The organism is Paraburkholderia sp., assembly GCF_026225065.1.
Taxonomy (GTDB): domain Bacteria; phylum Pseudomonadota; class Gammaproteobacteria; order Burkholderiales; family Burkholderiaceae; genus Paraburkholderia.
Genome location: NZ_JAMFSB010000180.1, coordinates 1 through 45,384, shown reverse-complemented (window position 1 = coordinate 45,384; position 45,384 = coordinate 1). Strand labels below are relative to the sequence as shown.

Annotated in this window: 46 protein-coding genes; 27 read left to right on the top strand and 19 right to left on the bottom strand. The window is 62.6% G+C overall.

Annotated elements, in window-relative coordinates; translation table 11 throughout:
- From M0954_RS13700 to M0954_RS13680, 5 genes are all read left to right on the top strand, one after another.
- Window positions 1-877: extracellular solute-binding protein (locus M0954_RS13700; RefSeq protein WP_297353745.1), on the top strand; the 877-nt coding region annotated here is incomplete at its 5' end.
- 176 nt (window positions 878-1,053) lie between these two features.
- Entirely contained in the window at window positions 1,054-1,989 is a 936-nt protein-coding gene (locus tag M0954_RS13695; RefSeq protein ID WP_122153492.1) for a carbohydrate ABC transporter permease, read from the top strand.
- Window positions 1,986-2,855 carry a carbohydrate ABC transporter permease gene (locus M0954_RS13690; protein ID WP_133892879.1) on the top strand — a complete coding sequence of 290 codons (870 nt, stop codon included), beginning with the start codon at window positions 1,986-1,988 and terminating at the stop codon, window positions 2,853-2,855. The genes M0954_RS13695 and M0954_RS13690 overlap by 4 nt, the downstream gene beginning before the upstream one ends.
- Window positions 2,852-3,556: an HAD family phosphatase gene (locus M0954_RS13685; protein WP_122153494.1), complete on the top strand. Its 705-nt coding sequence runs from the start codon at window positions 2,852-2,854 to the stop codon at window positions 3,554-3,556. The genes M0954_RS13690 and M0954_RS13685 overlap by 4 nt, the downstream gene beginning before the upstream one ends.
- A gap of 111 nt (window positions 3,557-3,667) precedes the next feature.
- On the top strand, window positions 3,668-4,777 hold the full coding sequence (locus tag M0954_RS13680) for an ABC transporter ATP-binding protein (RefSeq protein WP_122153495.1): 1,110 nt from the start codon (window positions 3,668-3,670) through the stop codon (window positions 4,775-4,777).
- 119 nt (window positions 4,778-4,896) lie between these two features.
- Here M0954_RS13680 and M0954_RS13675 read toward each other — a convergent pair whose 3' ends face one another.
- Window positions 4,897-5,817 (bottom strand): LysR family transcriptional regulator, encoded by a 921-nt coding sequence (locus tag M0954_RS13675; RefSeq protein WP_122155545.1) that lies wholly within the window; start codon window positions 5,815-5,817, stop codon window positions 4,897-4,899.
- Between the two features lie 269 nt (window positions 5,818-6,086).
- Here M0954_RS13675 and M0954_RS13670 point away from each other — a divergent pair, with 269 nt between their 5' ends.
- From M0954_RS13670 to M0954_RS13645, 6 genes are all read left to right on the top strand, one after another.
- The gene (locus M0954_RS13670; protein WP_122153496.1) at window positions 6,087-6,866 is read left to right on the top strand and encodes a 5-oxoprolinase subunit PxpA; all 780 of its coding nucleotides are present in this window, start codon (window positions 6,087-6,089) and stop codon (window positions 6,864-6,866) included.
- Window positions 6,867-6,918: 52 nt separating this feature from the next.
- Entirely contained in the window at window positions 6,919-7,161 is a 243-nt protein-coding gene (locus M0954_RS13665) for an acetyl-CoA carboxylase (protein ID WP_297353743.1), read from the top strand.
- Window positions 7,162-7,165: 4 nt separating this feature from the next.
- Complete coding sequence (locus tag M0954_RS13660; protein ID WP_123385961.1) at window positions 7,166-8,599, top strand: acetyl-CoA carboxylase biotin carboxylase subunit; 1,434 nt, start codon at window positions 7,166-7,168, stop codon at window positions 8,597-8,599.
- Entirely contained in the window at window positions 8,596-9,471 is an 876-nt protein-coding gene (locus M0954_RS13655; protein ID WP_122153498.1) for an allophanate hydrolase subunit 1, read from the top strand. The genes M0954_RS13660 and M0954_RS13655 overlap by 4 nt, the downstream gene beginning before the upstream one ends.
- On the top strand, window positions 9,461-10,456 hold the full coding sequence (locus M0954_RS13650) for a biotin-dependent carboxyltransferase family protein (RefSeq protein WP_123385524.1): 996 nt from the start codon (window positions 9,461-9,463) through the stop codon (window positions 10,454-10,456). The genes M0954_RS13655 and M0954_RS13650 overlap by 11 nt, the downstream gene beginning before the upstream one ends.
- Window positions 10,457-10,552: 96 nt before the next feature.
- Window positions 10,553-11,905 (top strand): cytosine permease, encoded by a 1,353-nt coding sequence (locus M0954_RS13645; RefSeq protein ID WP_122153500.1) that lies wholly within the window; start codon window positions 10,553-10,555, stop codon window positions 11,903-11,905.
- Between the two features lie 55 nt (window positions 11,906-11,960).
- Here M0954_RS13645 and M0954_RS13640 read toward each other — a convergent pair whose 3' ends face one another.
- The 3 genes from M0954_RS13640 to dalD all read right to left on the bottom strand — a co-directional run bounded on the left by M0954_RS13640 (window position 11,961) and on the right by dalD (window position 16,029).
- Entirely contained in the window at window positions 11,961-12,908 is a 948-nt protein-coding gene (locus tag M0954_RS13640; protein WP_122153501.1) for a sugar-binding transcriptional regulator, read from the bottom strand.
- Window positions 12,909-12,982: 74 nt separating this feature from the next.
- Window positions 12,983-14,464 carry a xylulokinase gene (xylB, locus tag M0954_RS13635; RefSeq protein WP_123385526.1) on the bottom strand — a complete coding sequence of 494 codons (1,482 nt, stop codon included), beginning with the start codon at window positions 14,462-14,464 and terminating at the stop codon, window positions 12,983-12,985.
- A 158-nt stretch (window positions 14,465-14,622) separates the two neighbouring features.
- On the bottom strand, window positions 14,623-16,029 hold the full coding sequence (gene dalD, locus M0954_RS13630; protein ID WP_297353741.1) for a D-arabinitol 4-dehydrogenase: 1,407 nt from the start codon (window positions 16,027-16,029) through the stop codon (window positions 14,623-14,625).
- 445 nt (window positions 16,030-16,474) lie between these two features.
- Between dalD and M0954_RS13625 the strand changes: the two genes are divergently transcribed.
- A complete protein-coding gene (locus tag M0954_RS13625) occupies window positions 16,475-17,464 on the top strand; it encodes an AraC family transcriptional regulator (protein WP_297353739.1) in 990 nt (329 codons plus the stop codon).
- Window positions 17,465-17,513: 49 nt separating this feature from the next.
- Here M0954_RS13625 and kynA read toward each other — a convergent pair whose 3' ends face one another.
- Genes kynA through kynB form a run of 3 tightly spaced genes read right to left on the bottom strand, consistent with a single transcriptional unit; the run spans window position 17,514 to window position 20,448 of the window.
- Entirely contained in the window at window positions 17,514-18,512 is a 999-nt protein-coding gene (kynA, locus tag M0954_RS13620) for a tryptophan 2,3-dioxygenase (protein ID WP_297353737.1), read from the bottom strand.
- Between the two features lie 10 nt (window positions 18,513-18,522).
- Window positions 18,523-19,773, bottom strand: coding sequence for a kynureninase (kynU, locus tag M0954_RS13615; RefSeq protein WP_122153506.1), 1,251 nt, complete (start codon window positions 19,771-19,773; stop codon window positions 18,523-18,525).
- Between the two features lie 30 nt (window positions 19,774-19,803).
- Entirely contained in the window at window positions 19,804-20,448 is a 645-nt protein-coding gene (kynB, locus tag M0954_RS13610) for an arylformamidase (RefSeq protein ID WP_297353735.1), read from the bottom strand.
- A gap of 131 nt (window positions 20,449-20,579) precedes the next feature.
- Between kynB and M0954_RS13605 the strand changes: the two genes are divergently transcribed.
- On the top strand, window positions 20,580-21,095 hold the full coding sequence (locus M0954_RS13605) for an Lrp/AsnC family transcriptional regulator (protein WP_074263491.1): 516 nt from the start codon (window positions 20,580-20,582) through the stop codon (window positions 21,093-21,095).
- 95 nt (window positions 21,096-21,190) lie between these two features.
- Here the strand turns inward: M0954_RS13605 and M0954_RS13600 are convergent, their stop codons facing one another.
- The gene (locus tag M0954_RS13600) at window positions 21,191-21,700 is read right to left on the bottom strand and encodes a flavin reductase family protein (protein ID WP_123385529.1); all 510 of its coding nucleotides are present in this window, start codon (window positions 21,698-21,700) and stop codon (window positions 21,191-21,193) included.
- A 344-nt stretch (window positions 21,701-22,044) separates the two neighbouring features.
- On the opposite strand from M0954_RS13600, the gene msrA reads away from it, so the two are divergent.
- Window positions 22,045-22,593: a peptide-methionine (S)-S-oxide reductase MsrA gene (gene msrA, locus M0954_RS13595; RefSeq protein WP_297353733.1), complete on the top strand. Its 549-nt coding sequence runs from the start codon at window positions 22,045-22,047 to the stop codon at window positions 22,591-22,593.
- A 67-nt stretch (window positions 22,594-22,660) separates the two neighbouring features.
- Here the strand turns inward: msrA and M0954_RS13590 are convergent, their stop codons facing one another.
- The 3 genes from M0954_RS13590 to pdxH form a co-directional block, all read right to left on the bottom strand.
- Entirely contained in the window at window positions 22,661-24,022 is a 1,362-nt protein-coding gene (locus M0954_RS13590; protein WP_297353731.1) for a DUF72 domain-containing protein, read from the bottom strand.
- An 80-nt stretch (window positions 24,023-24,102) separates the two neighbouring features.
- A complete protein-coding gene (locus M0954_RS13585) occupies window positions 24,103-25,326 on the bottom strand; it encodes a cyclopropane-fatty-acyl-phospholipid synthase family protein (RefSeq protein WP_297353729.1) in 1,224 nt (407 codons plus the stop codon).
- Window positions 25,327-25,470: 144 nt separating this feature from the next.
- Complete coding sequence (gene pdxH / locus M0954_RS13580; protein WP_297353727.1) at window positions 25,471-26,112, bottom strand: pyridoxamine 5'-phosphate oxidase; 642 nt, start codon at window positions 26,110-26,112, stop codon at window positions 25,471-25,473.
- Between the two features lie 223 nt (window positions 26,113-26,335).
- Between pdxH and tcdA the strand changes: the two genes are divergently transcribed.
- Window positions 26,336-27,202, top strand: coding sequence for a tRNA cyclic N6-threonylcarbamoyladenosine(37) synthase TcdA (tcdA, locus tag M0954_RS13575; protein ID WP_122153514.1), 867 nt, complete (start codon window positions 26,336-26,338; stop codon window positions 27,200-27,202).
- Window positions 27,203-27,242: 40 nt separating this feature from the next.
- Here the strand turns inward: tcdA and trxA are convergent, their stop codons facing one another.
- Together trxA and M0954_RS13565 are read right to left on the bottom strand one after the other, a co-directional pair.
- Window positions 27,243-28,091 (bottom strand): thioredoxin, encoded by an 849-nt coding sequence (gene trxA / locus M0954_RS13570; RefSeq protein ID WP_297353725.1) that lies wholly within the window; start codon window positions 28,089-28,091, stop codon window positions 27,243-27,245.
- Window positions 28,092-28,241: 150 nt separating this feature from the next.
- Window positions 28,242-29,123, bottom strand: a complete 882-nt coding sequence (locus M0954_RS13565; protein ID WP_297353724.1) for a pirin family protein — start codon at window positions 29,121-29,123, stop codon at window positions 28,242-28,244.
- Between the two features lie 237 nt (window positions 29,124-29,360).
- Here M0954_RS13565 and M0954_RS13560 point away from each other — a divergent pair, with 237 nt between their 5' ends.
- The 3 genes from M0954_RS13560 (at window position 29,361) to M0954_RS13550 (ending at window position 30,958) form a co-directional block, all read left to right on the top strand.
- The gene (locus tag M0954_RS13560; protein ID WP_297353722.1) at window positions 29,361-29,597 is read left to right on the top strand and encodes an antitoxin; all 237 of its coding nucleotides are present in this window, start codon (window positions 29,361-29,363) and stop codon (window positions 29,595-29,597) included.
- The gene (locus M0954_RS13555; RefSeq protein ID WP_123385537.1) at window positions 29,597-29,998 is read left to right on the top strand and encodes a type II toxin-antitoxin system VapC family toxin; all 402 of its coding nucleotides are present in this window, start codon (window positions 29,597-29,599) and stop codon (window positions 29,996-29,998) included. Before M0954_RS13560 ends, M0954_RS13555 begins: the two co-directional genes overlap by 1 nt.
- A 78-nt stretch (window positions 29,999-30,076) precedes the next feature.
- Window positions 30,077-30,958, top strand: a complete 882-nt coding sequence (locus M0954_RS13550) for an EamA family transporter (RefSeq protein ID WP_297353720.1) — start codon at window positions 30,077-30,079, stop codon at window positions 30,956-30,958.
- Here the strand turns inward: M0954_RS13550 and M0954_RS13545 are convergent.
- Window positions 30,955-32,508 (bottom strand): N-acetylmuramoyl-L-alanine amidase, encoded by a 1,554-nt coding sequence (locus tag M0954_RS13545; protein WP_297353718.1) that lies wholly within the window; start codon window positions 32,506-32,508, stop codon window positions 30,955-30,957. The two genes, M0954_RS13550 and M0954_RS13545, sit on opposite strands and share 4 nt — an antisense overlap.
- Window positions 32,490-33,059: a tRNA (adenosine(37)-N6)-threonylcarbamoyltransferase complex ATPase subunit type 1 TsaE gene (gene tsaE / locus M0954_RS13540; protein ID WP_122153519.1), complete on the bottom strand. Its 570-nt coding sequence runs from the start codon at window positions 33,057-33,059 to the stop codon at window positions 32,490-32,492. Before tsaE ends, M0954_RS13545 begins: the two co-directional genes overlap by 19 nt.
- Before the next feature lie 17 nt (window positions 33,060-33,076).
- On the opposite strand from tsaE, the gene queG reads away from it, so the two are divergent.
- The 5 genes from queG to plsY all read left to right on the top strand — a co-directional run bounded on the left by queG (window position 33,077) and on the right by plsY (window position 37,384).
- Window positions 33,077-34,351: a tRNA epoxyqueuosine(34) reductase QueG gene (gene queG, locus M0954_RS13535; RefSeq protein ID WP_297353716.1), complete on the top strand. Its 1,275-nt coding sequence runs from the start codon at window positions 33,077-33,079 to the stop codon at window positions 34,349-34,351.
- Between the two features lie 82 nt (window positions 34,352-34,433).
- Window positions 34,434-34,904, top strand: a complete 471-nt coding sequence (locus M0954_RS13530) for a methylated-DNA--[protein]-cysteine S-methyltransferase (protein WP_297353715.1) — start codon at window positions 34,434-34,436, stop codon at window positions 34,902-34,904.
- Window positions 34,901-35,854: a site-specific tyrosine recombinase XerD gene (gene xerD, locus M0954_RS13525; protein ID WP_122153522.1), complete on the top strand. Its 954-nt coding sequence runs from the start codon at window positions 34,901-34,903 to the stop codon at window positions 35,852-35,854. The genes M0954_RS13530 and xerD overlap by 4 nt, the downstream gene beginning before the upstream one ends.
- Window positions 35,855-36,046: 192 nt before the next feature.
- Complete coding sequence (ybaK, locus tag M0954_RS13520) at window positions 36,047-36,538, top strand: Cys-tRNA(Pro) deacylase (protein ID WP_122155547.1); 492 nt, start codon at window positions 36,047-36,049, stop codon at window positions 36,536-36,538.
- A 210-nt stretch (window positions 36,539-36,748) separates the two neighbouring features.
- Complete coding sequence (gene plsY / locus M0954_RS13515; protein ID WP_122153523.1) at window positions 36,749-37,384, top strand: glycerol-3-phosphate 1-O-acyltransferase PlsY; 636 nt, start codon at window positions 36,749-36,751, stop codon at window positions 37,382-37,384.
- Window positions 37,385-37,528: 144 nt separating this feature from the next.
- Here plsY and M0954_RS13510 read toward each other — a convergent pair whose 3' ends face one another.
- Window positions 37,529-38,014, bottom strand: coding sequence for a YajQ family cyclic di-GMP-binding protein (locus M0954_RS13510; protein ID WP_122153524.1), 486 nt, complete (start codon window positions 38,012-38,014; stop codon window positions 37,529-37,531).
- 172 nt (window positions 38,015-38,186) lie between these two features.
- Here M0954_RS13510 and murB point away from each other — a divergent pair, with 172 nt between their 5' ends.
- Window positions 38,187-39,227 carry a UDP-N-acetylmuramate dehydrogenase gene (gene murB / locus M0954_RS13505; protein WP_297353713.1) on the top strand — a complete coding sequence of 347 codons (1,041 nt, stop codon included), beginning with the start codon at window positions 38,187-38,189 and terminating at the stop codon, window positions 39,225-39,227.
- A gap of 196 nt (window positions 39,228-39,423) precedes the next feature.
- Here murB and argF read toward each other — a convergent pair whose 3' ends face one another.
- Window positions 39,424-40,353, bottom strand: a complete 930-nt coding sequence (gene argF, locus M0954_RS13500) for an ornithine carbamoyltransferase (RefSeq protein ID WP_123385545.1) — start codon at window positions 40,351-40,353, stop codon at window positions 39,424-39,426.
- Window positions 40,354-40,776: 423 nt separating this feature from the next.
- Here argF and M0954_RS13495 point away from each other — a divergent pair, with 423 nt between their 5' ends.
- The gene (locus M0954_RS13495; protein ID WP_122153526.1) at window positions 40,777-41,118 is read left to right on the top strand and encodes a DUF3579 domain-containing protein; all 342 of its coding nucleotides are present in this window, start codon (window positions 40,777-40,779) and stop codon (window positions 41,116-41,118) included.
- Between the two features lie 264 nt (window positions 41,119-41,382).
- On the opposite strand, the gene rpsT is transcribed toward M0954_RS13495, so the two are convergent.
- Window positions 41,383-41,661, bottom strand: a complete 279-nt coding sequence (gene rpsT / locus M0954_RS13490; protein ID WP_122153527.1) for a 30S ribosomal protein S20 — start codon at window positions 41,659-41,661, stop codon at window positions 41,383-41,385.
- A 402-nt stretch (window positions 41,662-42,063) separates the two neighbouring features.
- Here rpsT and murJ point away from each other — a divergent pair, with 402 nt between their 5' ends.
- Both murJ and M0954_RS13480 read left to right on the top strand, forming a co-directional pair.
- Entirely contained in the window at window positions 42,064-43,614 is a 1,551-nt protein-coding gene (gene murJ / locus M0954_RS13485; RefSeq protein ID WP_122153528.1) for a murein biosynthesis integral membrane protein MurJ, read from the top strand.
- Complete coding sequence (locus M0954_RS13480) at window positions 43,611-44,462, top strand: SirB1 family protein (protein WP_074263513.1); 852 nt, start codon at window positions 43,611-43,613, stop codon at window positions 44,460-44,462. Before murJ ends, M0954_RS13480 begins: the two co-directional genes overlap by 4 nt.
- A gap of 63 nt (window positions 44,463-44,525) precedes the next feature.
- Here the strand turns inward: M0954_RS13480 and M0954_RS13475 are convergent, their stop codons facing one another.
- Window positions 44,526-45,284, bottom strand: a complete 759-nt coding sequence (locus tag M0954_RS13475) for a 3-hydroxyacyl-CoA dehydrogenase (RefSeq protein ID WP_297353711.1) — start codon at window positions 45,282-45,284, stop codon at window positions 44,526-44,528.
- Window positions 45,285-45,384: the final 100 nt, after the last annotated feature.

Sequence of the window (45,384 nt, the reverse complement as noted above, 5' to 3'; positions counted from 1 at the left end):
GCTCGACAAGGCCGGCCTCAAGATGCCGGAAAACCCGACCTGGGAATTCATCGGTGATGCTGCCCGCAAGATGACCGACCGCAAGGCCGACATCAACGGTATCTGCCTGCGCGGCAAGGCCGGCTGGGGCGAAAACATGGCGTACGCGACCACGGTCGTGAACACCTTCGGCGGCCGCTGGTTCAATGAGAAGTGGGAACCGCAGCTCACGTCGCCGGAATGGAAGAAGGCCATCAGCTTTTACGTCAACCTGCTGCAAAAAGACGGCCCTCCGGGAGCGAGTTCGAACGGCTTCAACGAAAACCTGACGCTGATGTCATCAGGCAAGTGCGCGATGTGGATCGATGCGACGGTGGCGGCCGGCATGCTGTACAACAAGCAGCAATCGCAGATCGCCGACAAGGTTGGCTTCGCTGCGGCGCCGATCGAAGTCACGCCGCGCGGCGCGCACTGGTTGTGGGCGTGGGCGCTGGCGATTCCGAAGTCGTCGAAGCAGCCTGACGCGGCGAAGAAGTTCATCGCATGGGCAACCTCGAAGGAATACATCGAGATGGTCGCGAAGGACGAAGGTTGGGCCTCGGCGCCTCCGGGAACCCGTCAGTCGACCTATGCGCGCCCCGAGTACAAGGCGGCGGCACCGTTTGCCGACTTCGTGCTGAAGGCGATCGAAACGGCTGATCCGAATCATCCGACGCTCAAGCCTGTGCCGTACACCGGTGTGCAGTTCGTCGGCATTCCTGAGTTTCAGTCGTTTGGTACGGTGGTGGGCCAAAGCATTTCGGGTGCCCTCGCCGGACAGATGACCGTCGATCAGGCTCTGGCAGCCGGACAGGCCACTGCCGAACGCGCTGTGCGTCAGGCCGGCTATCTGAAGTGACGTGAAACCGCCGGCTGACGCCAGTCAGCCGGCCCTTGCAGCACAGCGGGCCGTCACGGCTGAGCCGTTACGCCTGAGCCACGTCCCGGTCGCACCCGCTTCGCCGCGACCGGCAGCACCTCGGGCTGACTTTCAGCCGCGCGTTTCCCGCGCTTTACCGAACAGGTGGTCACATCATGCGTCCTCTGCGCCTTCCTCTCATGCATGCCACTCCCCAGACCGAAAAAGAGCGCGAAACGCGCAAAGCCAATTCCGCACGCTGGTTAGCGGCGCCGTCCACCGCTGTACTGGTGCTGTGGATGGCGATCCCTTTGGCGATGACGATCTGGTTTTCCTTTTCGCACTACAACCTGCTCAACCCCGACGAGAAGGGTTTTGCCGGGCTCGACAACTACAAGTACCTTGCTACAGATCCATCGTTCGGACCGTCGATCGGCCATACGCTCGAACTGATTATCGCCACGCTGGTGATCACGGTAGTGGGCGGCGTGCTGATGTCGGTGCTGTTCGATCGCAAGTTCTACGGCCAGGGTGTCGCGCGGCTGCTGGCGATTGCGCCGTTCTTCGTGATGCCGACGGTCAGCGCGCTGATCTGGAAGAACATGATCCTGCATCCGGTGTACGGCCTGATCGCGCAGGGTATGCGTGCGATTGGCATGCAGCCGATCGACTGGTTCGCCGACTATCCGCTCACCGCGATCATCATGATCGTCTCTTGGCAGTGGCTACCGTTCGCGTTCCTGATCCTGTTCACTGCGATCCAGTCGCTCGACCAGGAGCAGAAGGAAGCGGCCAAGATCGACGGTGCGGGCGCCTTCTCGATGTTCTTCTACATCACGCTGCCCCACCTGAGACGGGCGATCGCGGTGGTGGTGATGATGGAGACCATTTTCCTGCTGTCGATCTTCGCTGAAATCTATACGACGACAGGCGGCGGCCCAGGCACGGCGACCACCAATCTGTCTTACCTGATCTATTCGCTCGGCCTGCAACAGTTCGACGTCGGTCTGGCCTCGGCGGGCGGGATTCTCGCGGTGGTGCTGGCGAACATCGTGTCGTTCTTCCTTGTCCGCATGCTCGCGAAGAACCTGAAAGGGGAGTACGAAAAATGAGCCACGTTGCCGCTTCACCTGTTTCGTCGTCGACCACCTCGTCGAAGAACGCGCCGTGGGCCGTCTTCAAGCGCGCGATTCCTGGCGTGTTCGCGTGGCTGATCGCGTTGCTGCTGTTCTTCCCGATCTTCTGGATGACGATCACCGCGTTCAAGACCGAGCAGCAGGCTTATGCGTCGTCGCTGTTTTTTATTCCGACGCTCGACAGTTTTCGTGAGGTGTTCGCACGCAGCAACTATTTCGCGTTCGCGTGGAATTCGGTGCTGATCTCAGCTGGCGTCACGGTGTTGTGTCTGCTGCTTGCCGTGCCGTGCGCCTATGCGATGGCGTTCTTTCCGACCCGCCGCACGCAGAAACTGCTGCTGTGGATGCTGTCGACCAAGATGATGCCGTCGGTGGGCGTGCTGGTGCCGATCTATCTACTGTGGAAGAACTCGGGGCTGCTCGATACCGTTTCGGGGCTGGTGATCGTCTACACGCTGATCAATCTGCCGATTGCCGTGTGGATGACCTTCACGTATTTCGCCGAGATTCCGCGCGATATCCTTGAAGCAGGCCGGATGGATGGCGCCGCGACCTGGCAGGAAATCGTCTTCCTGCTGATGCCGATGTCGCTGCCTGGTCTCGCTTCCACGGCGCTGCTGCTGGTGATCCTGTCGTGGAATGAGGCGTTCTGGAGCATCAACCTGTCCAGTTCCAACGCGGCGCCGCTGACGGTGTTTATCGCGTCGTACTCGAGTCCGGAAGGATTGTTCTGGGCCAAGCTCTCGGCCGCTTCGCTGCTGGCGGTGGCGCCGATCCTGATCGTCGGATGGCTGTCGCAGAAGCAACTGGTGCGTGGGCTGACGTTCGGGGCGGTTAAATGACCGGTACCCCCGTGACCGATACCCGGCTGGCGTTGATCTGCGATTGCGACGGTGTCCTGATCGACAGCGAAGCGGTGGCGGCGCGCATGCTGGTGCATGAGCTGGAAGCGCGCTGGCCGGATACCGATGTCGAACCGGTGGTTCTGCCGCTGCTTGGGCTGCGTATCGAGCGGGTGCTCGAAAACGCTGCCGCGCAACTTGGCCGCAGCTTGAGCGCGGACGACATGATCGCGATTCGCCATGCGGTCGAAGCTGCGGCGATGCAGGCGCCCGCCGTGGCTGGCATTGCCGACGCGCTCGCGCAGATTCCGCTCGTCAAGGCGTGTGCGAGCAACAGCTTCAAGGCGTATGTGCAAACGGTGCTGGCGCGCACGGGCCTCGAGACGTACTTCGAGGGCCGGTTGTACTGTGCGGATGCCGTCGCCATGCCGAAGCCTGCTCCCGACGTGTATCTGGCGGCGGCAAAGGGTTTCGGTCTCGCCAGCAGCGCCTGTCTGGTGGTGGAAGACAGCGTCACCGGCGTGACGGCGGCGAGCGCTGCAGGTATGACAGTATTGGGCTTTATCGGAGGCGGCCACGCGAGCGAGGCGCAGATCGGCGCGTTGCATGCGGCGGGTGCATCCCACGTATTCGACGATATGACGCAACTGCCCGAGCTGGTGGCGCAATGGACCCAGCGCGTGACGGCGGCATTGCATTGAAAAGGTATTGAGAGGGTTTGTCGGCCCGGTGCAGCAAGAGGCACGCACGCGCCACTAGCAGACACTGTCAAACTGGATTAACGTAGTACGAGAAACACACGGAGACACATCATGGCAAGCTTAACTCTGCGCAATATCAGAAAAGCCTACGACGACAATGAAGTGATGCGCGACATCAATCTCGATATCGCGGACGGTGAGTTCGTCGTATTCGTGGGCCCGAGCGGCTGCGGGAAATCGACGCTGATGCGCATGATCGCCGGGCTCGAAGACATCACGAGCGGCGATCTGAATATCGACGGCACGCGTGTGAACGACGTGCCGCCAGCCAAGCGCGGCATTGCGATGGTGTTTCAGTCGTACGCGCTTTATCCGCACATGACGCTGTTCGACAACATGGCGTTCGGGCTGAAGCTCGCCGGCACCAAGAAGCCGGAGATCGAAGCGGCGGTGCGCAACGCAGCGAAGATTCTGCACATCGACCACCTGCTCGATCGCAAGCCCAAGCAGTTATCGGGCGGTCAGCGGCAGCGCGTGGCCATCGGCCGTGCGATCACCCGCAAGCCGAAGGTGTTTCTGTTCGACGAACCGCTGTCGAATCTCGACGCGGCGCTGCGGGTGAAGATGCGTCTGGAGTTCGCCCGTCTGCACGACGAGCTGAAGACCACGATGATCTACGTGACGCACGATCAGGTCGAAGCCATGACGCTGGCCGACAAGATCGTGGTGCTGTCGGCGGGTAATGTCGAGCAGGTCGGCAGCCCGACCATGCTGTATCACGCGCCGGCCAACCGCTTCGTTGCAGGCTTTATCGGCTCGCCGAAGATGAACTTCATGGAGGGCGTGGTGCAGTCGGTCACGCACGATGGCGTCACGGTCCGCTACGAAACCGGCGAGACCCAGCGCGTGGCGGTCGAACCGGGCGCGGTGAAGCAGGGCGACAAGGTGACGGTGGGGATTCGCCCCGAGCATCTGCACGTCGGCACGTCCGACGACGGTGTTTCGGCTCGCACGATGGCGATTGAATCTCTCGGTGACGCGGCCTATCTGTACGCGGAGTCGAGCGTTTCGCCGGAAGGCCTGATTGCGCGCATTCCGCCGCTCGAGCGTCATACGAAGGGCGAGACGCAGAAGCTCGGCGCGACGCCTGAGCATTGCCATCTGTTCGATGCCGCAGGTAAAGCGTTCCAGCGCAAAATTGTTGAGGTGCTGGCTGCTTGATGCACGGAGGACGCGGCGTCGCGCCGTGTCCTCTCCAGGCGCGCCGCACAAAGCGTTGCAGTTGCGTGGCGCTGAGGCTCGTCGCGTTCTATCAGTGACGGCCTGCTAGTGGGCGCAGCTTACGGGTTGCCAGCGGTCAATGCGCGTGGTTCCATGAAGGTGTGCCGGAAGTATTCACGTACGGCGTGCATCCCCGGGCTCAGTTCCGCGTTTCGACGCCAGGCTAGACCCACGCTCATTGGCGGCACCGCATCGCGCAATTGCATCGTCTCGATCCGTCGCCCCTCAAGCGACCAGGGGCGATACACCATGTCAGACAGGATCGCCACACCGCTGCCGTTCGCCACCATGCTGCGTACGGCTTCCACAGACGAGGTGCGCAGTTTCACGCTCGGCCGGTAGGGCGTCTCGTTCCAGTACCGTAATGCCGTATAAGCCGCCTCGTCTACCGTTAGCATGACGAAGGGTTCTGCGGCAACATCGGCAAGCGTGACGCTTTCGCGCTTTAGCAAAGGATGTTGCGCGCACAGCCACAGCCTGCGCACCGAATGGATGACTGGCTCGAGCATCAACTCCGGGTTTGCGACGTTCGACGTGAGCAGCACCGCCATATCGTAGCGGCCCGCAATCAAACCCTCCTCGATCGATTCGCGGTTTAACTCGTGCAGTTGAATCGTCAGCCGCGGATACAGCGTGTTCAGCCGCTGCAGATGATGCGGCAAAAAATAGCCCAGTACGGTGTAGCTCGCAGCGATCGCGAGAGTCCCGGTGAGCGTGCTCTCAAGGTTCGGAATGCGCATCGCTTCATCGACGGACGAGAGGATCGTGTACGCCTGGTTGAGGAAGCGCCGGCCAGTGGTGGTCAAGGTAACGCCAGCGGCGGTGCGCAAGAACAGCTGCGTGCCCAGGCTGTCTTCGAGCTCCTTGATCGCATTTGTGACGGCGGATTGCGAAATCGTCAGTTGAATGGCCGCCTGCGAGATCTGGCCGAGTTCCGCCGTGGCGACGAAATACTTGAGCTGCCGAAGGGTCAAGGCCATTCCATCCACCTGAAAAAATGATATTGCGCCGAGCAGTATCGTATCTTCGCCAAAAATCGGCATCTGCTCCATTCGCCACAGCAGGCTGGATGGCCTGAGGGACAGACCCGTGCGAGTCGGCCCGGCAATCTGGATATCTAAAAAACAGATAACGTGCCATATAAAAATAGAACTATTTTGGCGAACGACGGGCAGTTAATGTTTCTCTGAACCGGCTCGGTGCATACCCTGTGACGCACTCGGGCTGCTGACCCAAGGAGACATTCAGCATGAAGAAGCACAGCGTCGATTTGAATTCCGACATGGGCGAGGGTTTTGGCGCATGGCGGATCGGCGACGGCGTCGATGAGGAGATCATGCCGCTCATCAGTTCGGCCAACATAGCGACCGGCTTCCACGCAGGTGACCCCAACATCATGGCGCGCACTGTGCAACTCGCCAAGCAGGCGGGCGTTGGGGTGGGGGCCCATCCGGGGTTTCGCGATCTGGTGGGGTTCGGACGGCGCACCATCACCGAAGCGCCGCAGGCGCTCGTCAACGACATCATTTTTCAGCTTGGCGCGCTGCGTGAGTTCGCGCGGCTCTATAACGTCAGCGTGCAGCATGTGAAGCCGCATGGCGCACTCTATATGCTGGCCGCGCGCGACGAAGACCTGTCGCGCCTGCTGGTCGAAACGCTGCAGAGGCTCGATCCCACGCTCCTGCTGTATTGCATGGAAGCGTCGGTTACGTACCGGATAGCGCGCGAACTTGGCCAGCCGGTGATTCGCGAGTTCTACGCCGACCGTGATTACGACCGCAGCGGTTCGATCGTCTTTACGCGCCGGGTCGGACGGCTCGATCCAGACCAGGTGGCGGCGAAGGTGCTGCGGGCCTGTGTCGAAAGGCGGGTATCGACGGTCGACGGCGATGACATTGCGATCGATTTCGATTCGGTGTGCATCCACAGCGATACGCCAGGCGCGCTCCGGCTGGTCGAGTCCACGCGAGCGCTGCTGACGCTCCACGACATCCGCGTGGCCGCGCCGCTGCCGGCACTGGTCCACTGAGACCCATCATCCGACCCGCATCAGCATCGAATCAGATTTGAGGAGCACATAGATGGCACAACACGACATTGTCAGTCCGTTGCCGGGCACCTTTTACCGGCGGGCATCGCCGGATGCGGCGCCGTACGTCGAGGTGGGCATGTCAATCGACGAGGGCACGGTGGTCGGACTGGTGGAGGTGATGAAGCAGTTCAACGACGTCGAAACGACCATCGCGGGACAGGTCACCGAGGTCCTTGTCGAAGACGGCGAACCGGTGGATGCGGGACAGGTTCTGATGCGAATCGAGGCATAACGTGATGAATGCAACCAATCCAACGGATAGAAGCGCGTCCGCGACAAGTTTCTATCAGCCGCAGCGTATCCGCACGGTGCTGGTGGCGAACCGCGGCGAGATTGCGGTTCGTGTGATTCGTGCGGCACATGAGCTTGGAATGCGCGCGGTCGCCGCCGTCAGCGATGCCGACCGCGATAGTCTGGCGGCGCGGATGGCCGACGAAGCCGTGCATATCGGCCCGGCGCATGCAGCGAAGAGCTACCTGAATCCGGCAGCGATTCTTGCCGCAGCGAAGCAATGCGGTGCGGACGCAATTCATCCCGGCTATGGCTTCCTGTCGGAGAACGCCGCCTTTGCGGCGCAAGTCGAAGCGGCAGGGCTGATTTTTGTCGGACCCTCGTCAACCGTGATCGCGACCATGGGCGACAAGGCTCGCGCCCGCGAAACGGCGCAGCGCGCCGACGTGCCGACAGTGCCCGGCAGCAATGGCATTGTCCTGTCGCTGGGCGAGGCGCGCGAGATCGCGGCCCGCATCGGTTACCCGGTGATGATCAAGGCGGCGGCGGGTGGCGGCGGACGCGGCATTCGCGTCGCGTGCGACGCCGCGCAACTGGACGCTGAGCTGCCGCAGGCGCAACGCGAGGCGCAGGCCGCATTCGGCAATGGCGGCGTGTATCTCGAGCGCTTCATTGCACGTGCGCGGCACATCGAAGTGCAGGTACTCGGCGACGGTCGAGACGTCGTCCACCTGTTCGAGCGTGAGTGCTCGCTGCAGCGGCGCCGCCAGAAAATTCTCGAGGAGGCCCCGTCGCCGTCGCTCACGCCCGCATTGCGTGAGGCATTGTGCGCTTCCGCCACGAGGCTCGCCCGGCAAGTCGGCTATCGCAGCGCGGGAACGCTGGAATACCTGTTCGACGACGCACGCGGCGAGTTTTACTTCATCGAAATGAACACGCGCATTCAGGTCGAGCATCCGGTCACCGAGGCGATCACGGGCGTCGACCTGGTACGGGAAACACTGCGCATTGCCGATGGCGAACCGTTGCGGTTTCGCCAGAGCGACATCGCCATGCGTGGCGCCGCGCTCGAATGCCGGATCAACGCGGAAGATCCCGAACAGGATTTTCGCCCCAACCCTGGCCGAATCGACGAACTCGTGTGGCCGACCGGCCCGGGTGTGCGCGTCGATTCGATGCTGTATCAGGGTTACACCGTGCCACCGTTTTACGATTCGCTGCTCGCCAAGCTGATCGTATCCGACGAAAGCCGGCCCGCGGCTCTCGCGCGACTGGATCGGGCGTTGCGCGAGTTGCACATTGGCGGCGTGAAGACGACCGCATTGCTGCATCGTGCGTTGCTGGCCGATGAAGACGTGCGCGCCGGCCGCTATCACACCAACTATCTCGAAGCGTGGATGACCGGGTGGCGCGCACAGCGATCCGTGGAGGCAGCATGACGATTCGATACACGTTCGGCGGCGACGAATTCATCTTCGTCGAGATAAGCGAAGACATGTCGCTCGACGCGTTCTTCAAAGGCACCGCGATCACCCGCGAACTGCAAAGCCGCAAGGTTGCGGGTGTGACGGAGATCTGTCCGGCAAACGCTTCGTACCAGGTGCGCTACGATCCGGACATCATCGCGCCGGACGAACTCCTTGCGTTGCTCCAGGCGATCGAGGCCGAGGTCGGCGATGCAGAGCTGAACATCGCGACGCGTATCGTCGAAGTCCCGGTGCTCTACAACGACCCGTGGACCCACGAAACGCTGATGCGCTTTCGCGAACGCCACCAGGATCCGGAGTCGACCGATCTGCAATACGCCGCCCGCATCAACGGATACGAGGACGTCGACGCTTTCATCGCCGCGCATGCCGGTTCGCCATGGTTCGTTTCGATGGTCGGCTTCGTGGCAGGTTTGCCGTTCATGTTCCAGATGGTCGAACGTGAGCGGCAACTGCAGGTGCCCAAATACCTGCGGCCCCGGACCGATACGCCGAAGCTGACGGTCGGCCACGGCGGCTGCTTCGGCTGTATCTACTCGGTGCGCGGGGCAGGCGGTTACCAGATGTTCGGTGTGACGCCTGCGCCGATTTTCGACCCGGCGCAGCGTCTGGACTACCTGCGCGATTTCATGGTGTTCTTCCGTCCCGGCGATATCGTGAAGTTCAAGCCGATCGACCGCGACGCCTATGACAAGGCGGTCGCCGAAGTCGAAGCCGGCACATTTTCGTTGCGCGTGCGTCCGGTGGATTTCTCGTTAGCCGCTTTCACGCATGATCCTGACGCGTACAACCGTTCACTGGTGGAGGTGCTCGATGCCGACTGATCCGCTCAAGGCCATCGAGGTGATCAAGCCCGGCCTGGCTACTTCGGTGCAGGATACCGGCAGGCAGGGCTACTACCACGTCGGCATTCCGCCGTCCGGCGCGCTCGATCAATACGCGCTGCGGGCAGCCAATCTGCTGGTGGGTAATCTTGAGGCAGCGGCGGCGCTGGAGTGCACGCTGCTCGGACCGCAACTGCTGTTCAACGTGGATACGTTAATCGCGGTGACCGGCGCCGAGATGTCACCGAAGATCGACGGCATCGTGCAAGCCTGCAATGTCGCATTGCGCATCAAGGCTGGCAGCACGCTGACGTTCGATTATGTGAAAGGCGGTGCCCGGGCATGTCTTGCGGTGGCCGGTGGGATCGAGGTGCCGGTGGTGCTCGGCAGCCGCTCGACGTACACGCTGGGCGCGATTGGCGGCCATCAGGGACGGCGTCTGCAGAAAGGCGACGTCCTCAGCATTGGCCGCGCACAAGGTCCGGCCCGCGAGGGCACGGCGCTTCCCGAGGCGTTGCGTGTGCCGCTGAGTCGCGAGGTGGAATTGCGCGTCCTGCCGGGGCTCTATCATCATCGCCTGACGGCCGAATCCGCCGGCACGTTCTTCGAAGACACCTGGGCAGTCGCGCCCGAAGCGGACCGCATCGGTTACCGCTACAAGCAGGGCCGGCCGCTCAAATTCCGCGAACGCGAGCAACCGTTCGGCGCCGGTGCCGATCCGTCGAACATCGTCGACGCCTGCTACCCGATCGGCTCGATTCAGGTGCCGGCCGGTCTCGAACCGATCATCCTGCATCGCGACGCAGTGTCAGGTGGCGGCTACGCGACCATCGGCACGGTGATCAGCGCCGACATGGATCTGATCGGGCAAATGCAACCGAACCATCTCGCTCGCTTTGTACCGGTCACGATGACCCAGGCGCTTGCCGCGCGACGGGATGCCCAATTGCGGCTGGCGCGTTTGCGCGAGGTGCTGCTGCGCTAGCACGCAGTACCCGTTGTCATTCAGGCGCAGCCCTCTCGCTGCACGCTATGCGATGGCGCCAGTCCCCACCCTGCACGTGTATTGAGGAGTACGAATATGTCCAATCTGGCACAGGAAGCACCCGAAGGCGAACTGGATCTATCGACGCTCGCCATTCCCGAAAGCGATCGTATGCCCGCGTTTTCGCTCACCATGGCGTGGTGGGCGGTGTGCAGCGCGGTGTTCTACATTGTCGTGGGCGCTACGCTTGCGCTCACCTACGGCGCGCGTAACGCGCTGATCGGGATGGCGTTATCGGTGGTGTCCTACGGTCTTGTAAACACGGTGATCAGCCGCTACGCGATTCGCACCGGTCTGTCCGTCGCGCTGTTTTCGCGGGTGCTGTTCGGCAGCGCGGGCGCAGCGCTTGCCACCTTGATCTTCTTTGCAACGGCGATCTATTACGCGGTATTCGAAGGATCGGTGATCGCCGTTGCGGCGCACAGTCTGTTTCCGCCGCTCGATTACCGCTGGGCGGCGCTGATCGTCGTCTGCTATAGCGTGCCGCTCGTGTTCGGCAGCGTGCAACATTGGCTCGACAGGTTCAATGGCGTGCTGCTGCCGTTTTATCTGCTCGGGCTCGTCGCTGCGGTCGTGCTGACCACGCACGAGTATGGCTACAACGCTGCATGGCTCGACTTCGGACCCAAGGGCGCGCTGCCGGCCAATGGCTGGTGGAGTTGCTTCGTCTACTACATGGGCGTTTGGGTGTTGATGATGTTCACGTTCGACTACGCGCGTTTCGGCCGCAAACAGGACGCCACGTATCACGGCCGCTTCAACTTCGGCATGCCCTTCTATCTGGTGACGTTCCTGCTGAACGGCGCAGTTGGAATTTATCTGGTCAGCTCGACCCCGGCGCCTGGCGCGCTTTCCGAAGTGTCAGTCGTGCTTGCGCTGCTGAAACTCATGGGAATCTGGGGTTTGCTGTTTGTGTGGGTGACGCAGTCGCGTATCAATACCGCGAATTACTATCTCGCGGCGATCAACATGCAGGCTTTCTTCCAGAAAGCGGCAGGCCTGCGGGCGCCGAAGTTCGTGTGGGCACTCGTTGTTGGGCTAGTGGTCTACGTGCTGATGATGGCCGATGTGTTTTCGAAGATCCTTCAGGCGCTCGCGTACCAGGGTATTTTTGTGGTCGCGTGGGTGGGCGTGGCACTCGCGCATATACTGTCGACCCGCTATGACGAGCTGCTCGGCGGCGAGATCGAATGCCGCGACTCGCATGTGCCGGCATTCAACCCCGGCGGTTTGACGGCCTGGTTTGCGGGGGCGTTTGCTGGTCTCGTGCTGATGAATGTGCCTGGGCTCGCACAGTCGTTCTCGGCACCCGCCAGCTTTGTGGTGTCGTGGCTGGTGTATCGGGGGATGCTGGTGTCCGCCAAGCGGACGTGGTTCGTACGAGGATAGCGGAGCAAGGCCGCATGTGACGGCCGCGCTGGCACAACCACACGGCGTAGCGGGTTCAGGCCTCCAGCGCCGCTCGCGCGCACAACTCGTCGGTCACCAACCCCGACAGCCACCCGCCTTTCAGCACGGCGATCACCGCCTCGCGCTTGCGCTCGCCCCCGGCGAAGCCGATCGTGGGCCGCCGCGGCGGCGAATCCAGCGCCACGCTGGTGACTCGCTGCCCCGTCGACGATTCGACGTGCGCACCCACCGCGTCGATCGGCAGGCCGAGGATCTCGGCCACCGCCTTGCTTTGCACGAGCTCCTTCACTTCGTTCGACGTAATAAAACCGTCCTCGTACAGCGGACAGTGCGGCCCGATATTGCCGATCCCGACAAACGCGACATCGGCCTCGCCGGTCAGCGATTCGACGATCCGGTACAGACGGTGATTGCACCACTGCGCGCGCTCGGCCTCGCTGTCGGCGAGCAACGGCGCGGGCAGCAGAAAATGCTTGCCGCCGGTCTTCTCCGAAATGTGCAGCGCGACGTCATAGCGGTTCGAGGAGCCGTCCTGGGCGATCGCCCCGACCATCGATACCAACCGGTGTTGCGGACGCTCTAGCTGGGCGATCTGATCGACCGCGGCTTTAAGCGTCCGCCCGCTGCCCACTGCGACCACCATCGGCTTTTCTTCGTTCAGATAGCGTTCCATCACCTGCGCCCCGGCGACGGCGAGCTTGCGGTCGATTTCCTCGGCGGTGTCGTTGTCGACCGGCACGACTTCGCACATCGCGAGGCCATAGCGCTTCGAGAGCTGTTCCGCGAGCGCGAGGCAATCGGCGAGCTGATGATCGACCCGCACGCGGATCAGATTCTTTTCGACCGCGAATGCGACGAGCCGTTGTGCCACCGGGCGCGACACCTGCAGCTTCTCGGCGATCTCGTTCTGGGTGTTGCCTGCGACGTAGTAGAGCCACGCGGCGCGTGTGGCGAGGTCGAGTTTTTCGTTGGACTTGGGCACGGTGGGCTTCTTGTGGTTTGCGCCGAGGATAGCAGTCTCTCAGTCTGCTGATTCCGGCATGGAGGACGTCATCCCTAAGCCAGCCGCTCGCGCGACGGGTCGAACAGCGGGCGTACATGCCGGTACAACGTCCGAAAGCCATCCAGCCGCGCGCGCAAGGCCGCGTGCCGCGCCGGATCCGGGGTGAATTCCATTTCGACCGGGGGTTTGGTGAGCACCTGCGCCGGATCGCCGCCTGCCGCCAGCCAGCCGAGGCGGGCCGCGCCGAGCGCAGCGCCGGTTTCGCCGCCGCCGTGCTTACGGGTGGTGGTGTTCAGCGCATCAGCCAACAGTTGCGCCCAATAGTTGCTGCGCGCGCCGCCGCCGAGCAGCGACAGCCCGCTCGCCTCGGTGCCTGCAGCGCGCAGCGCATCGAGCCCGTCAGTGAGCGCGAAGGTGACGCCCTCGAGCACCGCATAGCCGAGCAACGCGCGATCAGTGGCGTGATTCATGCCGAAGAACACGCCCTGCGCATACGGATCGTTATGCGGTGTGCGTTCGCCGGACAGATACGGCAGGAAGAACGGCGCGCTCGCCAAAGCTTCGGGCGTCAGCGCTTCGACTTCGGCGAGCAGAGTGGGCTCGTCGGTGGACGTGAGTTTGCACACCCAGCGCAGGCAACTCGCCGCCGACAGCACCACGCTCATCTGATGCCAGCGGTCCGGAATCGCGTGGCAGAACGCATGCACGGCGGAGGCCGGATTCGGCCGGAAGCTGTCGCCGACCACGCACAGCACGCCCGAGGTGCCCAGCGAAACGAAGCCGTCGCCCGGTTGCGTCGCGCCGATGCCGATGGCACTCGTCGCGTTGTCGCCGCCGCCTGCCGCGACGACGACACCGTCGCCGAGGCCAAACTCTTGAGCCACGTCGGCGCGCAGGGTGCCGGACGATTCGCTGCCTTCACACAGACGCGGCATCTGAGAGCGGCGCATGTCGCAAGCGGCGAGCAGCGTGTCGGACCAGTCGCGCTTCGCCACATCGAGCCACAGCGTACCCGCTGCATCCGATGGATCGGACACCTTGTCGCCGGTCAGTTGCAGCCGCAGGTAATCCTTCGGCAGCAGCACGCTGGCCGTCTGCTGGAAAATCTCCGGCTCGTGGCGGGCGACCCACAGCAGTTTGGGTGCCGTGAACCCGGGCATCGCCAGATTGCCGGCGATCTGGTGCAGCTCCGGCGCGCGCTCGGTCAGCTCGGCGCACTCTTCGACGCTGCGCATATCGTTCCACAAGATGGCAGGGCGCAGGACGCGGTCTTGCGCATCGAGCAGCACCGCGCCATGCATCTGCCCTGAGAGGCCAATGCCGCGGATCTGGGCGAATTCGTCGGGGTGTTTCGCGCGCAGCGCAAAGAGGGCGGCGCGCGTGCCTTCCCACCAGTCGGAGGGATTCTGTTCGGCCCATCGCTGATGCGGGCGCGAAACGGTAAAGGGAGAGCCTGCTGTACCGATCACGCGTCCACTGGACGCGAGCAGCAGGACTTTCACTTCGGATGTGCCGAGGTCGATGCCGAGATACATGGGCGCGGAACCTTCGTCGTTAGGGATGCGCTACTGTAGCCGCACACGGCGGCCGATGCCATGGGCGTTAGACCTGACTCGGGATTACGCGCTATGGCGCCAGGTGGCCGCGGCAGTGTGTCAAGGAGGCGGGGGCGCGGTGGGCGCGCCCCCGAACCTTAGGCGCGCGTGGCTAGCCACGCGTCCACGCGGGCTAGCGCACCGCGCAGCGCCTTCTCCAGATGGGGCGTTTGCGCGAGGCTGCCCCACAGAAGCCGGTCGGCGCAGAACGCCTGCACCGGGTCGGGTGCGGCAAAGAAAGCGCGCGCGACGCCTTCGTCCATCACACCGTCCTGATACTTGTACGGCAATTTGCCTGACTGCCAGCGATCGAGAAAGCGGAAGAACAGCGCCGGCAGCATCGCAGTGGCTGCCGGCTCGGCACCGCGCTCAAAGCATTCGGCGAGCGTCGGGGCAATGAAGCCCGGGATCTTCGAAAAGCCGTCGGCCGCGACCCGCTGGTTGGTGTCCTGGATGTGCGGATTGCCGAAGCGGTCGAGCACGATGTCGCGATAGTGCGCCAGATCGAGCGGGCTCGGCGTGAGACAGGGGATCACGTCCTGTGTGACGTAATCGAAGGCGAACTGGCGAATCTCCGGGTCGTGCGTGCCTTCGTGGATGTAGTTCAGCCCGACCAGCGTTCCTGCCCAGGCAATGCAGCTATGGGTGGCGTTCAGGATGCGGATCTTGGCTTCTTCATACGGCACCACCGACTCGACCAGCTCCGCGCCGACCCGCTCCCACGCCGGACGTCCCGCGCAAAAACGGTCTTCGATGACCCACTGGATAAATGCTTCGCCCATCACCGGCACGGCATCGTCGAAACCGGTGGCCGCCAGCACGCGTTCGCGCACATCGGGCGTCGGCCGCGGCGTGATGCGGTCGACCATCGAGCTCGGCGAGCTCGTGTTGGCGTCGAACCAAGCCGCGAGCGCTGCCGCACCGCTGCGCTCGAGAAACTCGCTCATCCCGGCGTGGAAACGCTCGCCGTTGCTGCGCAGGTTGTCGCAGCTTTGCAGTGTCACGGGTCCGGCGTTGCGCTGCATGCGCGCTTCGAGAATCGCCGCCAGTGCGCCGTAGATGGTCGTGCGTGCGCCTTTGAGGTCGGCGGCGAGGTCGGCAAGGGCGGTATCGAGCCGGTCGTGTTCGTCGAGGTAATAGCCGCCTTCGGTCACCGTGAACGCGATGATCTTGCAGGCCGGATCGGCGCCGACCTGGATCAGCCCGTCGAGGGTCTCCGACCACGGCACCACACGTTCGATCGAACGCACCGTTTCATACTCGCGCTCACCGGCTGGCGTGACGGTTTCGAGCGTATAGACGCCGTCTTGTGCCGCGAGTCCTTCGAGCACGGCATTCATGTCGCCGCGAATATTGCCGACCGTGAGCGACCAGCGCGGTTCGCCTTCCTTGCGTAGCTCGTTCAGACGGTGCAGATACCACGCCTGATGGGCGCGGTGAAACGATCCTGCGCCGATGTGCAAGATCACGTGGGCGTTCGCGACGCCGCTTTGGCCGCTGTTCATGTGTGTCTCCTTTGTGGGACCGGAGTTAACGCGTTGGCGATGACTGCGGGTCCCTTGCGAAAGTCTTTCACGCACGATCTACGCGTGCGTTTTTCTGATTGGAGCATTTGCTCTGCATGTGAACGAATGATCGTATCCGGCGAATCGAAAGTCAAGGCGGCAAACGCCTCAATCTGTGGCGCAGCGCCGCGTGGCGGGGCTTCTGCTGGGAGTGCGAAGAGTGGGCAGCGTTGTCTGGTGCCCGTTTGCAGGGCTGTTGCAATGCATCAAACTTGACATTCAAAGCGTCAGGAGTAACCCCGATGCAAAAAAGTATCAGTCTGCGGTCTCATTTTTAGTGGTGCGCAGCGCGTTTGAGGGCTAATTTCCGTTATACAAACCGAAGACCGGCGACTCGCGCCAGAAAACCAGCGCTGCAGCAAGCCGCTTCAATGGAGGAAGACACGTGCAACCCGATCTCGAGCTCGTGGCCGTGCGCCGCGACGAATCGTTCAAGGTATGGTCCCACGGGTATCCGTACCGCACGGTGCGCTGGCATTTCCACCCCGAATACGAAATCCATCTGATCGTGGCGACGACCGGCAAGGTGTTCGTCGGCGATCACATCAGCAGTTTTGTGCCTGGCAATCTGGTGATGGTCGGGCCAAACCTGCCGCACAACTGGGTGAGCGATGTGCCCGAGGGCGAAACCGTCGAACGACGCAATCTGGTCGTGCAGTTCGGGCCGGAGTTCGTCGCGCACTGCATGGAGAGTTTTCCGGAGTGGCGTCAGGTCGAAGCGTTGCTGGCCGCTTCGCGTCGTGGCGTGTCGTTCGGGGCGCAAACCAGCGCGGCGATCCAGCCGCTCTTTATTGAACTGTTGAACGCACGCGGCTTGCGTCGCATCGTGCTGTTCATGTCGATGCTCGAAGTGCTGGTGAGTGCTCAGGATAGCGAACTGCTGGCGAGCCCTGCCTATCAGACAGACCCGAGCGGTTTTGCCGCTACTCGCATCAATCATGCGCTGTCCTATATTGGCAAGAATCTGTCCTCGGATTTACGCGAGTCGGATCTCGCGCAACTGGCGGGTCAGAGTGTGAGCGCGTTCTCACGTTATTTTCGCCGCCATACCGGGATGCCGTTCGTGCAGTACGTGAACCGCATGCGTATCAATCTCGCCTGTCAGATGCTGATGGACGACGAGTTGAGCGTGACCGATATCTGCTACAAGGTCGGTTTCAACAATCTGTCCAATTTCAACCGGCAGTTCCTGCTTGCGAAGGGGATGTCGCCTTCGAAATTTCGCCGCTACCAGCATCTGAACGACGCGAGCCGCGATGCTTCCGATGAAGCGGCGGCTCGCGGTGATGGGGTTGCGAACGCACCGGCGATCGTGCCGGCGGTGCAGAAACGGGGGCGGGTGCGGATATCGGCTGGCGCCTATCGGGCGACGTAGGCGGTTCGAGGTTGGTCGCTCGTCCTGCGGTGGAGCGAGCGCCCGCGGACTAAAGCATCGTCCTCACATGCCACAACTCTGGGAACAGCACCACGTCCAGCATCTTGCGCAGATACAGCGCGCCGCTGGTACCCCCTGTGCCTTGCTTGAAGCCGATAATCCGCTCAACCGTTGTTACATGGCGAAAGCGCCACTGCCGAAAGGCGTCTTCCAGATCGACCAACTCCTCAGCCATCTCGTACAGCTCCCAGTGCTGCGACGGATTGCGATAAACCTCGAGCCACGCTGCTTCCACTGACGCATCGTGCGTGGTCGGCTGGGTCCAGTCGCGCCCCAGCCGCTCGGGTGCGATCGCAAATCCGCGCCGCGCGAGCAGACGGATCACTTCGTCATAGAACGAGGGCGCTTCGAGCGTGGCCTGCACTTCGGCGAGCACGTCAGGCCGATGCGCATGCGGCTTCAGCATCAGCTCATTCTTGTTGCCGAGCAGGAACTCGATCTGCCGGTATTGATGCGACTGAAACCCGGACGAACTGCCCAGGTAAGGCCGCATTGCCGTGTATTCGGACGGTGTCATCGTCGACAGCACACTCCACGCCTGCACCAGTTGCTCCATGATGCGCGACACCCGTGCCAGCATCTTGAACGCGGGCGGCAACTCATCGCGATGCACGGCGGTGAGCGCAGCGCGAAGCTCGTACAACGCGAGCTTCATCCACAGTTCACTCGTCTGATGCTGGATGATGAACAGCATCTCGTTGTGATCCGGCGAGAGCGGATGTTGCGCAGACAGAATGGAGCCGAGAGACAGGTAATCCCCGTAGCTCATCGACTTGGAGAAATCGAGTTGCGCGTTGTGCCAGCCGTTGTCGCTATCGCTATCGCTTTCGCCTTCGTTGTCCGCTGCCGGAACATGCGGCGCCGAGGCAGCGTGAGCTGCAGCAGCGCTACCGCTGCCGTGACCAAACGGACAACCACCCTGTGCTTGCGCAGCACCGGACTCATCAGGTGAACCAGGCAGCCCCGGCGTTTGCATATGATCGGTCATCTCGCGCTCCTCAGGTCACCGCGCCGCGAGCGGCGAATTCGGGCGCCCGCCAGGTTTCTTTGACCAGCACCTCGTGCAGCGTTTCGACGGCATCCCACACGTCGACGAAGCGCGTGTACAGCGGCGTGAAGCCGAAGCGCAACACACGCGGCTCGCGATAGTCGCCTATCACGCCACGCGCAATCAGCGCCTGCATCACTTCATAACCGTGCGGATGTTCGAAGCTCGCGTGCGAGCCGCGCTGCGCATGATCGCGCGGCGTGACCAGCGTGAGCGGAAACTCGGCGCAGCGCGTTTCGACCAGTTCGATGAACAGATCGGTCAGCGCCAAAGACTTCTGGCGAACCGCCTGCATATCGGTTTGCAGGAACACGTCGAGCCCGCATTCCACGAGCGCCATCGACACCATCGGCTGCGTGCCGCACAGGAAGCGTCCTACTCCATCATCGGGCTTGTAGACCGGGTTCATCTCGAACGGCGCGCGATGACCCCACCAGCCCGACAACGGTTGCGCGAACGCATTCTGATGACGATGCGGTACCCACACAAACGCCGGCGAACCGGGGCCGCCGTTCAGATACTTGTACGTGCAGCCCACCGCGTAATCCGCACCGACGCCGTTCAGGTCCACCGGCACCGCGCCCGCCGAATGCGCGAGATCCCACAGCGCCAGCGCCCCTTTGTCGTGAATCAGCTTCGTGAGTGCCGCCATGTCGTGCATATAGCCGGTGCGGTAGTTCACATGCGTGATCATCGCGATGGCGGTGTCGTCGCCGATCGCCGCGGGCAGTTCGGACGGATCGTCGACGAGGCGCAGTTCGTAGCCCCGGTCGAGCTGCTCAATCAGGCCTTGCGCGATATACAGGTCCGACGGGAAGTTCGAGCGTTCTGAGACGATTACGCGCCGTTTCGGGTCGCGCTCGTTCGCGAGCCGTACGGCGGCTGAAAGCAGCTTGAACAGGTTGATCGAAATCGTATCGGTGACGACGACTTCGTTGTGCGCTGCGCCGATCAGCGGCGCGAGCTTGTTGCCGAGACGCCGCGGCAGCGCGAACCAGCCGGCGCTGTTCCAGCTGCGGATCAGTCCTTCGCCCCATTCGGCGGCGATCACGGTTTGCGCACGCTGCGCGGCGGCAGCCGGCGGCACGCCGAGCGAGTTGCCGTCCAGATAGATGGTGGTCGCGGGCAGCGCGAACTGGTCGCGCAGGGCGCCAAGCGGGTCGGCGCGGTCGAGCGCTACGGCTTCGTCACGGTTCTTCATGATGGTCCGGAGTCAAAAGATCAGAGTAGGTCAGCCGAGGTTGGCGGCGGGCAGCGCGCGCAGTACGGCGCGTACCGGGCTCGCATCGAGCGTGGCGAATTTGAGTGGCAGCGCGATCAGTTCGTAGTCGCCGGGCGCCACGGCGTCCAGCACGATTCCTTCGAGAATCGCCATCCGGTGAGCGCGGATGCGGTGATGTGCGTCCATCGTCTTCGATTCCTGCGGATCGAGCGACGGTGTGTCGATGCCGATCAGCTTGACGCCGTGCGCCGCCAGCAGATCGATCGTCTCCGGCGCAACTGCGCAGAACGCGCTATCCCACGTCGTGGTCGGCGCTTGCTGATACGTGCGAAGCAGCACGCGCGGCGGCACCCCGTCCAACGAGCCAGCCATCTGCTCTGGCGTGACGACCGGTGTTGCGCCAATGCAATGGATCACGCGGCAGGGGCCCAGATACGCGTCGAGAGGCACCGCGCCGATGGCGGCGCCCTCGGCGTCGTAGTGAAGCGGCGCATCGGTGTGCGCGCCGGTATGGGGTGAGAGCGTGAGCCGGCCGACGTTGACGGGCGAGCCCGCTTCCATGCGCCAGACGCGCTCGATGCCGACGGGCGTATCGCCCGGCCAGACGGGCGTCGCGGTATCGACGACGGGTGTGATGTCCCAGAGTGTAGTCATGTCTCCGATGCGTCTTACTGTGTATGTCTCGAATGATAGGCGGGGCGTGGTGAAATGTGCTTGCGAAAAAATCTCGTTTTTTGGTCTCCCTTGGAACATAATTTGATGCAAACAGGAAAGGGAGACCGAATATGAACGCGATCTCGCTCGACGCCACCGATTGCCGTATCTTGACGGTGCTTCAGCAAGAGGGAAGGATCAGCAATCTCGACCTGGCGGAGCGGATCTCGCTCTCGCCCTCAGCGTGTCTGCGGAGGTTGCGCTTGCTGGAAGAGCAGGGAGTGATCGAACGTTACCGGGCGTGCCTGAACCGCGAGGTGCTGGGCTTCGAACTGGAGGCGTTCGTGCAGGTATCGATGCGCAACGACCAGCAAAACTGGCACGAGCGCTTCGCCGAGGCGTTACGGGACTGGCCGGAGGTGGTGGGGGCGTTCGTCGTGACGGGCGAGACCCATTACCTGCTGCGGGTGCTCGCGCACAACCTCAAGCACTATTCGGATTTCGTGCTGCAGCGGCTGTACAAGGCGCCCGGCGTGATGGACATCCGCTCGAACATCGTTCTGCAGACGCTCAAGGAGGATTCGGGCGTGCCGGTGGAACTGGTGCCGGGAGCGATGGCCAGAACCAGCGTGGTTGCGGGCGACTGAGCGGAAAGCCCGGAGGCATTTTGGGTGGGCCAAGCCGTGCGGCCCAAACCCCGCGGGCCGAATCCGCGGGCAGACCCAGCACGAGCACGAGCCGCCTAGAGCGGCTTTAGCCCGTGGAATTCGCCGTTCTGGAACACCAGCGGCGCGATCTCCTCGGCATCCTCGCGGATCCCACAGCGCTCGACTTCCCCAACGAAAATCACGTGGTCGCCTTCCTGGTAGCGGCTGCGGTTGTGGCATTCAAACCACGCTAGCGCGCCATCGAGCACCGGCATGCCGGAATCCCCCGCCGCGTGCGAGACGCCCTCGAAGCGGTCGCCCTTCACGGTCGCAAAGCGTTTGCACAGATCGAGCTGCGACGCGGCCAGCACGTTGACGACATAGTGGCTGTTCGTCTGGAACGCCGGCATCGACGCCGAACGCGTCGCGAGGCTCCACAGCACGAGTGGTGGCGTTAGCGACACGGAATTAAACGAGCTCGCCGTGATGCCGATCAACCGCCCCGACGCCGCGCGTGTCGTAATGACGGTAACGCCGGTGGCGAACTGACCCAGCGCCTTTTTAAAGGCGATCTGGTCGAAATTGGGCGGACTGGCGCGCTTCATCGGAAGCAGATCCGCAGGGCCGGCCGGGCGGCAGCATATGGCGCGCGAAGGGTATAAATTGAATCGAAAGTCATGTAGAAAATCGGCGATTTGTCCCAATTTTAACGGAATCGCGAGCGAACTGGCCGCGAACCTTGGCCGATGTCGCCGTCAGGCGACCTCAATTCTTTCCAGTTGCCTTCGAGCGCTATAGCTGCCATGAGGCGCCGCCGCAGGCGTGGCCCGCTTCATGCGAGTAAGCGGTAAATACTCGCCGGAAGCATGTCACGACAGGCGTGAAGACGGGCGGCAGCGTGGCGTGGCCCGCCCTATCCGCGGGCAGCAACCAACGAGGAGCAGACAACATGAGTCAGACAGTCGAAACCGCCACCCTTGGCGGTGGATGTTTTTGGTGCCTCGAAGCGGTTTTTCTTGGCGTCGACGGCGTCGATGCTGTGGAGTCCGGCTACGCGGGCGGCCAGACGGAGCGCCCGACATACGAGCAGGTGTGTGACGGCGTCACCGGTCACGCGGAAGTCGTGAAGGTCGAGTTCGATCCGGCACGCATCAGCTACCGCGAGATTCTCGATATTTTCTTCGCGATCCACGATCCGACCCAGCTTAACCGGCAGGGCAACGACGTCGGCACGCAATACCGTTCGGTGATCTTCACGCATGCGGAAGCGCAACGCGAAACCGCCCTGCAGGCGATTCGCGAGATTGTGGCGGAAGGTATCTACGACGGGCAGATCGTTACTCAGGTGCTGCCGCTCGACGGCAACTACTGGCCGGCCGAAGCCTATCATCAGAACTATTTCGCCCAGCATCCGGATCAGGGCTATTGCTCGTTCGTCGTGGCGCCGAAGGTCGCGAAGTTTCGTCAGAAGTTCGCGCATCGGGTGAAGACGAGTTGAGTGCTGGGTGATCTGTGATGAGGTCCGGCGCGCTCCGCGTTGAGGGCGTGTTGGCTGAGCCTGGATGTTAGATGCTCTGGAGGGCTGCCGGTGTCGGTTCGCGACTTGCCGCTTCGTCCAGCAATCGTGAGTACGCCTCGACAATCGCCCGCCCGAGTTTCACGCAGGTCAGCGGCGCCGACCCTTCCGCCTTGTTGTTCACCGCGATCAGCACCGGCTGCCCGGCGATCGCATAGCGGGCGGCCAGTTCGGCCAGTGCTGTGCGGGTGGCCGGATCCTCGTCGACCAGACGGTCGAACGGCTCGTACTTCGCCTTCGCCTGCTCGTATTTGAAGCCGCCGTGCAGGCTCCAGCGCACGATCAGCGGACCGGTCGGCTCGCCATCGAGCAGCGCAAGCGCGGCCGCCTGGCGCAGCGGGTCGGGCATGCGCGCATGAATCCCCACGCAATATCGCACCCCGGTCGCTTTCAGCGTCCGGATGAAGCGCGGCGTTAGCAGGCACGCGTCGCGAATCTCGACCGCGTAGCGCGTGCCTTCGGGTAGAACCGGCAACGCCGAGAGAAACCCGGCGAGCTGCTCGATGAAGCCAGCGGGGTCCGCCAGCATCTGATCGGGTAACGGCGAGAACTGGAACACAAGCGCGCCGGCCTTCGCACCGAGTCCGTCCAGGCAGGGCCGCACGAACTCGTCGATAGCCAGTTGCGCGTTCAGAAAGCACGGATTGAGCGAGACCGGTTCGCCACGCTCGGCGCGCACGGTGGCGTCGGTGACGAGCGCGGGGGCCTTGACGATGAATCGGAAGTGCGCCGGCACCTGCTGCGCGTAGCGCAGATAGTCGGTGACGGTGAGCGGCGCGTAAAACGAGCGGTCGATGCTCACCGTGCGCAGCAGCGGGTGCTGGCCATATGCGGTCAGACCGTCGCGCGAGAGTTTGCTGTTGCTGTAGTCGTCGCCGTAGACGATACCTTTCCAGCCGGGAAACGACCACGTGGACGTGCCGAGATGGATCTGCGGGGGGAGCGCGGCGGAGATTTCGAGGACGTCGGGAGAAGGTTCGGCCGCTGTCACGTCGCGCGTGCGGCGTTTTTTCGGGGTGGCGCCGGATGAGGGTGCGTCGTCTGTGTGGGGTTCGGCTTTCGCCTCGGATTCGGCATCAGCCTCGTCGGCTTCTGCTTCGTCTTCCCACAACGAAGCGATCAAAGCGGTGCGAGCTTGCCGCGGCCGGGTCGTGCTGGAATTGCTGCTCGGTGCGGCTTGGGGAGCAGCCGGCGAAGAAGCGGGCGGAAAAGCGGGCGCGCCCACCGGCATGCCAAACAGATCCAGTTGCCCGGCATCCACGTCCGGCGCGGCGGCGCTCTCACTGCCCGCGTCAGTCTCCGCTTTCACCTGCGTCACCGACGCGATTTCGCTTGCTCCGCCTTCGTCCATCGGTTCCTGGTCTTCTCACTGTCAGAGGTTGCGCCGGAGCGGTTGCGCGGCTGATGGTGCTGTGCTCCGGCGCAACCGCGTCACAGCGGTTTGTCCTGCTTCGCGTACATATACCGGCGCGACCACGGCAAGGTCTTCGCGCTGCGGCCCGCCTTGCGGCACACCACCTGGTAGATCGACACGTCGTCGTTCTCGAACGCGTATGCGCAGCCGGCCAGATACACACGCCAGATGCGGAATTTTTCGTCGTCGACGAGCTTGCGTGCTTCTTCCGCGTGGGTTTCGAAATTCTCCGCCCAGATATCGAGCGTGTGCGCATAGTGACGGCGCAGGCTTTCGACGTCAACCGCTTCGAGCCCGCCGCGCTGCATCGCTTCGAGCGCGAGGCTGATGTGCGGCAGTTCGCCGTCCGGAAACACGTAGCGGTCAATGAACTCGCCGCCGCCGAGCGCCGTTTCGCCGCTGTCCGAATCGCTCGACGTGATGCCGTGATTCATCGCGACGCCGTCGTCGACGAGCAGATCGTGGATCTTCTGGAAGTAGCCCGGCAGATTCTTGCGGCCGACATGCTCGAACATGCCCACGCTCGTGATGCGGTCGAACTGGCCTTCCACGTCACGATAGTCCTGCAGACGGATCTCGATCCTGTCTTCGAGCCCGGCGGCTTTCACGCGCGCGGTAGCCAGATCGAACTGGTTCTGCGACAGCGTCACGCCCACGCACTTCGCCCCGAACTTCGAGGCGGCGCGCAGCACAAGCGCACCCCAGCCGCAGCCGATGTCGAGCAGACGCTGACCGGGCTGCAACTGGATCTTGGTAAGGATGTGATCGATCTTCTTGATCTGCGCGGTGGCGAGATCTTCATCACCGTCCTCGAAGTACGCACACGAGTACACCATGTTCTCGTCGAGCCACAGCCTGTAGAACTCGTTCGAGACATCGTAGTGGTACTGAATGGCTTTCTTGTCCGACGATTTCGAGTGATTGAAGTAGCGTCGCACCCGCGCCAGCTTGCTCGCACTGGTCACCGTGTTGCGCGCCAGCGAGTAGCCGATGTTGATGATGTCCGACAGCTTGCCTTCAATGTCGATCTTGCCCTTCACGTACGCCTCGCCCAGATTGTCGAGGCTCGGTTCGAGCAGGTAGGGCAGCGCTGTCGCGCTCTTCACGTGCAACGTGACCTGGGGCGCGGCAAACTGCCCGAAGTCATGTTGCTGGCCATCCCATAGAACAAGGCGTGCTGGCAGGTTCGCCCTGGTTTTTACGTCTTCAACCCACTGCGCCAGCTTCTTCTCCCAGAACATGTGATTTCTCCGTGTCCGATGAAATACAAAGCAAAGCTTTTCAGGTCGCTGCGTGCCTTGGCGTCACTCCCACGCCGAATGGCCGCGCGATCCTGCCGGTGCACGCGCAGCTTGCAAGGCAGGCGCGCCGGCGTTGTTATAGGTTCAGGGCGATAGTCGGGCGATTTGCCAGTCGCCGTCTTGTACCGCACGTGCGTAGAGCAGGCGGTCGTGCAGCCGCGACGGCCTACCCTGCCAGAATTCTATGGCATCCGGAACCAGCCGGTAACCGCCCCAGTGAGGCGGCCGCGGCGGCTGGTCGCCGTACTTTGCGCTAATTTCTTTCTCGCGCACTTCGAGCACCGCGCGGCTTTCAATTACCTGACTCTGTTCCGATGCCCATGCGCCAATCCGCGAACCGAGCGGGCGCGATTGGAAGTACTGATCGCTTTCGGTAGGACTTGTCTTCACGACCTTGCCCTCGATGCGCACCTGGCGCTCCAGTTCGATCCAGAAGAACAGCAGGCTCGCGTGTGGATTGTCCGCGATTTCGCGGCCTTTGCGGCTGTCGTAATTGGTGAAGAACACAAAGCCGCGTTCATCGACGCCCTTGATCAGCACAATTCGGGCCGAGGGCCGGCCGCGTGAATCGACCGTGGCGAGCGTCATCGTATTTGGTTCGGGCAACTGGGCATCGAGTGCCTGTGCGAACCACGCTTCGAATTGCCGAAACGGGTTGCGGTCGACATCGCCGGCGTCCAGTGAACCTAGCGAATAATTTTTCCGAAGTTCGGCGAGTGAGGTCATGTTCTTATGCGAACGCTACAGTTCATCCAGTATAGCCAAGGAACAATTTTTCTGCGTGCGCCGTGACAACCGGTACATGCGCTAAAACCACGGTTTGCGCAGGGCCGCAGCGTCATGGTTACGCGATCAGGCAAAATGGCGGATTGGCACATGCGAGCGATTCGCTTCTGTGTTTCCCCGCTGTTTGTCCGCTCCGATGTCCGTTTTCGACGAGTCCCTGACCATGTCCACGCCTGGCACTGCCGCGCCTTCCGATCTTACTACCAGCTCCGGCGGCTTTGAAGCCGCCGACCATGCACGGCGTTTTGGCGGTATCGCCCGGCTTTACGGCGCGCCGGCGCTGGCGGCGTTCGAGCGTGCGAGCGTCGCGGTGATCGGGATTGGCGGCGTCGGCTCGTGGGTGGCCGAGGCGCTGGCGCGTAGCGCGGTTGGCTCGCTGACGCTGATCGATCTGGACAACGTGGCGGAGAGCAACACGAACCGGCAGATTCACGCGCTCGATGGTAACTATGGCAAACCGAAGGTCGACGCCATGGCCGAGCGGATTGCGCAGATCAATCCGCTATGCGACGTGCGTCTCGTCGAGGACTTCATCGAGCCGGATAACTTTGCGGCGGTGCTGGGCGGCGGATTCGATTACGTGATCGATGCGATCGACAGCGTGCGCACCAAGACCGCGTTGATCGCATGGTGTGTCGAACAGGGGCAGCCGCTGATCACGGTGGGCGGCGCGGGTGGCCAGCTCGATCCGACGCGCATCCGCATCGACGATCTGGCGCTGACGATTCAGGATCCGCTGCTTTCGAAGGTGCGGGCGCAATTACGCAAGCAGCATGGGTTCCCGCGCGGACCGAAGGCGAAGTTCAAGGTGAGCGCGGTGTATTCGGACGAGCCGCTGATTTACCCGGAAGCGGCGGTTTGCGACATCGACGAGGTCGCCGAGCACGTCACCACCTCGCCAGGGTTTGCCGGGCCGGTCGGGCTGAACTGCGCGGGGTTTGGCTCGAGCGTTTGCGTGACGGCGAGCTTTGGTTTCGCCGCCGCGGCCCATGTGCTGCGCGCATTAGGGCAGCGGGCGGCGGCGGCTTAGGTTGCCTCGCGGCTTGAGCGGCTTGAACGTCCTGCGCTGATCAGAACAACGCTGCGCTTAGCTTGCGCCGCCATTGCGAGACGATTTCCGGCTGGTGTGCGGCCAGATCGAACACCGATAGCATGGTCTTGCGGCCGATATCGTCGCGGAACGTGCGGTCGCGCTGCACGATAGCGAGCAGATGCTCGAGTGCGCTGGCATAGTTGCGCCGCGCTATTAGCGCGCTAGCGAGGTCGAAGCGTGCTTCGAGATCACCAGGCTCGGCGGCCACCCGCGCTTCCAGCGCGTCGGTGGGCGGCAGGTCGGCCGCGGCATCGACCGCGTCCAGGCGCGTCTTGATTGCGTTAAAGCGCGCATCGATACCCTGGGTGGTTTTTGGCGACAGCAGATCGACCTCGTTGCGCGCCTCGTCGATACGGTTATCTTCCAGCAGCAATTCGATCAGATCGAGACGGGCGTCGTCATAGCCCGGATCGTAGGCGAGCGCTTCCTTGAGCGCGTCGTATGCGTCTTCGCGATGGCCTTCGGCGAGGGCGGCGTGCGCTTCGGTGCGTGCGGCGTCGGCGCCCTGCGGCACCAGCTTGTCGAGAAACTCGCGCAACTGACCTTCCGGCAGCACGCCGATGAACTGGTCGACGGGCTGGCCGTCAGCAAACGCCATCACGTGCGGAATGCTGCGCACCTGAAAGTGCGCAGCCAGTTCCTGATTCTCGTCGACGTTCACTTTCACCATGCGCCATTTGCCGGCGTACTCGGCTTCGAGTTTTTCCAGCATCGGACCGAGCGTCTTGCACGGCCCGCACCACGGCGCCCAGAAGTCGACCAGCACGGGGGCGAGCGTCGAGGCGGCGATTACGTCTTTTTCGAAAGTAGCGAGACTTGTTTCCATTGCATCCTCGTCGGTATAACGGTTCGTCCGGGTAGATGGGGGCGAATGCGGCGGGTTCAATGCGCGCGGGCTGTGTTCACGGCGGGGGATGGCATCGGATATCGCTGCAGATACCAGCGCGTAGCCACACCGCCATGCCGCCCGAGGCAGTCAGTGCGCTTTCCGCTCGGGCAGCGGAATCCACTCCGTTTCGCCGGGCACCTGGCCCATTTCCTGATTCGTCCACGCGAGCTTCGCCTGCTCGATTTTCTCGCGCGAGCTGGCGACGAAATTCCATTCGATGAAGCGCTCGCCGTCCAGCTTGTCGCCGCCGAGCACCATCACCGTGGCGCCGTTGCTGCTGGCGAGCGTGACCGTTTCATCGAGCGCCAACACGGCCATCGTGCCGACTTCGAGCGGCGTGCCGTCGATCTCCAGATCGCCTTCCACCAGATAGACGCCGCGTTCCTCGTGTTCCGGTTCCAGCGCGAACGCACTGCCGGGCGTGAAATGCGCGGCCACGTAAAGCGTGCCGGAGAAGGTCGTGACCGGAGCGGTCTGGCCGAACGCGGTGCCTGCGATCACGCGCAGCGTGACGCCATTGCGTTCGATCTCCGGCAGCGTGGCGGCGGCGTGATGCTCGAAGGACGGCTCGGTATCTTCGTGGTCCAACGGCAGTGCGACCCAGGTCTGGATGCCGTGCATGGCCAAGCCACTCGCGCGGTCCTCATCGGGTGTGCGTTCCGAGTGGACGATGCCGTGGCCGGCGGTCATCCAGTTGACGTCGCCAGGGACGATTTTCTGTTCCGAGCCGATGCTGTCGCGATGCATGATCGCGCCTTCGAACAGATACGTGACGGTTGCGAGGCCGATATGCGGATGCGGACGAACGTCGAGACCGACGCCGGGTTCGAGCGTGGCGGGGCCCATGTGATCGAAGAAGATGAACGGCCCGATCAGGCGCGCAGCCAGCGCCGGCAGCACGCGACGCACGGTCAGGCTGCCTACGTCTCGCAGATGGGGCTTGAGAACTGCTTTGATCGAGGAGGACATGGTCACGCTCGTTAGGGAGGATGGGGTCATTCTACTGGTGTGTGGGGGAGGATGCTGTTTGGGGAGCATGACTTTCCTCAGCGAGCCGCCTTTGCCGCCACATGTGACTGCGCATCTCCATTATCGAGGCTGGTCGTTCCCACAAGATGAGTCGCCGAACGTGTACACACGTGTATTTACATTATGTCATTTGCGATCTATAGTACATCCATGTACATCCCTTGTTGGAAGTTCCATATGCATACGACCAAAGTCTTCAGAAACGGCAATTCGCAGGCCGTGCGCATCCCTGCGGAACTGGCTTACGAACGTACCGACGTCGAAGTTGAAATCGAGCGTGTCGGTGATGAATTGCGTATTCGCCCGATGCGGCGACCGCTCACGGGCGTGCTGAAGAAATTCGCGAAATTCGGGCCGGATTTCATGGCGGATGGTCGCGGCGATCATGAGCAAGCCGAACGCGAGGACCTGTAATGCCGCGTTACATGCTCGACACCAACATGTGCATCTACCTGATGAAGAATCAACCCGAGCAGGTTGCCGAGCGCTTTGCCGAATGCTTTGTAGGCGATGTGGTGATGTCGGCGATCACATTCGCCGAACTGGAGTTCGGTGTGACGGTTTCGGCGAACCGCGCGCGTGAGCGGCGTAACCTCGCGGCGCTCATCGAAGATATTCCGGTGCGGCCGTTCGACGCCGCTGCGGCAAGCGCGTATGGACCGATTCGGGAGGCCACCCGCGAGCGCAAAAAGGACCAACTCGACAAGTTGATTGCGGCGCACGCGTTGTCACTGGGCGTCGTGTTGGTCACCAATAACGAACGGGATTTCGCCGCTTACCCCGGCGTGAAAATCGAGAACTGGCTGCACGCCTGAAGCCGTCACGTCCTCGAGGGCTATCAGAGCAACCGATTCGCTAAACTCTCTCTTCCGACAAAACCAAAGGAGACGGCCATGGCGCCGAAGGATTTGCTGCTGGCGCTGATCGTGGTGATTGCGTGGGGCGTCAACTTTGTCGTGATCAAAGTGGGCCTGCACGGCGTGCCGCCGATGCTGCTCGGCGCGCTGCGCTTCACGCTTGCCGCGGTGCCCGCCGTGTTTTTCGTCAAGCGCCCGCAAATGCCGTGGCGCTGGCTCTTCGCCTACGGCGCGACGATCTCGTTCGGCCAGTTCGCGTTTCTCTTTTCCGCCATGTACGTCGGCATGCCTGCTGGGCTTGCGTCGCTGGTGCTGCAGGCGCAGGCGTTCTTCACGCTGATCTTCGCCGGGCTGTTTCTGCATGAGCGCTTTCGCGTGCCGAACGTCGTCGGACTGGCGATCGCTTCCGGCGGTCTTGCCGTGATCGGCATGCAGGGCGGCCACGCCATGACGCTCGCCGGTTTCGTGCTCACGTTGTGTGCGGCCGGGTCGTGGGCGCTGGGCAACATTGTTACGAAGAAGGTTGGCAAGGTCGACCTCGTGGGGCTGGTCGTATGGGGAAGTCTGATTCCGCCGCTGCCGTTTCTCGCGCTCTCCTACGCCTTCGAAGGTCCGCAACGAATCGCAGCCTCGTTGTCGGGCATCGGCGCCACCTCGATCTTTGCCGTGGTGTATCTCGCCTTCATAGCGACGCTGGTGGGATACATTTTGTGGAGCCGCCTGCTCTCGCGCTATCCAGCGAGCCAGGTGGCGCCATTCTCGCTGCTGGTGCCGATTGTGGGGCTTGCATCAGCCTCGGTGTTTCTGGACGAGCATCTGACGACGCCGCAAATAGCCGGCGCCGCTCTGGTGATGGCGGGTCTTATGGTGAATGTGTTCGGTGGTTGGTTCGTGCGGCGCTTTGCACCGGCGCGTTAGGTCATGCGGTTTTTCGCGAGCGGCGGATTCGCCGCGAAATACCGCTTGATCCCCTTCATGATGGCCGTGGCCATCTGATCGCGATAGGCGTCGTCGTTCAGGCGTTTTTCTTCGTCCGGGTTGCTGATGAAGGCGGTCTCGACGAGGATCGACGGAATATCCGGCGCCTTCAGCACGGCAAATCCGGCCTGTTCGACGGAGCCCTTGTGCAGCTTGTTGATGTCGCCGATCTCGTTCAGCACGAAGTTGCCATAGCGCATCGAATCGCGAATTTGCGCCGTGGTCGACATATCGAACAACGCGCGATTGACCGCTGCATCATCCGACTTGATGTTGATCCCGCCGATCTGGTCCGAAGAATTTTCCTTGTCCGCCATCCAGCGCGCCGCGGCGCTCGAAGCCCCGTGTTCCGACAGCGCGAACACCGACGAACCGCGTGCGAGCGGCGTAGTAAACGCATCCGCGTGGATCGACACGAACAGATCCGCTCCGACACGCCGTGCTTTCTGCACGCGCACGTTGAGCGGCACGAAGAAGTCGTCGTCGCGCGTCATCATCGAGCGCATATTCGGCTGCGCATCGATCTTCGCGCGCAGTTTCTTCGCGACGTCGAGCGCGATGTGCTTCTCGTAAGTGCCCCCGCTGCCGATCGCGCCCGGGTCCTCGCCGCCATGGCCCGGATCGATCGCCACGGTCAACAGGCGCACCGTACTGCTCTTGCCGGACTTCGGCGTGCTGAAGGCATAGGTGTCGTCGGGGCTGTTGCCGCCGTTGTTGCTGGCCATCGCACCAGGCGGCGTGAGCGGTTTGCTGGGCGCCGGCGCCTGCGCCAGGGCGTGCGGTACGGGAACCGGAACAGGAGCCGGTGCCGTGTGAACCGGCGGATGAGGCAAATCCGGCGAGTTGTCGTCGCCCTGCGCGTAGCGGTCGAAGAACGCTTCGCTATTGTCCGCGGTGGGCGGCGTCGTGCCGGGGCCGCTCAACGTGGTAGGCGGTGCGTTATTTTCGTCGAGACGCTGTTGCTTGTGCTCGCTCTGCGCTAGCAGGTCCATCATCGGATCCGGCGCAACCGCCGGGTACAGATCGAACACCAGCCGGTACTTGTACGAGCCGACCGGCGGCAACGCGAACACCTGCGGCTTCACCGAACCCTTCAGATCGAACACCATCCGTACCACATGCGGCTGATATTGCCCAACGCGCACTGCCTGAATCTGCGGGTCGTTCGGCGTGATCTTCGAGACCAGGTCCTTGAGCGCCTGGTCGAGATCGAGGCCATTCAGGTCCACCACCAACCGGTCGGGCGCCTGGAGCAATTGCTGGTTGTTCTGCAGCGGCTGGTCGGATTCGATTGTCACGCGCGTGTAGTCGCGGGCCGGCCAGACCCGCACGCCGAGCACCGAACTCGCCCAGGCGAGGCGCGGCCCGGCCAGACCGAGCACGAGCGTCGAAGCACCGGCACGCAGAATCTGCCGGCGCCGCCAGTTATGCGAGGCGGTAGCGGCGGACTCGATCGAGCGAAATGGCTTGATTAACATCTTTCTAGACATGCTTTTCCTGATTCGCTGTACGCCCGGGCAACCAGCAGTCGGCCGTCGCCGTCGACATCGAGCGAGAAAACTAGATCCGGTACGCCTAGCAGGCCACCCGCGCGTTGCGGCCATTCGACGAGGCAAACCGCGCCGCTGTCGAAGTACTCCCGAAAGCCGGCGTCGGCCCATTCAGCCGGATCGGTGAATCTGTACAGATCGAAGTGATAGAGCTCAAGTTCCCCATCGGGTCTTTGAACCGCATACGGTTCGACGAGCGTATAGGTGGGACTGCGCACGCGCCCGGTGTGGCCGAGGCCGCGCAGCGTTGCGCGCACGAGCGTGGTTTTGCCGGCGCCGAGGTCGCCGGTCAATTGCACCTGCAGACCCTGAAAGCCGTGCACGGCGGCGTTCTCGGCATGCGCTTGCTGCGCGGTATTGCGCAAGCTCTCGATCGCCTCCGCGAAGCGCACGCCGAACGCACTGGTGGCGGCTTCGTCCGCGAGCGCAAAGTGGCGCTCGAGCAGGACCGCGGCGGGTGGTTGGATCGCGAGATCGGCGTTGTCGGGCATTCTCGTAAAATGGCGTGATGAACCGAAGTCCGGAGTCCCCCGTTTCCTGCACGCCTGCGTCCGATGACGATGCGCGCGCCATGCGTCACCTGGATGAGGCGGCGCTGGCGGCGCTTGCCCTGCGTATCAAGGCGTGGGGCCGCGAACTAGGTTTCGGGGCGATCGGTATCAGCGACACCGATCTCTCCGCTGCCGAGGCGGGTCTTGCCGCATGGCTTGAAGAGGGCTGCCACGGCGAGATGGATTATATGGCCAAACATGGGATGAAACGCGCGCGGCCCGCAGAGCTTGTGGCCCATACGCGACGCGTCATCAGTGCGCGGATGGCTTATTTGCCGGGGGGTTCGCTGTCTTATGGACCTTCTCGTTTGCCTCACCAGGCAGAGGTTGGAAAGCTCGGCGAAAGCGTGCTCACTGAACCCACTGAAGCGCGTAACTGGCGCGCTGACGAGTTCGCGCGGATAAACGACCCGTCCGCCGCTGTTGTCTCGATCTACGCGCGAGGCTGCGATTATCACAAGGTCATGCGCAGTCAGTTGCAGCGGCTCGCCCACAGGATCGAAGCGGAAATCGGCGCCTACGGTTATCGTGTGTTCACCGATTCCGCCCCGGTTCTCGAGATCGAACTCGCGCAGAAGGCTGGCATCGGCTGGCGCGGCAAGCATACGTTGTTGCTGCAACGCGACGCCGGGTCGCTGTTTTTCCTCGGCGAAATCTACGTGGACGTGCCGTTGCCGACGGACGCGCAGACGACACCGGAGCGCGCCCCGGAAACCCCAGGCGCGCATTGCGGCAGTTGCACGCGCTGTATAGACGCGTGTCCGACTGGCGCGATCGTCGCGCCTTACAAGGTCGATGCGCGGCTTTGCATCTCCTATCTGACTATCGAACTGAAAGGCAGTATTCCACTGGAGTTGCGGCCGTTGATCGGCAACCGCGTGTACGGCTGTGACGATTGCCAGCTCGTCTGTCCGTGGAACAAGTTTGCCCAGGCGGCGCCAGTTGCCGATTTCGACGTGCGGCACGGCCTCGATCGCGCGACGCTGGTCGAACTGTTCGCCTGGAGTGCTGATGACTTCGATACGCGCATGCAAGGCAGCGCGATTCGCCGCATTGGCTACGAGGCGTGGCTGCGCAATCTGGCGGTCGGCATGGGCAATGCGTTACGTGCCGATCTGGCGAGCCTGGCCGGTGACGCGCGGGCGGCGATAGTCGATGCCCTGCGTCAGCGTGCGGACGATCCGTCGGCGCTAGTGCGCGAGCATGTCGAATGGGCGCTTGAAGCCGCCTGAGCTGGCGGCGTAAAGTAGCGGAAATCTGGAGCGGCAGCGGGCCGCGTCCGGAGTGGTTCAGAGGATTTCAGGCCAACACATCATGTTCAATGCAGTGATCGACGCGCCGTTCGGCAAGATCGGCATTCGTCTCGAAGCCGACGCGGTGCGCGAGATCGTTTATTTGCCGGACCCGGTGCAAAATGTTGCGCCCGATACACCGCTCGCCAAAGAGGCTGTGCGGCAGATCGAGCGCTATCTGGAGAGCCCGGCAGCAGCCTTCGATCTGCCGCTGGCTGCAATCGGCACCGGCTTTCAGCGGCGCGTGTGGGCCGGTATCAGTGCGATTCCACCGGGTGTGGTGTTGACCTACGGGCAACTCGCCAAAGAAGTGGGCAGTGTGCCGCGCGCGGTCGGTCAGGCATGCGGCTCGAACTATTTCCCACTGGTGATTCCGTGTCACCGCGTGGTGGCGTCGGGCGGCATTGGCGGCTTTGCACATCACGCGGGCGATGATTTCTTCCGCGAGGTCAAGCGCTGGTTGCTGGCGCATGAAGGTGTGTCGTACGCATGAGTGAACCGATTATTGCCGACACGCCCGACGTTCCCGCCACGCCCGCTCTGTCACCGTTGTTCGTGACGAGCAATGCCTCGATCGACGCCTTCTGCGACGCGCTATGGCTCGAACACGGCCTGTCGCGCAACACGCTCGATGCCTATCGGCGCGACCTGCGCCTCTTCTGCGAATGGCTTGCACAGAGCCGCAATGCTTCGCTCGATACCGCCAGCGAAGCAGATCTCACCGCCTATAGCGTGGTGCGGCAGAAGGACAAGTCGACCTCGTCGAACCGGCGGCTGTCGGTGTTCCGGCGCTACTACGCATGGGCTGTGCGCGAGCACCGCGCAACGGTCGACCCGACACTGCGCATCCGTTCGGCCAAACAGCCGGCGCGCTTTCCTGCGACGTTGAGCGAAGCCCAGGTCGAAGCGCTGCTCGGCGCGCCGGATGTCGCCACGCCGCTCGGCCTGCGCGATCGCACGATGCTGGAGTTGATGTACGCGAGCGGCTTGCGTGTCACCGAACTCGTTACATTGAAAACGGTGGAAGTGGGGCTCAACGAAGGCGTCGTGCGGGTGATGGGCAAGGGCTCGAAAGAGCGCCTCATTCCTTTTGGCGAGGAGGCGCACGCGTGGATCGAGCGCTATCTGCGCGAGGCACGGCCGGCGCTGCTGGGCGCGCGTGCGACGGATGCGCTGTTCGTGACCAGCCGCGCCGAAGGTATGACGCGCCAGCAGTTCTGGAACATCATCAAGCGCCATGCGGCGGCGGCCGAGGTGCATGCGCCGCTTTCGCCGCATACGTTGCGGCACGCGTTCGCGACGCATTTGCTAAATCACGGCGCCGATCTGCGCGTTGTGCAACTGCTGCTTGGGCATACCGATATCTCGACCACGCAGATTTACACGCATGTGGCGCGTGAGCGTTTGAAGTCGCTGCATGCGATGCATCATCCGCGTGGGTGAGGGCGGTGGAGGTTGGTTGCGTGCGGTTGAATGCAGGTGAGTCGAAGGTCAACGCGGTCTCCTTGAAACGATAGGGTGCCCGATAGGCGTTGCGCCGGGTGATTTTCGAACGATCGTGCCACGGTCGCCAGGAGCGCACAATTGGCCGTTCGGCCAATAGCGGTTGCGCCAGGCCGCCATTACAATTCGCCGATGAGCAAATCCAGACACGTCTCCGAAACGCCCGCGACGCAGTTTTTGCGCCGTCACGACGTCGAATTCGGAGAGCACCCTTACGAGTATGTCGAGCATGGCGGCACCGCGGAGTCGGCGCGCCAGCTCGGCGTGGACGAACATCACGTCGTCAAGACGCTGGTCATGGAAGACGAGCACGCCAAGCCCTTGATCGTGTTGATGCACGGCGACCGTACCGTCTCCACCAAGAACCTTGCGCGGCAGATTGGTGCGAAGCGCGTGGAACCGTGCAAGCCGGAAGTGGCGAACCGGCATTCCGGCTACCTGATCGGCGGTACGTCGCCGTTCGGCACGCGCAAGGTGGTGCCCGTCTATGTGGAGTCGAGTATTCTCGAACTCGAGAAGATCTGGCTGAACGGCGGCCGGCGCGGATTTCTGGTGAGCATCGCGCCCACCGCGCTCACGCAGTTGCTGAACGCGAAGCCGGTGCAATGCGCGAGCGTAGATTGAAGGCTGTCAAAGATGTGGCTACCCGGCTGGTCCGCCTGATGCCGCGAAGCAAGCTTGGGTTGTGCCAGCGGTTTCGGGAATTCCCTCTGCAAAAGAGGCTGGCCGCGATTGCCCGGTTCGGTAGAATGTTCGCCGTTTCGTTCGTACCGCGAGGTGCATGCTGTACCTGTCGCCCCTGTTGCGCTTTCCGATAACTATAAGAGTCCCCAGATGCAAAATCTGATCGTCGCTGTCGTCGCTTATCTGATCGGTTCGGTGTCGTTTGCCGTGATCGTGAGTTCTGTGATGGGCCTCGCCGACCCGCGCTCGTATGGCTCGAAGAATCCCGGCGCCACCAACGTTCTGAGAAGTGGCAACAAGACGGCCGCGATCCTGACGTTGATCGGCGATGCGTTCAAGGGCTGGCTCGCCGTCTGGCTCGTCAGCCACTTCGGCGCGCGCTACGGACTCGACGATACGGCCATTGCGCTTGCCGCGATTGCCGCGTTCCTCGGCCACCTGTATCCGGTGTTCTTCCGCTTCAAGGGCGGCAAGGGCGTCGCGACAGCCGCGGGCGTCCTGCTGGCGATCAACCCCGTGCTCGGTATCGCCACCTTGCTGACCTGGCTGATCGTGGCGTTCTTTACGCGCTATTCGTCGCTGGCAGCACTGGCGGCCGCGGTGTTCGCGCCGCTTTTCGACGGCTTCCTGTTCGGCGCGAACATCATTGCCCTGTCCATCGTCGTGATGAGCTCGCTGCTTATCTGGCGCCATCGCGGCAACATCGCGAAGCTGATGGCGGGGCAGGAAAGTCGCATCGGCGACAAGAAGAAGGCCGCGGCCCAGGCGGCAGCGAAGCGACACTGAAGCGGTGGCGCTGCGGAGGCCTCAGAGGCCTCGCAGGCGTTGCGCAGCGGGAAACCCAGGGGGACATCAGGCGGGACACGCAACCTGCATGCGCGGCGTGCGCACCACCGGCGTCACCCCCGCTCCCGCGCAGTCTGAGCGGTCTTAATCGCGGAAGTTGTTGAAGTCGAGCGGCGTGTCCGTGACATCCTTGCGCAGCAGTGCAATCACGCTCTGCAGGTCGTCGCGCTTGGTGCCGTTCACGCGCACTGCGTCGCCCTGAATGCTCGCCTGGACCTTGATCTTGCTGTCTTTCACGAGCCTGACAATCTTCTTCGCCAGATCGCCCGACACGCCTTTCTTCACGGTGACGACCTGCTTGACCTTGTCGCCGCCGATCTTCTCGATCTTGCCGTAGTCGAGGAAGCGCACGTCGACATTGCGCTTGGCCATTTTCGACACCATGACGTCCTTGACCTGGCTCAGCTTGAAGTCGTCGTCGGCGTAGAGCGTCAACTCGTGCTCCTTGTGCTCGACGCGCGCGTCCGACCCCTTGAAGTCGAAGCGGGTGGAAATTTCCTTGTTGGACTGCTCGATCGCGTTCTTGACTTCGATCATGTTGGCTTCGCACACGACGTCAAACGATGGCATTGCTCTCTCCAATAGTGCTGCGATGCACGGCGCCGCCGGACGGCTGCGCACGATGCACTCGCTATAATCACGAACCTGACGTCATTTTACCGACGCCTTTCTCTTTTGCCCAAGGCCGCTGCGCAATACTGCCTGGCTTGTGGCAGACGGCCCTCACATTCCGATGTCCCTGATGTCCCAGTCCGACTCCACTGTTTTGCTTGCCGGGTATCCGCTCAAGGCCCACAACACCTTTGGCTTCGATGTACGCGCGCGGTTCGCGTGCAGCATTCAGCGCGAGGACCAATTGCTGGCGGCGGTGCGTGACCCGCGTACGGCCGGCCTGCCCCGGCTGGTGCTGGGCGGCGGCAGTAACGTCGTGCTGACCGGCGACTTCGAGGGCCTGGTGCTGCTGGTAGCGCTGCACGGTCGGCGTCTCGTGCGTGAAGACGATGAAGCGTGGTACGTCGAAGCGGCTGCCGGCGAAAACTGGCACGACTTCGTGGCCTGGACGCTCGCACAGGAGATGCCTGGCCTCGAAAACCTCGCACTGATTCCGGGCACTGTGGGGGCCGCGCCGATCCAGAACATCGGCGCCTATGGACTCGAAATGTGCGAGCGCTTCGCATCGCTGCGCGCTGTGGAACTGGCGACCGGCGACGTTCGCGAACTCGACGCGGCGGCATGCCGGTTCGGCTACCGCGACAGTTTCTTCAAGCGCGAAGGGCGTGATCGCTTTGTGATTACTTCGGTCACTTTCCGCTTGCCTAAAGCGTGGATACCACGCGCGAGCTATGCGGACATCGCCCGCGAACTGGCTGCCGAGGGTCATGGTGACACATCGCCGAGTGCACAGGCGATTTTCGACGCAGTCGTGGCCGTGCGCCGCGCGAAACTGCCCGACCCGTCGCAACTCGGCAATGCCGGCAGCTTCTTCAAAAATCCCGTGATCGACGCGGCGCAGTTCGAGGCGTTGCAGCGCCGCGAGCCGGCGGTGGTGTCGTACCGGCAGGCGGATGGCGCGGTGAAGCTTGCGGCCGGCTGGCTGATCGACCAATGCGGCTGGAAAGGGCGCGCGATGGGCGCCGCAGCCGTACATGAGCGTCAGGCGCTCGTGCTGGTGAATCGGGGCGGGGCAAGCGGCGCAGAGGTGCTTGCGCTGGCGCAGGCAATTCAACGGGATGTCCGTGAGCGGTTTGGGGTGGAGCTCGAGGCGGAGCCGGTTTGTTTGTAGTGTGCGGCGGGGTGGTGCTTCGGGTTCGGCAAGCGCGATAAAAAAGGCGCCGGGAGTGATCCAGGCGCCTTTTTGCTGGCGGGTAGCGCGAGGTCTGGAGCGCTCAATTGCTCTGCCGACGTACAGAGGCGCGGCGCGTACGTGGATGCCCGGTTCGTATCGGGCCCCGTCGAGCTCCGCTTCGCGCAGACGCCGATCAGTGGTTCAGCTTGCCGAGCAGCAAAAATTCCATCAGCGCCTTTTGGACATGCAGACGGTTTTCCGCTTCGTCCCACACGACGCTTTGCGGTCCGTCAATCACCTCTGCGCTCACTTCCTCACCACGATGGGCCGGCAGGCAGTGCATGAAGAGTGCATCCGCACTGGCGCGCGCCATCATCTCGGCGTCCACGCACCAGTCGGCAAACGCAGCCTTGCGCGCTTCGTTCTCCGCCTCGAAGCCCATGCTGGTCCAGACGTCGGTGGTGACCAGATCGGCGCCGGCGCAGGCCTCGTTAGGATCGTCAAACTCTTCGACAAACGGTGCGCTCTCAGGCGCCACCATGGCGCGGTCGAGCTTGTAGCCTGGCGGCGTGGACAGGCGCAGCTTGAAACCGAGAATCTGCGCCGCCTCGATCCAGGTGTACAGCATGTTGTTCGCGTCACCCACCCAGGCGACCTTCTTGCCGCGAATCGGCCCGCGATGTTCGAAATACGTGAAGATGTCAGCCAGCACCTGGCACGGGTGATATTCGTTGGTCAGACCATTGATGACCGGCACACGCGAATTGTCGGCAAAGCGCTTGAGGATGTCCTGGCCGAAGGTGCGGATCATGATGATGTCGACCATGCGCGAGATGACCTGCGCAGCGTCTTCGATCGGTTCGCCGCGGCCCAGCTGCGTATCCCGCGTGCTCATGAACACCGCATGGCCGCCTAGCTGGAAAATGCCCGCTTCGAACGAGAGGCGCGTGCGCGTTGAGTTTTTCTCGAAGATCATCGCCAGCGTGCGGTCGTGCAGCGGATGATAGGTCTCGTAGTTCTTGAACTTGTTCTTCAGGATGCGGGCGCGTTCAAGCACGTACTCGTAGTCTTCCAGCGAGAAATCCTTGAACTGCAGGTAGTGGCGAATTTTCTTGGCGGTCATGAAACAAATACGGCGGTCTCACCCGGCGAAATTGCCGGACGCTGCCGCCGTCGTTTGTGGTAACTCTATGCAGCATAAAGGATTCTGGCGCATTTGACGAGCTAGCCGGAAGGCCAGGCGGTCATTCCTAAGCGGGCCTGTGAGTCTTAAGACGTGTGCTTGTGTGCAGTGCGGAAGAAGGTCCGCTACGCTATAATCCTGGGGTTTCCCAAAAAGCCCAGCAAGCAGGCTACATGCTTGCGGGACACGGCTCGCGCGCCCGGAAGGCTTTCCTCGCGGTGCGCCGTCATGACGATTGCCGAGGTGGCCCTGGCGGCACTGCGGCGCCCAGCGACATGGTTCGCGGGGTCGTGTACGACGTGTTCATGCAGCCGCAGCCACATTCGCTGGCATTGTGCTGGGCAGTCACTCAGGTATTCCTACATGGCCGAAGAAGCTCCAACCGAATATTTCATTCAAGGCATCACGTCGAACGGAAAGAAGTTTCGGCCGAGTGACTGGTCGGAGCGGCTCGCCGGGGTGATGTCCATGTTCGGGCCGGGCACGAAAAGGGGGCCGAATGCTTACATGCAGTATTCGCTGTACGTCCGCCCTACGATCATCGACGACCTGAAATGCGTCATCCTCGACTCGCGGTTGCGCGACATCGAACCCATGGCCTTCGATTTCGTCATGAACTTCGCGAAGGACAATGACCTGCTGGTCACCGAGGCTTGCGAATTGCCGCCCGAACACGGTATTCAACAGGCGTTGAAAGCGAAGTAGAGCGGTAGGTGCCCGAGTGGGCCAAGACGGATGGACAACTTAGGCGAGGATCGGGCCCGGGTAGCGAGGCGAAAGGAAGCGTTGAAAACCAAACCCGCAAAGGCGGGTTTTTTTGTGCCAGCAACCGGAGCGCCAAGTAGAGGGGCCGGGCAGGCAGGGGCCGGGAGGCAACAAAGCCCAAAGCCAAACAAAAAAGCCCGCCTAGGCGGGCTCTCATGACGCAGCGGAAACAGGAGGTAGCCCACCGAAGCGGGCCGACCGGATTTACTGCGCTGCGGGCGCCTGCAGACCCTTGATGGCTGCAGAGAGGCGGCTCTTATGGCGAGCTGCCTTGTTCTTGTGAACGATTCGCTTGTCGGCGATGATGTCGATCGTCTTCGTCGACGCCAGGAAGATCTCAGCGGCCTTAGCCTTGTCGCCGGCGTCGATCGCCTTGCGAACAGCTTTGATTGCCGTGCGGAACTTCGAGCGCAGCGCCGAGTTATGCGAGTTTGCCTTCGCGGCCTGACGGGCGCGCTTGCGTGCTTGTGCGGAGTTAGCCATGACGGTTCCTTATCCTGTTCCTGTTTCCAGTACCTGACCTTCAAGTGGCCGGGCGCTGCTTTAGCTCGAACCCTTGGAAGCGATTGCCCAAGAGCGCAAAAAATGGTCGAAATTGTGACTCATTTGCGAGTCGACTACGCGAAATCTGGCTCGTCCCAACAGGCATAGAGAGGGTATCTGAATGCTGTTCGAAAATTGAGCGAGCGTCGAAACCGGCGATTATAGCAACAAAAACAGGCACGTGGCAAACGGAAATGCGTGATCCGGCGCTCGGGCGGTCCTGCTGACGCCTTCCAGTTTTCGGCCCGCTTCGCGTGAAATCGAACGTCTGCGGCGTAAATCGGTCCGATTCGCGTCAAGGCTCATCGTCCGCACTTGCGGCACCCGTATAATAAGCGCCCCATGAATCTATTCCGAGCCCTGCTGACGGTCAGCGGCTTCACGCTGCTGTCACGCGTGACCGGTCTGGCCCGCGAAACGTTGATCGCCCGCGCGTTCGGCGCCAGCCAATTTACCGACGCGTTCTACGTCGCCTTCCGTATTCCCAACCTGCTGCGCCGGATTTCCGCTGAGGGTGCGTTTTCGCAGGCGTTCGTGCCGATTCTTGCCGAGTTCAAGAATCAGCAGGGGCACGAAGCGACCAAGGCACTCGTCGACGCGACGTCTACCGTGCTCGCCTGGGCGCTGGCGATCCTCTCGGTGATCGGCGTGGTGGGCGCCTCCGGGGTGGTGTTCGTGGTCGCGTCGGGCCTCGCGCACGACGGTCAGGCGTATCCGCTCGCCGTCACGATGACGCGCATCATGTTCCCGTACATCGTGTTCATCTCGCTGACGTCGCTGGCCTCGGGTGTCCTGAATACCTACAAGAACTTCTCGCTGCCAGCCTTCGCGCCGGTGCTGCTGAACGTCGCGTTCATCGTCGCGGCCGTGTTTGTCGCGCCGCATATGAAGACGCCGGTCTATGCGCTTGCGTGGGCCGTGATCGTCGGCGGCGTGCTGCAGTTTCTGGTGCAACTGCCCGGTCTCAAGAAGATCGACATGGTGCCGAAGATTGGCTGGAACCCGGTTCGCTCGCTCGCGCATCGCGGTGTCAAGCGCGTGCTCTCGAAGATGGTGCCGGCGATGTTCGCGGTGTCGGTGGCGCAGATCAGTCTGATCATCAACACGAATATTGCTTCGCGCATCGGGCCCGGAGCGGTGTCGTGGATCAACTATGCCGACCGGCTGATGGAATTCCCCACCGCGCTGCTGGGCGTTGCGCTCGGCACGATCTTGCTGCCGAGCCTCTCAAAGGCGCACGTCGACGCCGACCCGCACGAGTACTCGTCGCTGCTCGACTGGGGCCTGCGCGTGACCTTCCTGCTCGCGGCGCCGAGTGCGATCGCGCTGTTTTTCTTTGCCGAGCCGCTCACCGCGACGCTGTTTCACTACGGTAAATTCGACGCCCACTCGGTCGTGATGGTGGGCCGCGCGTTGGCGGCATACGGTGTCGGACTGATAGGCCTGATCCTCATCAAGATCCTCGCACCAGGCTTTTACGCGAAGCAGGACATCAAGACGCCGGTGAAGATCGGGATCGGCGTGCTGATCGTCACGCAGTTGAGCAATTTTGTCTTTGTTCCGATCTTCGCCCATGCGGGTTTGACCCTTAGTGTTGGGCTTGGCGCTTGCGTGAATGCGCTGCTGCTGTTTATCGGTTTGCGCCGGCGCGGCATCTATATGCCGTCCGGTGGCTGGCTGGTTTTCTTCGTGCAGATGATCGGTGCGTGCCTCGTGCTTGCGGGCGTCATGCACTGGTTCGCCATCAGCTTCGACTGGATCGGCTTACACGCCAGGCCGCTTGCCCGAATCGTGTTGCTGGCTGCGTGCCTCGTTCTGTTTGCTGCGCTATATTTCGGTATGCTTTGGCTGATGGGCTTCAAATACGCGTATTTCAGAAGGCGAGTGAAGTGATCACGACGACGCGAGTTCTCGACTATTTCAGCACGCTGGTCGCCGAAGACGACAGTCTGCCCCTGACCGAGGCAGCGCTCTCGCTTGCGCAGGATGCTTATCCCGATCTCGATCTGCAAGGCGCGCTCGCCGAGATCGACGAACTGGTGGTGCGCCTGCAGCGCCGCATGCCAGCGGACGCCGACATCAAGCAGAAGGTCGGCATCCTGAATCGCTTTTTCTTCCGCGAGCTGGGCTTCGGCAACAACCTCAACGATTTCCTCGACCCCGACAACAGCCATCTGAACGTGGTGCTCAAGCGGCGCCGCGGCATTCCGATTTCGCTTGCCGTGCTGTATCTGGAGATGGCCGAGCAGATCGGTGTTCCGGTGCGCGGCGTGGCGTTTCCCGGTCATTTCCTGCTGCGCGTGACGACGCCCGACGGCGACGTGATGCTCGACCCGACCACCGGGCACTCGCTCTCCGAGTCGGAGATGGTCGAGATGCTCGAGCCGTATGTGGCGTCGGCGGGCGAGTCGGTCAGCCGCGCTTTGCGCATGCTGCTGCAGCCGGCCACCCGGCGCGAGATCATTGCGAGGATGCTGCGCAACCTGAAGTCGACCTATCTTCAGACGGAACGCTGGCAGCGTCTGCTGGGCGTGCAGCAACGTCTGGTGATTCTGCTGCCTGAGAGCATCGAGGAGGTGCGCGACCGCGGCTTTGCTTATGCACGGCTCGACTATCTGCGCCCGGCGCTCGAAGATCTCGAGCGCTATCTGGGCGACCGGCCCGATGCCGACGATGCGACGGTCGTCGAGTCGCAGTTGCACGAGCTACGCCAGCGTACGCAGCATAACGACCGGGACTGAGGTTCGCTGAGCCGCCGTACGCCGCGGTACATCACGGCATAGGGCGGCGGCGAGCAGGTCGCGTTACTTCGGCTGCATACGGATCGCCCCGTCGAGGCGGATCACTTCGCCGTTGAGCATCGGGTTATCGAAGATCTGCTTGGCCAGCATCGCGTATTCCGCTGGCTTGCCGAGACGCGGCGGGAACGGCACCATCGCTCCGAGCGCGTCCTGCACTTCCTGCGGCATACCGAGCAGCATCGGCGTTTCGAAGATGCCCGGCGCGATCGTCATCACCCGGATCGCGTTGCGCGACAGATCGCGCGCGATTGGCAGCGTCATCCCCACTACACCACTCTTCGATGCCGCATAGGCGGCCTGGCCGATCTGTCCGTCGAACGCTGCCACCGACGCCGTATTGATGATCACACCGCGCTCGCCATTGGCATTCGGTTCGTTCTTCGCCATCGCCGCTGCGGCAAGGCGAATCATATTGAAAGTGCCGATCAGGTTGATCGAGATCGTTCGCGTGAACGAGTCGAGCGGATGCGGCCCGTCCTTGCCGACGGTCTTGATAGCAGGCGCGACACCTGCACAATTGATCAGGCCACGCAGCGTGCCGAGTTTCGTCGCGGCATCGACTGCTTGCGTAGCATCGTCTTCGCGGCTGACATCGCATTTCACGAATACGCCGCCCAGTTCCTGCGCGAGTGCCGTGCCCGCATCCTGATTGAGGTCGGCGACCACGATCTTGCCGCCTTCTGCGGCGAACAGGCGCGCGGTGGCGGCGCCGAGGCCCGACGCACCGCCGGTGATCAGGAATACATTGTCACTAATCTCCATGTCTGCTCCTTTGCTTCAGTTCAGTAATCGTCACGATCGAATATCTTTTCGATGGTCGATTGTAACGGCTGTGCTGCAGCGCGGAAAGGACAAGGGCTGG

Excerpts from the sequence above, each read along its gene's own strand:
- M0954_RS13690 (WP_133892879.1), top strand. The coding sequence starts at position 1,986 with ATGAGCCACGTTGCCGCTTCACCTGTTTCGTCGTCGACCACCTCGTCG.
- M0954_RS13560 (WP_297353722.1), top strand. The coding sequence starts at position 29,361 with ATGCATACGACCAAAGTCTTCAGAAACGGCAATTCGCAGGCCGTGCGC.
- M0954_RS13530 (WP_297353715.1), top strand. The coding sequence starts at position 34,434 with ATGTTCAATGCAGTGATCGACGCGCCGTTCGGCAAGATCGGCATTCGT.
- rpsT (WP_122153527.1), bottom strand. The coding sequence starts at position 41,661 with ATGGCTAACTCCGCACAAGCACGCAAGCGCGCCCGTCAGGCCGCGAAG.
- M0954_RS13675 (WP_122155545.1), bottom strand. The coding sequence starts at position 5,817 with ATGGCCTTGACCCTTCGGCAGCTCAAGTATTTCGTCGCCACGGCGGAA.
- murJ (WP_122153528.1), top strand. The coding sequence starts at position 42,064 with ATGAATCTATTCCGAGCCCTGCTGACGGTCAGCGGCTTCACGCTGCTG.
- M0954_RS13645 (WP_122153500.1), top strand. The coding sequence starts at position 10,553 with ATGTCCAATCTGGCACAGGAAGCACCCGAAGGCGAACTGGATCTATCG.
- M0954_RS13555 (WP_123385537.1), top strand. The coding sequence starts at position 29,597 with ATGCCGCGTTACATGCTCGACACCAACATGTGCATCTACCTGATGAAG.
- argF (WP_123385545.1), bottom strand. The coding sequence starts at position 40,353 with ATGACCGCCAAGAAAATTCGCCACTACCTGCAGTTCAAGGATTTCTCG.
- kynA (WP_297353737.1), bottom strand. The coding sequence starts at position 18,512 with ATGACCGATCATATGCAAACGCCGGGGCTGCCTGGTTCACCTGATGAG.
- M0954_RS13510 (WP_122153524.1), bottom strand. The coding sequence starts at position 38,014 with ATGCCATCGTTTGACGTCGTGTGCGAAGCCAACATGATCGAAGTCAAG.
- kynU (WP_122153506.1), bottom strand. The coding sequence starts at position 19,773 with ATGAAGAACCGTGACGAAGCCGTAGCGCTCGACCGCGCCGACCCGCTT.
- M0954_RS13680 (WP_122153495.1), top strand. The coding sequence starts at position 3,668 with ATGGCAAGCTTAACTCTGCGCAATATCAGAAAAGCCTACGACGACAAT.
- M0954_RS13665 (WP_297353743.1), top strand. The coding sequence starts at position 6,919 with ATGGCACAACACGACATTGTCAGTCCGTTGCCGGGCACCTTTTACCGG.
- M0954_RS13605 (WP_074263491.1), top strand. The coding sequence starts at position 20,580 with ATGAACGCGATCTCGCTCGACGCCACCGATTGCCGTATCTTGACGGTG.
- dalD (WP_297353741.1), bottom strand. The coding sequence starts at position 16,029 with ATGAACAGCGGCCAAAGCGGCGTCGCGAACGCCCACGTGATCTTGCAC.
- tcdA (WP_122153514.1), top strand. The coding sequence starts at position 26,336 with ATGTCCACGCCTGGCACTGCCGCGCCTTCCGATCTTACTACCAGCTCC.
- kynB (WP_297353735.1), bottom strand. The coding sequence starts at position 20,448 with ATGACTACACTCTGGGACATCACACCCGTCGTCGATACCGCGACGCCC.
- ybaK (WP_122155547.1), top strand. The coding sequence starts at position 36,047 with ATGAGCAAATCCAGACACGTCTCCGAAACGCCCGCGACGCAGTTTTTG.
- M0954_RS13590 (WP_297353731.1), bottom strand. The coding sequence starts at position 24,022 with ATGGACGAAGGCGGAGCAAGCGAAATCGCGTCGGTGACGCAGGTGAAA.
- M0954_RS13495 (WP_122153526.1), top strand. The coding sequence starts at position 40,777 with ATGGCCGAAGAAGCTCCAACCGAATATTTCATTCAAGGCATCACGTCG.
- plsY (WP_122153523.1), top strand. The coding sequence starts at position 36,749 with ATGCAAAATCTGATCGTCGCTGTCGTCGCTTATCTGATCGGTTCGGTG.
- xylB (WP_123385526.1), bottom strand. The coding sequence starts at position 14,464 with ATGTATCTCGGCATCGACCTCGGCACATCCGAAGTGAAAGTCCTGCTG.
- M0954_RS13565 (WP_297353724.1), bottom strand. The coding sequence starts at position 29,123 with ATGTCCTCCTCGATCAAAGCAGTTCTCAAGCCCCATCTGCGAGACGTA.
- M0954_RS13685 (WP_122153494.1), top strand. The coding sequence starts at position 2,852 with ATGACCGGTACCCCCGTGACCGATACCCGGCTGGCGTTGATCTGCGAT.
- msrA (WP_297353733.1), top strand. The coding sequence starts at position 22,045 with ATGAGTCAGACAGTCGAAACCGCCACCCTTGGCGGTGGATGTTTTTGG.
- tsaE (WP_122153519.1), bottom strand. The coding sequence starts at position 33,059 with ATGCCCGACAACGCCGATCTCGCGATCCAACCACCCGCCGCGGTCCTG.
- M0954_RS13475 (WP_297353711.1), bottom strand. The coding sequence starts at position 45,284 with ATGGAGATTAGTGACAATGTATTCCTGATCACCGGCGGTGCGTCGGGC.
- M0954_RS13600 (WP_123385529.1), bottom strand. The coding sequence starts at position 21,700 with ATGAAGCGCGCCAGTCCGCCCAATTTCGACCAGATCGCCTTTAAAAAG.
- M0954_RS13585 (WP_297353729.1), bottom strand. The coding sequence starts at position 25,326 with ATGTTCTGGGAGAAGAAGCTGGCGCAGTGGGTTGAAGACGTAAAAACC.
- M0954_RS13695 (WP_122153492.1), top strand. The coding sequence starts at position 1,054 with ATGCGTCCTCTGCGCCTTCCTCTCATGCATGCCACTCCCCAGACCGAA.
- M0954_RS13670 (WP_122153496.1), top strand. The coding sequence starts at position 6,087 with ATGAAGAAGCACAGCGTCGATTTGAATTCCGACATGGGCGAGGGTTTT.
- M0954_RS13650 (WP_123385524.1), top strand. The coding sequence starts at position 9,461 with ATGCCGACTGATCCGCTCAAGGCCATCGAGGTGATCAAGCCCGGCCTG.
- M0954_RS13660 (WP_123385961.1), top strand. The coding sequence starts at position 7,166 with ATGAATGCAACCAATCCAACGGATAGAAGCGCGTCCGCGACAAGTTTC.
- M0954_RS13545 (WP_297353718.1), bottom strand. The coding sequence starts at position 32,508 with ATGTCTAGAAAGATGTTAATCAAGCCATTTCGCTCGATCGAGTCCGCC.
- pdxH (WP_297353727.1), bottom strand. The coding sequence starts at position 26,112 with ATGACCTCACTCGCCGAACTTCGGAAAAATTATTCGCTAGGTTCACTG.
- trxA (WP_297353725.1), bottom strand. The coding sequence starts at position 28,091 with ATGGAAACAAGTCTCGCTACTTTCGAAAAAGACGTAATCGCCGCCTCG.
- M0954_RS13655 (WP_122153498.1), top strand. The coding sequence starts at position 8,596 with ATGACGATTCGATACACGTTCGGCGGCGACGAATTCATCTTCGTCGAG.
- queG (WP_297353716.1), top strand. The coding sequence starts at position 33,077 with ATGAACCGAAGTCCGGAGTCCCCCGTTTCCTGCACGCCTGCGTCCGAT.
- M0954_RS13550 (WP_297353720.1), top strand. The coding sequence starts at position 30,077 with ATGGCGCCGAAGGATTTGCTGCTGGCGCTGATCGTGGTGATTGCGTGG.
- murB (WP_297353713.1), top strand. The coding sequence starts at position 38,187 with ATGTCCCAGTCCGACTCCACTGTTTTGCTTGCCGGGTATCCGCTCAAG.
- xerD (WP_122153522.1), top strand. The coding sequence starts at position 34,901 with ATGAGTGAACCGATTATTGCCGACACGCCCGACGTTCCCGCCACGCCC.